Origin of the sequence: Nodularia spumigena CCY9414, from assembly GCF_000340565.2 — a bacterium.
Classification (GTDB): Bacteria; Cyanobacteriota; Cyanobacteriia; order Cyanobacteriales; family Nostocaceae; genus Nodularia; species Nodularia spumigena.
This window is the reverse complement of sequence record NZ_CP007203.1, coordinates 1,930,231-1,987,901: the sequence shown is the minus strand read 5'-3', so window position 1 is coordinate 1,987,901 and position 57,671 is coordinate 1,930,231. Positions and strand designations below refer to the sequence as shown.

Annotated in this window: 54 protein-coding genes and 3 pseudogenes (1 of these 57 running past the window's edge); 26 read left to right on the top strand and 31 right to left on the bottom strand. The window is 41.9% G+C overall.

From position 1 onward, the window contains the following. From NSP_RS08875 to pilM, 4 genes are all read right to left on the bottom strand, one after another. A protein-coding gene (locus NSP_RS08875) for a type IV pilus secretin family protein (protein WP_006195343.1) crosses the window boundary here: on the bottom strand, positions 1 to 1,202 show its 5' portion. The gene continues 1,279 nt to the left of window position 1, outside the view; only the first 1,202 of its 2,481 coding nucleotides appear in the window; its start codon is at positions 1,200 to 1,202; its stop codon lies off the left edge, out of view. 77 nt (positions 1,203 to 1,279) lie between these two features. After that, positions 1,280 to 2,062 carry a hypothetical protein gene (locus NSP_RS08870; protein ID WP_006195342.1) on the bottom strand — a complete coding sequence of 261 codons (783 nt, stop codon included), beginning with the start codon at positions 2,060 to 2,062 and terminating at the stop codon, positions 1,280 to 1,282. Beyond that, positions 2,059 to 2,823, bottom strand: coding sequence for a PilN domain-containing protein (locus tag NSP_RS08865; protein WP_006195341.1), 765 nt, complete (start codon positions 2,821 to 2,823; stop codon positions 2,059 to 2,061). The genes NSP_RS08870 and NSP_RS08865 overlap by 4 nt, the downstream gene beginning before the upstream one ends. A 4-nt stretch (positions 2,824 to 2,827) precedes the next feature. Further along, positions 2,828 to 3,934 carry a type IV pilus assembly protein PilM gene (pilM, locus tag NSP_RS08860; RefSeq protein ID WP_006195340.1) on the bottom strand — a complete coding sequence of 369 codons (1,107 nt, stop codon included), beginning with the start codon at positions 3,932 to 3,934 and terminating at the stop codon, positions 2,828 to 2,830. A 141-nt stretch (positions 3,935 to 4,075) separates the two neighbouring features. Between pilM and NSP_RS08855 the strand changes: the two genes are divergently transcribed. After that, on the top strand, positions 4,076 to 5,374 hold the full coding sequence (locus NSP_RS08855; RefSeq protein ID WP_042201886.1) for an ABC transporter substrate-binding protein: 1,299 nt from the start codon (positions 4,076 to 4,078) through the stop codon (positions 5,372 to 5,374). 59 nt (positions 5,375 to 5,433) lie between these two features. Here the strand turns inward: NSP_RS08855 and NSP_RS08850 are convergent, their stop codons facing one another. From NSP_RS08850 to NSP_RS08840, 3 genes are all read right to left on the bottom strand, one after another. Continuing rightward, the gene (locus NSP_RS08850; protein ID WP_017803995.1) at positions 5,434 to 6,714 is read right to left on the bottom strand and encodes a bifunctional folylpolyglutamate synthase/dihydrofolate synthase; all 1,281 of its coding nucleotides are present in this window, start codon (positions 6,712 to 6,714) and stop codon (positions 5,434 to 5,436) included. 253 nt (positions 6,715 to 6,967) lie between these two features. Next, complete coding sequence (locus NSP_RS08845) at positions 6,968 to 7,093, bottom strand: photosystem II protein Y (RefSeq protein ID WP_006195336.1); 126 nt, start codon at positions 7,091 to 7,093, stop codon at positions 6,968 to 6,970. A 238-nt stretch (positions 7,094 to 7,331) separates the two neighbouring features. Then, complete coding sequence (locus NSP_RS08840) at positions 7,332 to 7,862, bottom strand: gamma carbonic anhydrase family protein (RefSeq protein WP_006195334.1); 531 nt, start codon at positions 7,860 to 7,862, stop codon at positions 7,332 to 7,334. Positions 7,863 to 8,103: 241 nt separating this feature from the next. Here NSP_RS08840 and NSP_RS08830 point away from each other — a divergent pair, with 241 nt between their 5' ends. The 5 genes from NSP_RS08830 (at position 8,104) to NSP_RS08810 (ending at position 11,489) form a co-directional block, all read left to right on the top strand. Next, on the top strand, positions 8,104 to 8,613 hold the full coding sequence (locus tag NSP_RS08830) for a TIGR02652 family protein (protein WP_006195332.1): 510 nt from the start codon (positions 8,104 to 8,106) through the stop codon (positions 8,611 to 8,613). 86 nt (positions 8,614 to 8,699) lie between these two features. Continuing rightward, on the top strand, positions 8,700 to 9,119 hold the full coding sequence (locus NSP_RS08825) for a VOC family protein (protein ID WP_006195331.1): 420 nt from the start codon (positions 8,700 to 8,702) through the stop codon (positions 9,117 to 9,119). A 118-nt stretch (positions 9,120 to 9,237) separates the two neighbouring features. Next, the gene (locus NSP_RS08820) at positions 9,238 to 9,747 is read left to right on the top strand and encodes a plastocyanin/azurin family copper-binding protein (RefSeq protein ID WP_006195330.1); all 510 of its coding nucleotides are present in this window, start codon (positions 9,238 to 9,240) and stop codon (positions 9,745 to 9,747) included. Between the two features lie 163 nt (positions 9,748 to 9,910). Then, a complete protein-coding gene (map, locus tag NSP_RS08815) occupies positions 9,911 to 10,738 on the top strand; it encodes a type I methionyl aminopeptidase (protein WP_006195329.1) in 828 nt (275 codons plus the stop codon). A 124-nt stretch (positions 10,739 to 10,862) separates the two neighbouring features. Continuing rightward, entirely contained in the window at positions 10,863 to 11,489 is a 627-nt protein-coding gene (locus tag NSP_RS08810; RefSeq protein ID WP_006195328.1) for a Uma2 family endonuclease, read from the top strand. A 61-nt stretch (positions 11,490 to 11,550) separates the two neighbouring features. On the opposite strand, the gene NSP_RS08805 is transcribed toward NSP_RS08810, so the two are convergent. Beyond that, positions 11,551 to 13,059, bottom strand: a complete 1,509-nt coding sequence (locus NSP_RS08805; RefSeq protein ID WP_006195327.1) for a hypothetical protein — start codon at positions 13,057 to 13,059, stop codon at positions 11,551 to 11,553. A 226-nt stretch (positions 13,060 to 13,285) separates the two neighbouring features. On the opposite strand from NSP_RS08805, the gene NSP_RS08800 reads away from it, so the two are divergent. The 3 genes from NSP_RS08800 to NSP_RS08790 all read left to right on the top strand — a co-directional run bounded on the left by NSP_RS08800 (position 13,286) and on the right by NSP_RS08790 (position 15,503). Continuing rightward, positions 13,286 to 14,689 carry an amidase gene (locus tag NSP_RS08800; RefSeq protein WP_006195324.1) on the top strand — a complete coding sequence of 468 codons (1,404 nt, stop codon included), beginning with the start codon at positions 13,286 to 13,288 and terminating at the stop codon, positions 14,687 to 14,689. Between the two features lie 2 nt (positions 14,690 to 14,691). Continuing rightward, entirely contained in the window at positions 14,692 to 14,799 is a 108-nt protein-coding gene (locus NSP_RS08795) for a hypothetical protein (RefSeq protein ID WP_006195323.1), read from the top strand. 395 nt (positions 14,800 to 15,194) lie between these two features. After that, positions 15,195 to 15,503 carry a hypothetical protein gene (locus NSP_RS08790; protein WP_006195322.1) on the top strand — a complete coding sequence of 103 codons (309 nt, stop codon included), beginning with the start codon at positions 15,195 to 15,197 and terminating at the stop codon, positions 15,501 to 15,503. 73 nt (positions 15,504 to 15,576) lie between these two features. On the opposite strand, the gene ilvC is transcribed toward NSP_RS08790, so the two are convergent. Both ilvC and NSP_RS08780 read right to left on the bottom strand, forming a co-directional pair. Then, positions 15,577 to 16,572, bottom strand: coding sequence for a ketol-acid reductoisomerase (gene ilvC, locus NSP_RS08785; RefSeq protein ID WP_006195321.1), 996 nt, complete (start codon positions 16,570 to 16,572; stop codon positions 15,577 to 15,579). Between the two features lie 162 nt (positions 16,573 to 16,734). Continuing rightward, positions 16,735 to 17,604, bottom strand: a complete 870-nt coding sequence (locus NSP_RS08780) for an aldo/keto reductase (protein ID WP_042201890.1) — start codon at positions 17,602 to 17,604, stop codon at positions 16,735 to 16,737. A gap of 419 nt (positions 17,605 to 18,023) precedes the next feature. Between NSP_RS08780 and NSP_RS08770 the strand changes: the two genes are divergently transcribed. Beyond that, positions 18,024 to 19,556 carry a SagB/ThcOx family dehydrogenase gene (locus NSP_RS08770; protein WP_006195319.1) on the top strand — a complete coding sequence of 511 codons (1,533 nt, stop codon included), beginning with the start codon at positions 18,024 to 18,026 and terminating at the stop codon, positions 19,554 to 19,556. Positions 19,557 to 19,612: 56 nt separating this feature from the next. On the opposite strand, the gene NSP_RS08765 is transcribed toward NSP_RS08770, so the two are convergent. Further along, positions 19,613 to 20,680, bottom strand: coding sequence for a CobW family GTP-binding protein (locus NSP_RS08765; RefSeq protein ID WP_006195318.1), 1,068 nt, complete (start codon positions 20,678 to 20,680; stop codon positions 19,613 to 19,615). Between the two features lie 338 nt (positions 20,681 to 21,018). Here NSP_RS08765 and cysS point away from each other — a divergent pair, with 338 nt between their 5' ends. The 4 genes from cysS (at position 21,019) to NSP_RS08745 (ending at position 26,775) form a co-directional block, all read left to right on the top strand. Further along, a complete protein-coding gene (gene cysS / locus NSP_RS08760; RefSeq protein ID WP_006195317.1) occupies positions 21,019 to 22,452 on the top strand; it encodes a cysteine--tRNA ligase in 1,434 nt (477 codons plus the stop codon). A gap of 110 nt (positions 22,453 to 22,562) precedes the next feature. Beyond that, positions 22,563 to 23,714, top strand: a complete 1,152-nt coding sequence (locus NSP_RS08755) for an AI-2E family transporter (RefSeq protein ID WP_006195316.1) — start codon at positions 22,563 to 22,565, stop codon at positions 23,712 to 23,714. A gap of 138 nt (positions 23,715 to 23,852) precedes the next feature. Continuing rightward, on the top strand, positions 23,853 to 25,292 hold the full coding sequence (locus NSP_RS08750; protein WP_006195315.1) for a TldD/PmbA family protein: 1,440 nt from the start codon (positions 23,853 to 23,855) through the stop codon (positions 25,290 to 25,292). A 136-nt stretch (positions 25,293 to 25,428) separates the two neighbouring features. Continuing rightward, positions 25,429 to 26,775, top strand: a complete 1,347-nt coding sequence (locus NSP_RS08745) for a TldD/PmbA family protein (RefSeq protein WP_006195313.1) — start codon at positions 25,429 to 25,431, stop codon at positions 26,773 to 26,775. A 211-nt stretch (positions 26,776 to 26,986) separates the two neighbouring features. Here NSP_RS08745 and NSP_RS08740 read toward each other — a convergent pair whose 3' ends face one another. Together NSP_RS08740 and coaD are read right to left on the bottom strand one after the other, a co-directional pair. Beyond that, on the bottom strand, positions 26,987 to 27,655 hold the full coding sequence (locus NSP_RS08740; RefSeq protein ID WP_231859558.1) for a DivIVA domain-containing protein: 669 nt from the start codon (positions 27,653 to 27,655) through the stop codon (positions 26,987 to 26,989). Then, entirely contained in the window at positions 27,565 to 28,116 is a 552-nt protein-coding gene (coaD, locus tag NSP_RS08735; RefSeq protein ID WP_006195311.1) for a pantetheine-phosphate adenylyltransferase, read from the bottom strand. The genes NSP_RS08740 and coaD overlap by 91 nt, the downstream gene beginning before the upstream one ends. 178 nt (positions 28,117 to 28,294) lie before the next feature. Between coaD and lgt the strand changes: the two genes are divergently transcribed. The 3 genes from lgt (at position 28,295) to NSP_RS08720 (ending at position 30,678) form a co-directional block, all read left to right on the top strand. Continuing rightward, entirely contained in the window at positions 28,295 to 29,170 is an 876-nt protein-coding gene (lgt, locus tag NSP_RS08730) for a prolipoprotein diacylglyceryl transferase (RefSeq protein ID WP_006195310.1), read from the top strand. A gap of 282 nt (positions 29,171 to 29,452) precedes the next feature. After that, positions 29,453 to 30,259, top strand: a complete 807-nt coding sequence (gene cobM / locus NSP_RS08725; RefSeq protein WP_006195309.1) for a precorrin-4 C(11)-methyltransferase — start codon at positions 29,453 to 29,455, stop codon at positions 30,257 to 30,259. Positions 30,260 to 30,459: 200 nt separating this feature from the next. Next, positions 30,460 to 30,678 (top strand): hypothetical protein, encoded by a 219-nt coding sequence (locus NSP_RS08720; RefSeq protein ID WP_006195308.1) that lies wholly within the window; start codon positions 30,460 to 30,462, stop codon positions 30,676 to 30,678. Here NSP_RS08720 and NSP_RS08715 read toward each other — a convergent pair. The 6 genes and pseudogenes from NSP_RS08715 to NSP_RS08690 form a co-directional block, all read right to left on the bottom strand. Further along, positions 30,668 to 31,141: a VOC family protein gene (locus tag NSP_RS08715; protein WP_006195307.1), complete on the bottom strand. Its 474-nt coding sequence runs from the start codon at positions 31,139 to 31,141 to the stop codon at positions 30,668 to 30,670. The genes NSP_RS08720 and NSP_RS08715 overlap by 11 nt on opposite strands. Positions 31,142 to 31,272: 131 nt before the next feature. Next, on the bottom strand, positions 31,273 to 31,608 hold the full coding sequence (petJ, locus tag NSP_RS08710) for a cytochrome c6 PetJ (RefSeq protein ID WP_006195306.1): 336 nt from the start codon (positions 31,606 to 31,608) through the stop codon (positions 31,273 to 31,275). A 62-nt stretch (positions 31,609 to 31,670) separates the two neighbouring features. After that, positions 31,671 to 31,898, bottom strand: a pseudogene (locus NSP_RS08705) (response regulator); the annotation flags it as partial. Positions 31,899 to 32,016: 118 nt separating this feature from the next. Further along, positions 32,017 to 32,349: a cytochrome c6 PetJ gene (petJ, locus tag NSP_RS08700; RefSeq protein ID WP_006195304.1), complete on the bottom strand. Its 333-nt coding sequence runs from the start codon at positions 32,347 to 32,349 to the stop codon at positions 32,017 to 32,019. 129 nt (positions 32,350 to 32,478) lie between these two features. Further along, positions 32,479 to 32,973, bottom strand: coding sequence for a GNAT family N-acetyltransferase (locus NSP_RS08695; protein WP_173403272.1), 495 nt, complete (start codon positions 32,971 to 32,973; stop codon positions 32,479 to 32,481). Positions 32,974 to 33,412: 439 nt separating this feature from the next. Further along, a complete protein-coding gene (locus NSP_RS08690) occupies positions 33,413 to 34,582 on the bottom strand; it encodes an RpoD/SigA family RNA polymerase sigma factor (protein WP_006195301.1) in 1,170 nt (389 codons plus the stop codon). 792 nt (positions 34,583 to 35,374) lie between these two features. Between NSP_RS08690 and priA the strand changes: the two genes are divergently transcribed. Beyond that, entirely contained in the window at positions 35,375 to 37,978 is a 2,604-nt protein-coding gene (gene priA, locus NSP_RS08685) for a primosomal protein N' (RefSeq protein WP_006195300.1), read from the top strand. A gap of 53 nt (positions 37,979 to 38,031) precedes the next feature. Here priA and NSP_RS08680 read toward each other — a convergent pair whose 3' ends face one another. After that, positions 38,032 to 38,400, bottom strand: a complete 369-nt coding sequence (locus NSP_RS08680) for a hypothetical protein (protein WP_006195299.1) — start codon at positions 38,398 to 38,400, stop codon at positions 38,032 to 38,034. Positions 38,401 to 39,350: 950 nt separating this feature from the next. Between NSP_RS08680 and kdpA the strand changes: the two genes are divergently transcribed. The 4 genes from kdpA to moaA all read left to right on the top strand — a co-directional run bounded on the left by kdpA (position 39,351) and on the right by moaA (position 45,287). Beyond that, positions 39,351 to 41,036 (top strand): potassium-transporting ATPase subunit KdpA, encoded by a 1,686-nt coding sequence (gene kdpA / locus NSP_RS08670; RefSeq protein WP_006198462.1) that lies wholly within the window; start codon positions 39,351 to 39,353, stop codon positions 41,034 to 41,036. Between the two features lie 195 nt (positions 41,037 to 41,231). Continuing rightward, positions 41,232 to 43,334, top strand: a complete 2,103-nt coding sequence (gene kdpB / locus NSP_RS08665; protein ID WP_006195296.1) for a potassium-transporting ATPase subunit KdpB — start codon at positions 41,232 to 41,234, stop codon at positions 43,332 to 43,334. A 170-nt stretch (positions 43,335 to 43,504) separates the two neighbouring features. After that, positions 43,505 to 44,098, top strand: a complete 594-nt coding sequence (kdpC, locus tag NSP_RS08660; RefSeq protein ID WP_006195295.1) for a K(+)-transporting ATPase subunit C — start codon at positions 43,505 to 43,507, stop codon at positions 44,096 to 44,098. Positions 44,099 to 44,294: 196 nt separating this feature from the next. Continuing rightward, positions 44,295 to 45,287 (top strand): GTP 3',8-cyclase MoaA, encoded by a 993-nt coding sequence (gene moaA / locus NSP_RS08655; protein ID WP_006198463.1) that lies wholly within the window; start codon positions 44,295 to 44,297, stop codon positions 45,285 to 45,287. A 175-nt stretch (positions 45,288 to 45,462) separates the two neighbouring features. On the opposite strand, the gene rpsD is transcribed toward moaA, so the two are convergent. Then, complete coding sequence (rpsD, locus tag NSP_RS08650; RefSeq protein WP_006198464.1) at positions 45,463 to 46,071, bottom strand: 30S ribosomal protein S4; 609 nt, start codon at positions 46,069 to 46,071, stop codon at positions 45,463 to 45,465. A gap of 703 nt (positions 46,072 to 46,774) precedes the next feature. On the opposite strand from rpsD, the gene NSP_RS08645 reads away from it, so the two are divergent. Then, positions 46,775 to 48,121, top strand: coding sequence for a trans-splicing intein-formed DNA polymerase III subunit alpha C-terminal partner DnaE-C (locus NSP_RS08645; RefSeq protein WP_006198466.1), 1,347 nt, complete (start codon positions 46,775 to 46,777; stop codon positions 48,119 to 48,121). Positions 48,122 to 48,196: 75 nt separating this feature from the next. Here NSP_RS08645 and NSP_RS08640 read toward each other — a convergent pair. The 3 genes and pseudogenes from NSP_RS08640 to NSP_RS08630 form a co-directional block, all read right to left on the bottom strand. After that, positions 48,197 to 48,916: pseudogene (locus tag NSP_RS08640) on the bottom strand (DUF4336 domain-containing protein); the annotation flags it as partial. 291 nt (positions 48,917 to 49,207) lie between these two features. Then, positions 49,208 to 49,690, bottom strand: a pseudogene (locus NSP_RS08635) (DUF4336 domain-containing protein); the annotation flags it as partial. Between the two features lie 4 nt (positions 49,691 to 49,694). Beyond that, positions 49,695 to 50,483 (bottom strand): hypothetical protein, encoded by a 789-nt coding sequence (locus NSP_RS08630; RefSeq protein WP_017803991.1) that lies wholly within the window; start codon positions 50,481 to 50,483, stop codon positions 49,695 to 49,697. A 164-nt stretch (positions 50,484 to 50,647) separates the two neighbouring features. On the opposite strand from NSP_RS08630, the gene NSP_RS08625 reads away from it, so the two are divergent. Together NSP_RS08625 and NSP_RS27190 are read left to right on the top strand one after the other, a co-directional pair. After that, positions 50,648 to 51,070: a helix-turn-helix domain-containing protein gene (locus NSP_RS08625; protein WP_017803990.1), complete on the top strand. Its 423-nt coding sequence runs from the start codon at positions 50,648 to 50,650 to the stop codon at positions 51,068 to 51,070. 112 nt (positions 51,071 to 51,182) lie between these two features. Beyond that, positions 51,183 to 51,308, top strand: a complete 126-nt coding sequence (locus NSP_RS27190) for a hypothetical protein (RefSeq protein WP_017803989.1) — start codon at positions 51,183 to 51,185, stop codon at positions 51,306 to 51,308. Positions 51,309 to 51,418: 110 nt separating this feature from the next. On the opposite strand, the gene rpsU is transcribed toward NSP_RS27190, so the two are convergent. The 4 genes from rpsU to NSP_RS27595 form a co-directional block, all read right to left on the bottom strand. Then, on the bottom strand, positions 51,419 to 51,607 hold the full coding sequence (gene rpsU / locus NSP_RS08620) for a 30S ribosomal protein S21 (RefSeq protein WP_017803988.1): 189 nt from the start codon (positions 51,605 to 51,607) through the stop codon (positions 51,419 to 51,421). Between the two features lie 443 nt (positions 51,608 to 52,050). Continuing rightward, the gene (locus NSP_RS08615) at positions 52,051 to 52,317 is read right to left on the bottom strand and encodes a hypothetical protein (RefSeq protein ID WP_006197055.1); all 267 of its coding nucleotides are present in this window, start codon (positions 52,315 to 52,317) and stop codon (positions 52,051 to 52,053) included. A 76-nt stretch (positions 52,318 to 52,393) separates the two neighbouring features. Continuing rightward, a complete protein-coding gene (locus tag NSP_RS08610; RefSeq protein WP_006197056.1) occupies positions 52,394 to 52,630 on the bottom strand; it encodes a hypothetical protein in 237 nt (78 codons plus the stop codon). A 133-nt stretch (positions 52,631 to 52,763) separates the two neighbouring features. Next, complete coding sequence (locus tag NSP_RS27595; protein ID WP_231859557.1) at positions 52,764 to 52,916, bottom strand: hypothetical protein; 153 nt, start codon at positions 52,914 to 52,916, stop codon at positions 52,764 to 52,766. A gap of 58 nt (positions 52,917 to 52,974) precedes the next feature. Here NSP_RS27595 and NSP_RS27590 point away from each other — a divergent pair, with 58 nt between their 5' ends. After that, entirely contained in the window at positions 52,975 to 53,211 is a 237-nt protein-coding gene (locus NSP_RS27590; protein WP_323243904.1) for an EamA family transporter, read from the top strand. Positions 53,212 to 53,314: 103 nt separating this feature from the next. On the opposite strand, the gene NSP_RS08600 is transcribed toward NSP_RS27590, so the two are convergent. The 3 genes from NSP_RS08600 to NSP_RS08590 all read right to left on the bottom strand — a co-directional run bounded on the left by NSP_RS08600 (position 53,315) and on the right by NSP_RS08590 (position 57,598). Next, positions 53,315 to 53,764 (bottom strand): PIN domain-containing protein, encoded by a 450-nt coding sequence (locus NSP_RS08600; protein WP_006197059.1) that lies wholly within the window; start codon positions 53,762 to 53,764, stop codon positions 53,315 to 53,317. Positions 53,765 to 54,564: 800 nt separating this feature from the next. Next, positions 54,565 to 55,353 carry a DUF1868 domain-containing protein gene (locus NSP_RS08595; protein ID WP_173403271.1) on the bottom strand — a complete coding sequence of 263 codons (789 nt, stop codon included), beginning with the start codon at positions 55,351 to 55,353 and terminating at the stop codon, positions 54,565 to 54,567. Positions 55,354 to 55,798: 445 nt separating this feature from the next. Then, positions 55,799 to 57,598: a multicopper oxidase family protein gene (locus NSP_RS08590; RefSeq protein WP_231859556.1), complete on the bottom strand. Its 1,800-nt coding sequence runs from the start codon at positions 57,596 to 57,598 to the stop codon at positions 55,799 to 55,801. Between the last annotated feature and the right edge of the window lie 73 nt (positions 57,599 to 57,671).

Sequence of the window (57,671 nt, the reverse complement as noted above, 5' to 3'; positions counted from 1 at the left end):
GTATTGGTTCGCACGTCTCCTGATACTTGTAAACCTCGCAATATGGGAGTTGAGTCAACAAATTTAATTCGTTGAGCCGTAAGTTCTGTATCTTCAGTTTCTTTTTCTTCTGAATCTTCTTCGCCGATTACCGCTGTAGTAACCCTAGTTGTCTTTAGTTCAGCATTGACAGCACTTTCTGCTCCCAAGTTAACTAAAACCCTTAAAATGTCTGGTACTGCTGCTTGATTCAGTCTCAGGTTACGTACTACAACATCACGAGTAGAATTAGGCAGTTTAGGCCCCACAAAAATCGTGCGTCCACTGCGATTAGCTTCTAAACCACTCAGGCGCAAAACGTAGTTAAACACATCTTGCACTGGCTCGTTTTCTATATCCAAAGAGATTGTTTGATAAACTATTGGTTTAGCTTCATCAGAACTACCCCCAGAAGCTTGCTGATTTGGCTTATCATCATCTTCTCCTCCTGCATAAGCCAAATTCATCCCAGCCGCACGAGCCAGCAATGACAAAACCTCGCGGACTGGTGCATCTCTCAATACTAAACGGGGTACACGTTCGTTTGTGCCTAAGTCAATGGTGGTAGGAGACGCATCTGTATTAGAAACAGAGATATCTCCCACCGGTGGGGCGACGGCTCTGGGTAAAAAAGGCGGCGCTTGACTCACAGGTTGACTAGGGCTAGCTGGTGGCGCAGGTCTGCCGTCAATGGAGATTTTTGGGTTAGGAACCAGAACATCTGGAGTAGATGGGGCTGGAGTTGAAGCCGAGGGTGTTCCTGTTGAGGCTGTAGTTGCAGATGGCGTAAAACTGAGAGTAATTTCATTGGACTTTCGCACCAAAGGTTGACTGGTGGGGACGTTATTACTACCAGTCACCATTACCCGGATACTATTGGCATCCAGTTGCATAACTTCCACCGAAGCAATTCCCGCCGCCGGGTTATCTTGGCGAAAATTATTGCCTTGTGGTAAACGCAATTGAGTGTTAATAATATCTGAGACTAAAGCATTACCTCTTTTTGTGGTGAAAACTTGGGGACGCGACCCGGAAGAAGTTTGCAAAACTACGCTCACTCCCCCATTAACTGGATTGAGCTTCACCCCAGTTATTTGAGCAATTTGGGCTGCTGCTGGTTGCGCTGCAATAAATGCAAAAGCAGCAGCGCCTAAGATCACACCATTACCGTGAAATTGTTTCACCGTTCATTCCTCACTATATAAAACACCTATTCACCAACTATTTTTGAGTAATACTCTTCGTCTTTGTACTCAACACTTTATTTCTTCGGGGCTGCTGCTTCCGCCTCCTGAGCCTTTCTAGCTGCAATTTCCTCTGGATTAAGTGGCATTAATGGCTGTAGTTCAAAAGAGGTAGTAATGGGTGCTGGTCCTACCCGAACAATCACTTCTTCTTCGTCTTGTGAGTTATTAGTCGGTTCAGGAGTCAATCTCGCTTGATAATTTTTAACAATTAACAACGGCTGCAAACGCTCAATATTACGCATAATTGATTGCGTTTGTGCAAAAGTTCCCTCAATTTCCACCTTAATACTACTGCGTTTCAATTTGCCATCTACAGTAGGTCCGAGAGAGCCATCAGTAATTGGTTCTGGAGGCTCTGAGTCTGGCTCAAATTTTTGCAGTTTGGCTGTGACTGCATTAGCCGGAACTTCAGCATTACCAGACTCAACTAAACGATTTATATCCAGTAATAGAGTATCTAAGGTGTTTTCATCGGCAAATAAACTTAACACCTGGATGGTTTCTTGCTTTGCTTGGGCTAATTCCGCCTTTACTTGCCCAATTTGTTTAACACTGGCTTGTTTTTGGTCAACTTGACCTTGCAAATCATTAGCTTGTGTTCGTCGCTGCTGATAAGTTTCCCATGCTGGCATGATCATGTTGAGTATCATATATGCTGCTCCCCCAATTCCCAATACACCCAGGAGAATGCCCATTATTTTGGGTGTGAGGGTAATACCAAAAATTACTGGTGCTGATGCTTCTGAACCGAATTCCCCACTTTGTTCATCAAAATTCAAATCTTGACTGACTGTCATTTTGAAATGACTCCTATTTCTTGGATACTGCGAATTCTACTGACTAAACCCACTGCGCCTTTTTGCTCTAATTCCCGCATTAACTCAGAAGCCGGAACATCACTCATAGTTGATTTTATTGTGTACCGCACTACTGGTGGTAGTTTGATTTCCACATCATTTTCATTAGTACCTGGTGGTAGTGGTGCATCTACTAAGGTGGCTGTGGTAATTTTGCTGTCGGACGACTCTAAGAATTTAGACTGTTGCAAAGTCAAGACAAAATCATTGACATCGTTGAAAGAACTAGCAATTCCGGTAATTTCCAATCCTGCAACCAGTTTGGTGGGTTGCTGTCCTCGTCCTGGGGAAGTGGGTTCAATTTGCTGGATGGTTTCAATTTGCACTGCTGCTGGAATGCGATCGCGTAAATCTTGTAACATAGCAGACCAAGGGCGAATTTGATCAAACACTGTCACTAAACCCTGTGTTTCCGCTTTAACTAGTTTTGTCTCCTCCCGAATTTTGTTAATATTACCAATCTCAACTTCTAACTTCTTGTTTTCTTGCTCTAATTGTGCTATCTCCTGCTGTAATTCAGTATTTTTCCCTTGCAAAAACCACCAACCAGCCCCGCAAAAAGCCGGAATACCAATACCAATAACCAGACCCACAAACAGTGGTGTTAAATCTCCCTCCGGCATTTTAAATTCCAGTCTTTTTTTCGCCGTGGTTTCGTAACCAGCGCGGTCTTTCAGAAAATTAACATCTAAACTGTACATTTTGTCACACCTCCCGCATTCCCAGACCAAGTATTATCCCTAACCCACAACGTTCTCCTTTGGGGTACTTTTCCTCATCAACTTGCAAAGACAAAAACCCAATGGGATCAATTTGAGTAGTTGGTAAGCCCAGTCTTTGACTGAAAAACTCATCTAGCTGTTGTAGTCCGCCCCCTGGCCCTGCTAAGAAAATCTCCACCACCTCCAAGTTTTCACTTTGACTGATGTAAAAATGGATAGAACGGCGCAGTTCATCTGTGAGTTCACCCAAAACTCTCAATAAAGCTGCCAGACTAGGATTGATGTCAGTAACTCCAGTCTGCCCACCATCTAGAGGATTTGCGGGAATAACCATTCCTTGTAACAATCCCATATCCCGTGATGTAGGTAAACTCATCGCCCTAGAGATAGCCATTTGCATTTGATAAGTACCAATAGGCACACTGCGCGAAAATTGCGGTACGCCATTAATCAAAATCACTATTTCTGTACTATCGAACTCGATATCAACGACTACAGCCGCTTCTTCCAGCCCGAATTGCCGCAGTTGATCACGAATTGTCCGAATCAGGGCAAAACTGTTAATCTCTAAAATATCGACTTGCAATCCTGCCTGTTCAAAAGTACTAAGATAGGTATCAGTTATTTCCTTGCGGGTAGCTGCTAACAAAACCTGGACTTTTTCAATGCCATCATCATCTACAAAGTAGCCAAGTTTTTGATAATCTACATCAGCTTCTTCACGAGCATAGGGTAAATACAACCCGGCTTCGTGGTTTAATACCATATCCCTTAATTCTTTGTCGTCTAACTCAGCCGGCACATGTATTACACGGACTATAGAATCTCGTCCTGGTACACCAGTAGCCACACGAGAGGTTTTGATTTTACTCTGAGCCAGTGCTTGCTGAATTAATTCCGCCATTGTGGAAATGTCAATAATTTGACCATCGACAATTACACCTGCGGGGACCGGTACTGATGTCAGCGCTGCTAATTTCAAGCCTTGGCGCTGCTTGCGTAGCTGAACTAAATTCACTCGTTCTGGTGTAAGTTCAATACCTACCCCTTTATTAAATTTGCTCAACAGATTATTGAAGCTTTTAACCACAGTTTTCCCCGGTAGACTGCTAAATAGTAAATTTAAATGATACTAAAGAATTTGCTGATGACTAAGTAACTGATTTAGCCTATAATCTCGACAATTTTCCATAATTTTTTCACCCCGATCAAGCGTAATAATACTGCTAAGATGATGCAATTGCGAAAATTCAAACAACTGGCTGCTTGGGCGTTAATTGGCTTATTAACCAGTTGGATGGTAAGTTGTAGCGCTGCCAATGTTGGTAAAAATACACAACAGCCTGCTTCAGCAGAGGCGACTGTTGAGTTTTGGACAATGCAACTCCAACCTCAATTCAACGACTATTTCCAAAGCCTAATTGGGAATTTTGAAACTCAAAATTCCGGTATAAAGGTAAACTGGGTGGATATACCTTGGTCGGCAATGGAGAACAAGATTTTAACAGCTGTTTCAGCAAATACGCCACCTGATGTTGTGAATCTCAACCCAGTTTTTGCTTCCCAACTGGCGGGAAGAAATGCGTGGTTAGACTTGGATACAAAAATCTCAGATGCAGAACGTTCCTCCTATCTACCGAATATCTGGCAAGCTAGCACCCTCAATGGTAAGAGTTTTGGTATTCCCTGGTACCTCACTACACGGTTAACTATTTATAACATTGATTTATTAAAACAGGCAGGTATCACTCAACCACCAGCAACCTACGCAGAATTAGCAGATTTTGCCCAGAAAATTCAAGATAAGACCGGGAAATATGCTTTTTTTGTGACTTTTGCACCGCAAGATTCCGGAGAAGTTTTAGAATCATTTGTGCAAATGGGAGTCACTCTAGTAAATACCGAGGGTAAGGCGGCTTTTAATTCTCCAGAAGGTAAAGCAGCGTTTCAATACTGGGTAGATTTGTATAAAAAAGGGCTACTTCCCAGAGAATCTTTAACCCAAGGACATCGCCATGCAATTGATTTATACCAGTCTGGACAAACGGCTTTTTTGGCTTCTGGGCCTGAGTTTCTCAAGACTATAGCCAATAATGCGCCACAAATTGCCGCAGCTTCAGCCATAGCACCCCAATTGACTGGTGATACTGGTAAAAAAAATGTGGCTGTGATGAATGTCGTTGTCCCCCGCGCCAGCAAACACCCGGACGCTGCGGTCAAGTTTGCTTTATTTCTCACCAATGACGAAAATCAGCTAGCTTTTGCCAAAGCTGCTAATGTGTTACCATCTACAAAGAAGGCACTGGCAGATAGTTACTTTCAAAATGTTCCTGATACGGCTTCCACAGTGGAAAGGGCGAGGGTAATTAGTGCTAAACAATTGCAACAAGCAGAGATTTTAACTCCAACTTTGAAAGATTCTAAACGTCTGCAAAAGGCAATTTATGAAAATTTGCAAGCAGCAATGTTAGAACAAAAGACTGTAGAGCAAGCCTTAGAAGATGCAGCCCAAGAATGGGATAGTCGGTGATGTCTAAGAGGGCGGGCAAGATGCCCACCCCACAATATACTGATTCAGAGACTTTGATATTACGGTGAAATTGTGAAAAAATGCCCGATTAAATAGAGGGAACCACACAAAACAACTTGATTATTTGTTTGATTAAAGGCTGCTTCTAGGGCTGATGATAAGTTTGGATGAGTTTGACAGATGGATAATTCTGGACAAATTTCACGAGCTATTTTGGCTAATTCTAGAGGATTAGCTGAACTATGATCTGGTACCGGGACGAGATATAATTGGTCATGCGATCGCAGTAAAGCTTGAAAAATTTCGGTATGCTCTTTAGTCGCCAGCATTCCCATTACCCAAGTTATATTAGGCGTATCTAAACTATCGACATAATCTCGCAGTACCTGCGCTGCGGCTGGATTATGCGCGCCATCAATTAATAATTTTTGTTGCTTCCAAGTCACCCATTGCATTCGTCCCGGCCATTGCGTTTTACTCATCCCATTCACAATAGCCTCTTGACAAATCACCCAACCTTTGCTTTGGAGAATTTCTAAAGCAGCTAAAGCCACAGCAGAATTTGTTAATTGAATTTGTCCTGCTAATGGCAAAGGATATTGAATGATTTGGGAATTTTCCAGACTTTGATATTCAGCCCATCCGGGAGCGATTTGGGTAGCAGGTTGAGGCGTAATATATAGCGATTGTAATTCTTGAGCGCGCGATAGCGAAGCGCTGCCGCTAAGAGCGGAACGCACAACTTTTTTTGCATCTGGTGGCAAATTCCCCACCACAACCGGACATCCTGGTTTAATAATTCCGGCTTTTTCTCTAGCAATATCAGCCACAGTGGGACCGAGTTGCTGCCAGTGTTCACGGCTAATTGATGTAATGATTGTCACTAATGGCTGGTGACAAACATTAGTCGCATCCAAACGCCCACCCAAACCCACTTCAATGACTGCGACATCGACTTTAGCTTGAGCAAAATACAACCAAGCAGCTGCGGTAATTATTTCAAACTGAGTTGGGTACTCATCATCAGGTTGAATAGCCTCTTGGACTTGTAATATTAATTGGCTAAATTCCTCAGAGGAAATTGGCTGTTTATTGATGCAAATGCGTTCAGTCCAATCAACTAAATGAGGAGAAGTATAACATCCTGTACGATAACCAGCCTCAGTCAATACTGAGGAAATATAAGCACAAACCGAACCTTTACCGTTAGTACCGCCAACGTGAACTACTGGGACTTGGTGGTGAGGGTTTCCCAGATTTGCCAAGAGTTTGATAATGCGCGACAGTCCCAGATGAACGCCGAAATGCTGAAAGGGTTTGAGTAAAGAATTAATATCCACAAACAGATAAGACAGACAAAACAGTTCAGAGAAGGAGTTACAGCGATTTTCAGCTAAATGAACCACATTTTTATGTCGGGCTACGCCCCGCTACGCTAACACGCAGAGGCGCAAAGGCGCACCAGAGGAATTAAGAGTGTGGTCTAAATACATGAAAACTGCTGTAATTAACAGCGAGGGATACCCGAATTTAAAAAAATCGACTGCCCTGAATTAGGGAAACAGCCGATTTTATGGAGAATTTTGCTGAAATTTAGGCTTCTTTGTTTAAAAAGTTTTGCACTTGTCTTAAAGCGGCGGCTCCAATGTTAAAAGCAGCCCAACTAGCAGCAATGGCAATTGGTGCAATAACGACGGCAATACGGTAATCGATATCCATTTTTAGAACCCCTCTTTTAAGCGAAAATTAAAGTTTTATCAATTGCTCTCATGTTTATTTTGAGATAAATTGGTGAATTTTCCCCATCCTATCTGCAAAAAATATGTGAGCTTTGGCTGAGGCTGACTGTAAGCATTACTGCTCACTAAGGAAGGGCAGGATGCCCATCCCACAAAATAGAATAATTTATTGTCTGGTATGACCTGACCAATATATAGTTATATTACAATATTTTGAGCTATTTCTTTGGGTAAAAGCCAAGATCATTTCCTTTTCCGGCATGAACCAAGGCTAAGTTTTTGTAACGCTCTGCGTGTTCGATTAGTTCTGCTGCTTCGTCTTCTGAAATTTGGCGCAATACTTTACCGGGAACACCGACGACTAGAGACAGGGGGGGGATATTTTTAGTGACTACTGCACCAGCACCAATAATGCTACCATGACCTACTCTTACGCCGTCTAAAATAATTGCACCAATGCCAATCAAACAGCCATGTTCAATGTAGGCTGAATGTACCACGGCGCGATGCCCTACGGTGACATGATTTTCTAAAATTGTTGGTAAACCTGGATCACCATGTAAAATGGCCCCATCCTGAATGTTTGTACATTCGCCAATGTCAATGCGTTCCACGTCTCCCCTGACTACTGCACCATACCAAATGCTGGCTCCGGCTTGAATGTTGACCGAACCGATAACCACAGCGTTGGCTGCGATGAAGGCGGCGAGAGAAAAATCGGGAGATGGCCAGTAAGAAGCTGTAGACACGATAGAATATGAATATGGTACCCAGGAACACTGGAGAAACGCTAAACTTTGAGGCTGGTTGCACAACCAGGATATCACGGTTTCATGTCTCTAAACTGAGTCAGATGCTAGTGAAAATTGTTGGCGCTGTAACTCCGTTTCTTTGCTGCAACGAGCAAGCCTCTAAAATAGAGGAGCCGAAGTGTCATATCCAACTCACTGGTGCTGGTGAAGACGAAACTATGTTTGTACGCACTTCATGATGAATCCAGGTTTGCAGTACCCCATATTTGGCTCTGACATTCAGTGTCCCCACTGTCGTCAGACTATTCCGGCGTTGACACTAACAGATACGTATTTGTGTACGCGTCATGGTGCTTTTGAGGCTAATCCTAAAACTGGAGAGTTAGTTCATCTACAGTCGGGTCGTCATTGGCGACGCTGGAATAATGAATGGTATAGACAGCACACCCATCCTGATGGGATTCGCTTTGAAATCCACGAGGCACTGGATAAGCTGTACACTCAAGGTTACCGAGCAACACGGGTAATTATTGCTAAACGTTATCAGGAATTGATGAGTGGTTATTTAGAACGCAGTACTCCTTGGCGTTCTGGACAGCCGGAAGCTACCTCTGCACGATTATACGGCTTACCTGTGGATTTTAGTCCCGATGCTTCGGAAGACCCTTGTTGGGATGTGATTAATTTTGATTTGGAAAAAGAGCCTGGTGTCCCTGTACGCTATCCCTATTTCCGATTATTTGAGTAAAGTCAACAGTTATTGGTCATCTGGTCACGGAAAAAGCATATTGACCAATGACCAATGACCTATGACCAATGACAAATGATTAAATTATGCACCACGCTTCAATTCGGACTGCGAATATTCATCAAGCGATCGCTTTTTATGAACAGTTAGGTTTTACAATTTGTGAACGCTTCACCACAGGCTATACCCTGGCTTGCTGGATGGAGGGATTGTCTGGGAGAATTGAATTAATCCAAATTCCTGAACCAAAACCAGCCCCGGATGCTTTTGGCGATGAGCATTATGTCGGCTATTATCATCTGTCTTTTGATTTAACTGAAATTACATCAGATTTACCTAGCTGGTTGACAAATTTACAATTACGTGTAGATGAGGTAGCAGATTTACCACCCCTGAAAATACTTTTAGCACCGACACAGCAGCAAATAGGCGATCGCATCTGGGAAGTAGCTTTTATTGCTGATACTGATGGCTTACCCCTAGAATTTATTCGCTGTTTGGCATAGAAATTGACACCCCCCTCTCCTTGGTAAGGAGAGGGGCTGGGGGTGAGGTTCTTGATTTATCTGCACCCGTTAATGGAGAATAATTAATGAGTAACTTTTATGAAGGCTACTGATAATAATGACTTGGTTATTTAAAATAAATCACAAAATTTTATACCAATCTTTTCCGGCTGGACTGCAAACAACTTGGCGGATAACTATAGTATGTTTGTTGCTGTGCTTGGGTTTTGTGAGTCATGGTCAGGCGATCGCATCCAACCTCACAGACAACATTCTCAAACAACCAGCAACAGAAATTACAATTAGTTTAGGTAATTCTGCTAACGAACTCAAATTTGAACCCGATCATTTAGAATTTGAGCCTGGTAAACGCTATCTATTGCGCCTGAATAATCCCAGCCAATTAAAGCATTATTTCACGGCCAAAGACTTTGCAGATGCTATCTGGACACAAAAAGTCCAAGCCGGCAAAGTAGAAGTTAAAGGAGCAATTCATGAACTAGAACTTCAGCCCGGTGGTGAAGCAGAATGGGTATTTGTACCCATGAAACCCGGCAGTTACGAATTACACTGTTCCATAGCAGGACATACAGAAGCAGGGATGAAAGGAGAAATTCTCATCAACTGACCATTTCCCTGTTCCCTGAAAACCACAATGATGGTTACTAGATTTGATTATTGAGAAAATCAAAACTGGGGAAACGCGAAAATAAGTTAACTTAAAGATAGTTTGTAATTAAACAAAAATGCTACCACCGTAGCAGTAAAACGCCAGTAATTATTAATTCCCCATGAACATTCTCAGTAACTTGCTCGCTCAAAAAACTCAGCCTCAACCTGCAAAAAAACAACGCCGAGGTATTGAAATTAAATCGCCCCGTGAAATTGAAATCATGCGGGAATCAGGAAAAATTGTGGCGACTGTACTCAAAGAAATTTCTGAGCTTGTCAAACCAGGAATGACTACAGCCGATTTGGATGCTTATGCAGAAAAACGTATCCGCGAAATGGATGCGACACCCAGCTTTAAGGGATATCACGGTTTTAAAGGTTCTATTTGCTCCAGTATTAATAATGAAGTAGTGCATGGCATCCCCAATGCTAAAAAAGTAATTCGTACCGGGGATGTCTTAAAAGTAGATACAGGCGCTTATTATCAAGGTTTTCATGGTGATTCCTGCATTACAATTGCCGTGGGTGATGTTACCCCAGATGCGGCAAAACTGATTCGCGTCGCGGAAGAAGCTCTTTTTAAAGGTATTGAACAAGTCAAAGACGGAACTTATTTACTTGACTTGGCGGGAGCAATCGAAGACCATGTAAAAGCCAATGGTTTCAGTGTAGTTGAAGAATTTACCGGACATGGTGTTGGTCGTAATCTACATGAAGAACCTTCAGTTTTCAACTTCCGCACCCGCGAAATGCCAAATGTCAAACTGCGTGCTGGAATGACTTTAGCAATTGAACCAATTTTGAATGCAGGTTCTAAGCATACCAGAATATTATCTGACAGATGGACAGCTGTAACTGTAGATAATTCACTATCAGCCCAATTTGAGCATACAGTCTTAGTGACACAAACAGGTTACGAGATTTTAACAGACCGCACCAAAGTTTAACAGTTATCAGTTATCAGTTATCAGTCAAGAGAGATAATTGGGTCTATATTTCCAATTAAATCGGCTTAATAACTGTTCACTGATAACTGTTAACTGTTCACTGATAACTGATATTTGAGGTTTTATGACTCAAGCCATAACCAAAGCTAAAGTAGTAACTTATGCAGAGTTTGTCGAGTGGAAACCTGACGGTAGACGCTATGAATTACATGATGGGGTAATTGTTGAAATGCCTCAGCCATTGGGAGAACATGAAGATATTGGCGGATTTTTGACTCTAGAAGTATCTGTTGAGATTAAACGGCTAAATCTTCCCTATACTATCCCTAAACAAGCATTGGTGAAACCACCTGAAAGCGAATCAGCTTATTCACCAGATGTTTTGATTTTGAATCGTGCTAACTTGGGCAATGAAGAGTTATGGAAAAAACAATCAACTGTTACTCAAGGTGCATCAGTTCCATTGGTGATTGAAGTGGTTAGTAGTAATTGGCGAGATGATTACTACAAAAAGTTAGCTGATTATGAGGAAATGGGTATTCCTGAATATTGGGTAGTGGATTATCTAGCTTTAGGAGGAAGAAAATTTATTGGGAACCCCAAACACCCGACCATTTCTGTATATCAACTCATTGATGGTGAATATCAAGTTAGCCAATTTCGGGAAAGCGATCGCATTCAATCCCCAGCCTTCCCAGAGTTAAATTTGACCCCAAACCAAATTTTTCAGGTAGGAAGTGATCATAATTAGTAATCAGCGTATGCCGCAGGATACACTTAATTATAACATATAAAAAAAGCTTGACTACAAATTATTGTAAACTTTGAATAATCATATTAATACTTGCATAATTACTTTTATAACTAGGAAGAATTTCTTGAGCTTCTGGATAAATAGATGTACTTTGAGGAATATTTTCTAATAACTTGATTGCTTGTTCCCATTTGTCTTTTGCTTGCTGTAAAGCCAACACTGACTGAGGTGAACTTTTCACAAAAAAAGCAGCTTCTGTTGCTAATTTTTGGGCTGTTTGCAAATCTTCTGTTGCTTTCTGTTCACTGAGAACTTTTTCATAAATAGCAATACGGTTCCGGCGATAACGAACCAATTTACCAGTTGCTTGAGTATAAACAGATGTTCCTTCAGGAATACTAGCTAATAAATCGATTGCTTGCTGCCATTTGGTTTCTGCTTGTTGCCATACTATCACAGGATAGGGCGGATTTTTCACCAGCGCGGAAGCTTCTAGACCCAGTTTGAGAGCAGATTTAAATTTAGCAACTGCGGTTTCTTCCCGATTAGAACTGAATAAAACTTGCTGAATATCTGGAATTTTTGGCTTAATTATCCATCCACTAAAAATTAAGACTAATAAACTTGAAGCTATAATCACAATAGGATGAAATATTTTTGGGAATCTAAACCTTGGTATTACCTTTACTTGATGATTAATAACTGGTTTTGTCTGAGTTTGTGGGGGAAAATAGTTGAGAAATTCCTCGGCTTTTTGCGTTAAAGTGTTAATGTCGTAAATTAAAGTATCAACGGTTTCCTGGAATATTTGATATTCCAGGATAATTTCGGTTAATTCTTGAAATTTACCATCACTAGATACAATTAATTCTTGGTCATCATCCAACCATTCTAAGGTCAAGCCGGATTGACCACATAAACATGATACACCTGTAATAATTGTTAAGAAGTCAGGACTGTTATTAATACTATCAAAAATAGCATTTAATTTTTCTTTTAGCTCCACAGCATCTTTGTGAGTATTCCTGAGTTGCTCGACTTGTTTCTGTAAAATCTGAAGGTTGGTAAATGCTAAGTTAATTTTTAATTTTTCACTAACTTTTTGAAATTCAGCAAATAAGTTTACCTGGTGATGATGATAATTTAGTTGACTGACTAATTGAGATTCATTTAAAATATCTGTGGATATAACCCGAAGAAATTCACCCCATTCTATCCAATAACCAATTTTTGATTGTAAGTCATTAATTGAGATTTCTGTATTTGGGTTGCCGAATTTCGCGGTGATATATTTGCTTTTAGCATTATTCTCTGTTTCTAACACAAAACTATCATCTAGAAACAGACTTGCTATTGTACCAAGACGAGGCAGAGTATGAGTTGATAAATTCGTCAGTTTGGTTAATTGGAGTTCTTGATTAATGATTGTTTGCAGGTGAAGTAGTTGAACATGAATATTATTTATCAGCACAAGTTGTGGCGTAATTTCGTCGGAATTACCAACATTTAACTTCAGACTCAGAACAAGTGGCGGGAGTTCATTAACAATTTTTTCGAGGTTAGCCATAAATATCCCTTGGGTATTTGTCGAAAGTTTATGCGAAACAATTAAAATAACTATGCAGCGACTTGATGATTTGAGTAAAAATCTCACACCGCCGAAAAAAGTTCTTTCTCGTGATTGATTGACAAATTTCAGGATCTATATAATACATTATTCCCGGAAAATAGATGAAAGTAACAATTTTCGGGAAAAATTTCAGCAACCGACAAACTAGCCCATCAACTGACTTATGAATAAAATTGATTTAGCTTTTACCCCAGCAGTAGAATTGGCGGACTTAATTCGTCGTCGGGAAGTGTCGCCGTTGGAGTTGGTGGATTTATATTTAGAAAGGATTTCCCAATTTAACCCCCAATTAGGAAGTTACTTTACGGTGACAGCAGAATTGGCGATCGCAGATGCTAAAGTCAAAACTGAAACCCTAGCAACTACCTCAGAACTACCGCCATTTTTCGGTGTGCCGATTTCCATTAAAGACCTAAATCCTGTCGCGGGCATACCGTGTACTTACGGTAATCCCGCATTATTACAAAATATTCCTAACTACGACGATGGAGTAGTAACTCGGATTAAACAAGCTGGATTTATTATTCTCGGTAAAACAGCCACCTCAGAGTTAGGTTCATTTCCTTACACAGAACCTACGGGATTTACCCCAGCCAGAAACCCCTGGAATTTAGAATACACTCCCGGCGGTTCCAGTGGTGGCGCAGCAGCAGCCGTAGCCGCCGGATTATGTGCTGTAGCTCAAGGTTCCGATGGTGGCGGTTCAGTGCGGGGACCTGCGGCTTGCTGTGGTTTGGTAGGTATCAAACCATCACGGGGTAGAGTGACTAATGCACCGGTAGGAAATCAATTGGCGGGAATTGCTACCAATGGACCGATTGGGCGGACTGTGGCTGATGCAGCTGCCCTTTTAGATGTCATGTCTGGCTACGTCACGGGTGATCCTTGCTGGTTACCCAACCCAGAACCCTCATTTCTCGCCGCTACCACAGAAAAACTCGGTAATTTGCGAATTGCCTTTAGTACAAATATTCCGCCCTTGGGAGAAGCTGACGCAAATTGTCAACAAGGGGTACTGCAAACAGTCAAATTATTAGCCGAAATGGGTAACACAATCGCCGAGAAATGCCCTGATTTCAGTGCTTTAATAGAACCGTTTCAAATCGTTTGGCAAGGTGGGGTAGCGGCTGCGGGAATCCCCATTGAGGCGTTACAGCCAGTGAATCGTTTGCTGTTCTCACGCACAGGTTCTGTGGGTGAATATCTCCGCGCCGTTTCCCAAATGCAGATAGTAGCTAGGCAAATTGTGGCGTTTTTCGATACCGTAGATGTACTGGTATTGCCAGTTTATTTGCATTCACCTATCCGTGTGGGAGAATGGGCTGATTTGAGTCCAGAAGAGACATTCCAGAAAATTGTCCACTGGGTAGCACCTTGTCCAGCCTCTAATGCTACCGGACAACCTGCGATCGCACTTCCGGTAGGATTTGATAGTAATGGTTTACCTATGAGTGTACAGCTAATTGGTAAGCCGGCGGCGGAAGCGACTTTAATTAGTCTGGCGGCGCAATTAGAAGCCGCAAATCCTTGGATTCAACATCGTCCGGATTTTGCCACATCAGCTTAATTATGCAGGCAACTTTAGCACAACTCTCACAAATTATCGTGTTTGCAGGTTTAGAAATTGCAGACAAGGTAAAATTGCAGCCTTACACTCAGGTGCAAGGATATCAGTAGCTGCTATATAAAACCTAGACAAAACTAGACTTTACTTTCTACTTCAACGGGAGCATGGGAGCAGTTATCCCTCAGTAGACTTTCACGCCTTAGCCAGACGCGATTGTGTTCCAATTAAGTTTCTGAAAAAGACTACCACCATCATTGCTTGGTTTTCGCGTCGGCAATAGTCTCAATTCAATACTTGATATCACCGTATTATATATCAAGTAGTTGATTTTTTCCTAAAATATATATTGATTTTTGTCAATATAAGTATAGTTTTGTCTATGAAATTGTCAACTTAGGACTTGCTCAATTCAAATTACCAAAACAGTAACCACAGGCAAAGAAACCATTTTAAGGGGACTAACTGCTGGGGAAATTTTCGCCTACTGTTTTTCAAAAATGTAAGTATGTTAATTGAAATAGCTATTGGTGCTGTTGCATTAACAACACCTGTGAGTAATTGTATTTTCTACAAAAGTTTGAATCAGGTATTTATAGAGCGAAAAAGTTTACGTGTTCAGCAAATTATCGAGGAACCACTAAAAAATATTCTCCGTGTGGATATTCAAGACAAGCAATTTAAATATGGTAAACGTTATCGGGCTGTGATTGTGCTGCAATCTTGCGATGAGATACCCATTAATCCAGAATATACTGATGAAAAAAGCGTCCGTTATGCTGTGTTTAGGATAAATTCTTTTTTGGGTTATCTCTAGTGAGGACTTACAACATATTTTATCTGAGTAGGTACGCAAGGGCGGGCAGGATGCCCACCCCACAAGATTAATATTAAACTTTCTTTAACCAGCTAAACATGGCGCGTAAGTCTTTACCGACTTCTTCAATGGGGTGTTCGGCTTCTTGACGGCGCATGGCGGTAAATCCTGGTTTACCAGATTGATTTTCTAAGACGAATTCCCGCGCAAATTGTCCAGATTGAATTTCGCTGAGAATCTTCTTCATTTCAGCTTTGGTGTTGGCGTTGACAACGCGAGGGCCACGGGTGTAGTCGCCATACTCGGCTGTGTTTGAAATGCTATCACGCATTTCGGCTAGTCCGCCTTCTACTACTAAGTCAACAATCAATTTAACTTCGTGAAGACATTCAAAGTAAGCCAATTCTGGTTGATAACCTGCTTCGACTAAGGTTTCAAAGCCGGCTTTAATTAAGGCGCTTAAACCACCACACAATACTGCTTGTTCACCAAACAAATCGGTTTCGGTTTCTTCGCGGAATGTGGTTTCGAGTATACCGGCGCGTGTTCCACCAATACCTCTAGCATATGCCATGGCGCGATCGCGTGCCTGACCACTAGCATCTTGATAAACTGCAAACAGGGCTGGTACGCCTTGTCCTTGTTCATAAGTCCGGCGCACCAAATGTCCGGGGCCTTTGGGTGCTACCATTACCACGTCTACGTTAGCAGGTGGTACGACTTGGCTAAAGTGAATATTAAAGCCGTGGGCGAAGGCGACAACGTTTCCTGCTTCGAGGTTTGGTTCAATTTCTTCTTTGTAAACTGTCTTTTGGACTTCATCAGGTAACAAAATCATGATGAAATCAGCAGCTTTCGCAGCATCGGCGACAGGTTTCACAGTTAAACCAGCTGCTTCGGCTTTTGCTGCTGACTTACTACCCGGATATAGTCCTACAATCACGTTCAAACCACTATCTTTTAGATTAAGGGCGTGAGCATGACCTTGGGAACCATAGCCAATAATGGCAATCGTTTTTCCAGCCAAAAGGTCTAAATTGGCATCTTCGTCATAATACATCCGGGCCATATGCATCTCCTGTCAGCAGCATTGTCTTTAATTAGCAGCTTTCGATTGTACCTTAAATCAGTGGACAGTGAACAGTGAACAGTTATCATACCAATTGAGTCAGGAACTTAAACCCAATTATGTTTCTTAACTGATAACTGATAACTGATAACTGATAACTGGTCAAGAAGTGGCTTGATTTATTTTTTGCACTTGTGCATCTGATAGTTTGACATTTACAGCAGTCACTGTGTCTTCGATGCTGGAAACTTTGCTAGCGCCAGGAATGGGCAGAATACAGGGGGATTTGGAACTTAACCATGCTAAGACGATACAGTATAATGATACGTTTTTTTCTTGGGCTATTTGGGCGATCGCCTGAATATCTGGCAAGTTTCCATGACGACGCATTCCCCCAAAGGGACTCCAAGGCAAAAAGGTGATGTTTTCCTGTTCACAATATTGCAGCACGCCATCGGTTTCTGGCTGTCTGTGCCAAGGACTGTATTGATTCTGCACAGAGACAATATCCACTACATCCCGCGCTTGTTTAATTTGTTCGACAGAAAAGTTAGAAACTCCCACAAATCGAATCAAACCTGCTTCTACTGCTTCTTTAGCTGGTGTCAGGGATGCTTCTATGGTATAGTTAGGATCTGGAGAATGGTATTGCCACAAATCAATGGGTTTGTCTCCTCCGAAAATCTCAAAACTTTCCCGAATTGTTTGACGCAAATGTTCTGGGTTGCCGTTACGTCCCCAACTACCATCGGGACGCATCAAACCGCCTTTGGTAGCAACAATTACTTGGCTGATATCACCTTGGTAACTTGTCAGTGCTTGGTGAATGAGTCGCTCGTTGTGGTGTTTGTCTGATTCATCTTTGCAGTAAGAGTCAGCAGTATCAATAAATGTAATGCCTAAATCTAAGGCGCGATGTATGACGGCGATTGATTGGGATTCCGGCGGGCGATCGTATATTGACATGGGCATTCCACCTAGGCCGATTGCACTCACGTATACACCTGTGTTTCCTAGTTGTTTGGTTTCCATGCTTCTAGTTTTAGTTTGCAGTACCATTACTTAATTTATTGACTGCTCTGGGATTTTTGGCAATTCATCTCTGGAGGGGTTTATTGAACAGAAAACTATTTAAAGAATATAATTATGCATTGAATCGCTTTAAAGCCAAGTATCTACAGGACTTACGCAAAATATCTCTCAAACCCTCTTTCCTTCTCCCAAGGGGAGACGCTAACGCGAACGTGTTCTTCGTTCCTTCTCCCTTGGCGCTAGCCTCTCCCTTTGGGAGAAGGGGAGACGCTAACGCGAACGTGGTTCATTCTTTCCTAATCTACGAGGATTCACCAGACATCACATAATGAGTTTGCAGTTTGTACTAATTAACACGAAACAATGAGGCTGATGAATGCCAAGATCAAAAGGAGAAAGCCAAGAGTATTGAAAATAATATGCCAGAACTACGCGAATCCATCGCTCAACACTACCATGAACGGACTAAATACGATCCTGAGACTTTAGCCTCTAAATCTCAGGGGTTAGACTGGGCTAAACAGCCAGTACCGTTTAAAGAGTACAAAATTGGGACAACTTTTGACCTCAAACCCTATATCCAAGACACATCAGAGACATTTGCTCATAACCCAGATGCTCAATGGTGGCAAAGACTTTCACGTTTATTATTCCGCAGTTACGGACTAACGGCAAGAATGCCTTCAATGGGGAGTGCGGTATATTTACGAGCAGCACCCAGTGCGGGGGGGTTATATCCGGCGGAAGTGTATCTAGTTTCCCGTGGTACGCCGTTATTACCACCGGGATTATATAATTACCAATGTCGGACTCATTCCCTGATGCACTATTGGGAAAGTGATGTTTGGCAAAGTTTGCAAGAAGCTTGTTTTTGGCATCCAGCCATTGAAAATACCCAATTGGCAATTGTCATAACTGGGGTTTTTTATCGTTCAGCATGGCGATATGAAGATAGAGCCTATCGTCGCATATTTTTAGATACGGGGCATCTGCTGGGCAATATTGAGCTAGCTGGGGCGATGAATGACTATCGCCCACACTTGATTGGTGGTTTTGTGGATGAAGCTATCAATGATTTACTTTATATAGATTCGCAACAAGAAGGTGCGATCGCTGTCCTGCCTCTGGCAGACTTATTAGATATCCAACAAAATTTACCCCTCGGATGTACAGCCTTACCTTCAGCCTGCGAAACTAATTATCCGCCAATTCCCGATGGTGAACTGCTGAAATATTTTCATTGTCGCACCCAAATTGAAGCAGGTGTCACTGGTAAGCTGAATTTACCAAGGGTGAAGCCAGAGAAATTTGTGGAGGATAAATACAATTTTCCTTTCTGTCTGAAAATCCCCACGGCTACCACGCCGATTTCCTGGGGAGCAAAACTGTCAGATTTGGAAAATACCATGTATAAGCGCCGTTCTACCCGCGCCTACAGTGGTGATGATTTAAGCTTCGATGAACTCAAAAGCTTACTGGATTTCACCTATCAACCACAAAATTATCTCGACCAGGGTTTAGATACTTGTCCAGACTACTTTGACCTGAATTTAATTGAAACATTTATTGCTGTGAGTGGGGTGAAAGGTCTGGAATCTGGCTGTTATTATTACGCACCCAAAGCCCAAGAATTACGACAAATTCGCTTTAAAAACTTTCGGCGTGAGTTACACTTTCTCTGCTTGGGGCAAGATTTAGGGCGAGATGCAGCTGCCGTGCTGTTTCATACGGCTGATCTTAAATCAGCGATCGCACAATATGGCGATCGCGTTTACCGTTATTTACACATGGATGCTGGACATTTAGGACAACGGTTGAATTTAGCCGCAACTAACCTGAGTTTAGGTGTCAGTGGGATCGGTGGCTTCTTTGACGACCAAGTAAATGAGATTTTAGGCATTCCGGCTGATGAAGCTGTGATATATGTAACCACTCTGGGAAGACCAAGGTAATCAGTTAACAGTTAACAGTTATCAGTTATCAGTTAACTGTTAACTGAGTTAAAATTTTAGTTTATAGAAGGAACGGAAAGGCAATTTTCTAACTGAGACATCAGAGTTTCACGATCTAAATTTTGACCAATTAGCACTAACTGCGTTTTCGGTGTATCTTGCCATTGATCATCATCTAAAGTAAAACGTTTACCACACAGGTGGAAAATATGACGATTGGGACTTTCCTCAAACCAAAGAATTCCTTTAGCCCGGAAAATATTTGCGGGTAATTCATTATCTAAGAAATACTGAAATTTTCTGATTGAAAAAGGCTGGTTACTTTGGAAAGATATGGAAGTAAAACCATCATTTTCTAAATGGTGGGAATGCTCATGATGGTGGTGTTCATGATCATGATCGTGTTCGCATTTTGAGTGATCATGATCGTGGTGTTCATGGTCGTGATTATGTTTATCAACTTCGTCAAAATACTTGTCTGATGCAAACAAACCCACGCTGAGAATTAAAGGTAGTGGAACTTGCGATCGCTCGCTACGGATAATTCTAGCACCTTCTTTGATTTCATTGATTTTTCGTTCCAAATCATTCAAAGCCGCTTCATCAACCAAATCTGCTTTGTTGAGGATAATGATATCACCATAGGCGATTTGACTATATGCCGCCTGAGAGTTAAATAAATCCAGGCTGTAGTTAGCTGCATCTACTACAGTGATAATGGAATCGAGTCGGGTTAAATCTCTTAATTCTGTACCGAGAAAGGTTAAAGCCACTGGTAACGGGTCAGCCAAACCCGTGGTTTCTACCACCAAATAATCGAGATTTTCTTGGCGTTCTAAAACTTTGTAAACTGCATCGACTAAATCATTATTAATAGTGCAGCAAATACAACCGTTGCTCAGAGCTACCATGTTCTCCTCTGTGGAGACAATTAGCTCATTATCAATGCCAATTTCTCCAAATTCATTCACTAATACCGCAGTTTTTAAACCTTGTTGATTAGTGAGGATATGATTCAATAAAGTTGTTTTGCCACTACCAAGAAAACCAGTAATAATTGTAACTGGCATTCCTTGCTTGGGTGCATCCATTGCTGTAGATTCGGAAGTAACTACTGATTGCATAGCGCTGTTATGAAGTATCAAAAAGTCAGAAAATATGAATGTAATTCGTAATTCGTAATTACGATACCATCAGGGGTTCATTTTTCGGGAAGGGATGGTTTATTTCTGCCTGGCCGTACTAGCATAGGGATAATGGACTATAATTTTATCTATTTTCCCCTATTATTACCTATCTCCAGATTTCATAATTATTCTGTTATGACCAATACTTGCTGCTACAAGCCCCCTGATTTGTCTGTGGAATCAATCGAAACTACATCGCTGCGCTGCATACCCTTGGCTAACCCCAGTCTAAAATTGTTAAGCCCCTTAATCTAAAATCTAAAATCTAAAATCGTATGACCCTAACTCTTTACAATACTCTCACCCGTCGTCAAGAAGCATTCGCCACAGTGGAACCAGGTAAGGTTAAAATGTACTACTGCGGTGTGACGGTGTATGATTACTGCCATTTGGGTCATGCCAGAGCTTGTATAGTGTGGGATGTAGTGCGTCGATACCTCCAGTTTATCGGTTATGAGGTGCGTTATATCCAAAATTTTACCGATATTGATGACAAAATTCTCAAGCGTTCGCGCGAAGAACACTCATCGATGGAAGCTGTGGCGGAACGTTATATCAACGCCTATTTTGAGGATATGGGACGGTTGGGAATTAAACCAGCTGATGAATATCCCCGTGCGACTCATACCATGAATGGCATTCAGCGCTTAATTCATGAGTTGGAAAATAAAGGTTTTGCTTACCCTGCTGACGGTGATGTTTACTATGCAGTCCGGCAGTTTAATGAATATGGTAAGCTTTCTGGGCGCAAACTGGAAGATATGCAAGCCGGAGCGAGCGAGCGCGTACAAGTAGAAGATCCAGAATATCAGAAAAAGAAAGACCCTTTTGATTTTGCCCTGTGGAAAGCCGCGAAACCAGGAGAACCCGCTTGGGAATCATCTTGGGGCGCAGGTCGTCCGGGATGGCATATTGAATGCTCGGCAATGGTGCGCGATCGCCTGGGTGATACCATAGACATTCACGCTGGTGGTGCTGACTTAATTTTCCCCCACCATGAAAACGAAATTGCCCAATCAGAAGCAGTCACAGGTAAACCCCTAGCGACTTACTGGCTACATAACGGCATGGTCAAAGTTGATGGTGAAAAAATGTCCAAATCCTTGGGCAATTTTACCACCATTCGCGACTTGCTAGATAGAGGCGTTGAGCCAATGGCAGTGCGGTTATTTGTGCTGATGGCGCAATATAGGAAACCTATAGATTTTACCGACGATGCGATCGCAGCTGCAACGAATGGCTGGCATACCCTCAAAGAAGGTTTACTTTTTGGCTATGAATATGGGGGAGTGGGGAGTGGGGAAAAGCTAACTTCGGAAATTCACATTCAGCGTTTCCAAGAAGCTGTAAATGATGACTTTAATTTTCCCGGTGGTTTAGCAGTCTTGTTTGAACTAGCCAAGGAACTGCGCCGCCAAGGAAATATAATTGTGCATCAAGGAAAAACCGAAACATCTCCAGAAGAGTTACAAAAACAATGGCAAACCCTGGTTATTTTAGCAGAAGTCTTCGGTTTAGTCGCCCAACCAGAAGCGGAAAATGCTATAATAGAGGGTTTAAGTGATGCCGAAATTGAGAACTTGATTCAACAACGACAAGCCGCCCGAAAATCCAAGAATTTTGCCGAAAGCGATCGCATTCGTGACCAATTACAAGCAGAAGGTATTACATTAATTGATAGCCGTGATGGTACTCGCTGGCATCGTTAGTGAAGGGAGTGGGGAGTGTGGGGAGTAAAGAATTTTGGATTTTGGATTTGCGATTTTAGATTGCAGTCTAATCCAAAATTTAAAATCTAAAATCTAAAATTGATTGACCAATGACCAATGACCAGCGTAAATCTATTTCCTTAGCTGACCTCTTGCTAATTGTCGCCGTTTTCTTTTTTGTAGTCTTACTGTGGCAATTACGCAGCTTGATATTAACTCTAATGATAGCTGTAGTCATAGCAGCTGCGATCGCGCCCTTAGTAAACGCCGCCGAAAAATTGCATCTTCCCCGTTGGCTAGGTGTAATAGTCGTGTATCTTAGCCTAATTTTTGGTTTAATTGGCGCAGGTTTAATCATTGGACCATCTGTTTCAGAGCAAATTCAGCGATTAGCTAGTAAACTGCCCATTTATTTAGATAATTTGTTAATTGCGGCGGAAAATTTCGCCTTCCGATTGGGAATCACTCAAATCGAGTCAGTAGAAGAATTCTTTGATATTCAATCACTAACAAATTGGTTATTTCGTTCTAGTCAGCAGTTAGTTGTGCGTTCCTTCGGCTTTACTCGTGGCTTTATTGGCGGCGTAGTAAACTTGATTTTAGCCTTGGTAATGTCCGGCTATATGGTAGCTGGAAGTAAAAACTTAATTAAAGGTTTGGTGAGTTTGTTTCCCCAACCGTGGGATGAACGTCTAGCCGACCAAGTTATCCCGATTTCTCGCCGCATGGGGGGATATATTCAAGGACGAGTTTTAGTTTCCGCAATTTTAGGGGTTGTGATTACTTTGGGTTTGAGAATTTTGGGACTATCAGAATTTGCCTTAGCACTGGGCGTAATTGCTGGGTTTACCAACTTAATTCCCTTTGTCGGTCCAGTATTAGGGGCTGTTCCGGCTTTAATTGTCGCAATTCCTCAAAGTGGCTTGACTTTTCTCTGGGTATTGCTGTTATTTGTGTTAATCCAAAATTTAGAAACTTATGTACTTGACCCGTTACTGGTAGGTTCTTCAGTGCGAGTCCGTCCTTTATATCAACTTTTAGCAGTGCTGGGAGGAACCCAAGTTTTAGGCATTATTGGCGCTGTCATTGTCCCCCCTTGGGTAGCTGGTGTTGGTGTACTTGTGGAAAATCTCTATTTACAGCCAAAATTGTTAAATGAAGAAAAATCCGCTATTTACAAATTACCTTTAAACTCAGATAATCAACCAACATCAGATTCAGGTAATATATCCGATGGTGTTTCTCAAAGTGTGGAAAAATAAGTTAATTTTTATACTCAAAAAAATATATCCCCGATTTCTCTAAGAAGTGCGGGATCTGGGCTTCTCGGTGTTTGCAATCAATGCAATAAGTTGACAAATACGTAATTTTGTACTATAGATAATAATTTTACTATAAATATGTGGACTGAACTTACACAAGCGATCGCTAATATCGATATTCCGGCTGATTGGATTGGCATTAGAGCCGTCAAAAAAAATACCTCAACTCGTCATGTTCGGGATGGCTTACCCCAAATCAACGGTAAAACCTCCACAATGGGGGCGATGCTAGAAGTTTTAGTCAATGGTTGTCTTGGTTATGCAGCCACAAACTCTCTAGAATTACCATCACTACAAGCAGCAGCCCAAACAGCTTATAAACAAGCCCTAGCAGCTAGCAAATGGTGGATATATCCCTTTCAAGAAAGTCAACGCCCCAAAGTCGTAGGAGAATATAACTCACCCATTTCACAGCCATTTGATACACTCAGCCCTGGTGAAATCAACCATTTGCTGATGCGTGTGTGTCAAACCATGAAAGTTGACGACAAAATAGTGCAAACCTCAGCCAGCGCCAGCACCAGCGAAAGAGAAACTTGGTTTGTCAGCAGCAACGGCTCAGAAGTCTATCAAAAGATAGTCTCATTAGGAACACATTATGGGGCGATCGCTCAAGATGGTACAGTAGTCCAACAACGCAGTAATAATGGTTGGCAAGCACACTGTTATCAAGGCGGATGGGAACTATTAAAACAAGACCAATTATGGCCGCGAGTCCAGCAAGTTGGAGAACAAGCCATAGAACTTTTAACAGCCGCAGAATGTCCCAACACCCGCACAGATTTAGTTTTAGCACCAGACCAAATGATGCTGCAAATTCACGAAAGCGTCGGACATCCCCTAGAAATTGACCGAATTTTAGGAGACGAGCGCAACTACGCCGGCGGTAGCTTCGTGAAAACCAGCGACTTTGGGAACCTAGTCTATGGTTCACCACTGATGAACATCACCTTTGACCCCACAGTACCCGGTCAATTTGCCAGCTACGGATTTGATGATACAGGGGCAGTGGCGACACGAGAGTATGTCATTAAAGCAGGGGTATTACAAAGAGGTTTAGGCAGCCTAGAAAGCCAAGCCAGAGCCGGGATATCAGGGGTAGCTTGCGCCCGTGCATCCTCATGGAATCGTCCCCCCATCGACCGCATGGCGAATTTAAACCTAGAACCAGGAAACGCCACCCTAGAAGAAATGATTGGCGGAATTGAACACGGCGTTTACATGGAATCAAATCGCTCTTGGTCAATAGACGACCAGCGTTATAAATTTCAATTTGGTTGTGAATACGCCAAATTAATCGAAAACGGTAAACTCACCAAAACCCTAAAAAATCCCAACTATCGAGCCACCACCCCAGAATTTTGGCAAAGCCTTACCCAAGTAGGGAATAATGACAACTGGGAAATGTATGGTACAGCCATGTGTGGAAAAGGCGAACCCAACCAAGCCATTTGGGTAGGACACGGTTCACCAGTTTGCGTATTTGCTAACGTCGAAGTCTTTGGTGGTGGTCATTAGTCATTGGTCAATCAATTTTAGATTTTAGATTTTAAATTTTGGATTAGACTGCAATCTAAAATCGCAAATCCAAAATCCAAAATTCTTTACTCCCCACACCTCCCCACTCCCCACTCCCCACTCCCCAGTCCTCATCATGAAACTAACAGAATTATCTACCTTAGAAATCAGCTTTAATCAACTAATAGAAACCCTACTCATTAAAAAAACCGAAACCGAACAATTCACCCTCAAACTTAGCAGCGAACAAAGCCAATTTACCCGCTTCAATCATGGGAAAGTGAGACAAACAGGATTAGTTGCAGATGGTTCCATAGAACTAACCTTAATGGAAGACCAGCGCAGCAGCTTTCGCTCCTTTCCCTTCACTGGAAATTGGCAAATAGATTGGCAAACAGCATACACAGCTTTACTCGAACTCCGCCAAGAACTTATACTATTACCAATAGACCCTTATTTAGTTTTACCATCAGGAAATAATACCAGTCGAGAAATAAACTCAGGGGAATTATTAGCAGCAGAATCAGTAGTACCAACTTTATTAGAACTGGTAGCTGAATTAGATTTTACCGGGATGTATGCGGGTGGAATTGTAATTAAAGCTTATGGTGATTCTCAGGGTCAAAAACACTGGTTTGCAACTGATACTTTTACCTTAGATTATTCTTTGTTTGATAACTGTGGACAAGCAGTTAAAGGTATATTTGCGGGGAGTAATTGGGATGAAGCTGCTTACATGGCCAAGATAAACGAAGCGAAAACCCAACTGGAATTACTTTCCCGTCCCGCGAAACAATTAACACGAGGACAGTATAAAACTTATTTTGCACCTGCGGCTGTGGCGGATTTATTGGGGATGCTTTCTTGGTCTGCTGTGAGTGAAGCTGATTTACAACAGGGAAACAGTGCTTTGGCGATGCTATCACGCCAAGAAAAACAACTTTCGCCCCAGTTTAGTTTAAAGGAAAACTTTCAACAGGGGTTTGTACCAAGATTTAATCAATTGGGGGAAATGGTAGCCCCGGAATTACCTATAATTGAAAAGGGGATTTTAGTCAATACTCTAGTTAATTCTCGCACGGCGAAGGAATATGGCAAAGCAGCCAACGGTGCGAATAGTTCCGAAACTTTACGCGCGCCGGAAATCAGTCCGGGGAATTTAGGTTTTGAGGAGATTTTGCAGAGTTTAGATACAGGACTATATATATCGAACTTGCATTACTTGAACTGGAGCGATCGCCCCACTGGTAGAATTACAGGTATGACTCGTTATGCTTGCTTTTGGGTAGAAAACGGTGAAATCATCGCCCCCATAGAAAACTTACGCTTTGATGAAAGCCTCTATCGCTTCTGGGGAGATAATCTCGTAGAATTCACCAATTTTCAGGAATTTATCCCCGAAGTCGGAACCTATGAAAGTCGAGACTTGGGAGGTAGTTTGGTTCCGGGGATGTTGGTTAATAATTTCACTTACACCTTGTAATCTGGTGCTGTTTTGCGTCAACCAGTAGGTGTAAAATCGGGGGTGTGTAAACAAAATTATGAACTAAACCGTTTAGTATAAATATTAGCAAATAGAAGTAAACAAACAAAAAATGTTTCCTTACCTTTTAAAAGATGAAATTGAGCGCTAAAGCACTCACTACGAACAAATGACTAGGTTAATTGATGACCGATTTCTTCGCTTCTCAAAACTACTTTTTCTTAGGAGGTGGAGAATTACGCTGTGAAGTCACATCTGGTCGTAATTGTTGCCGCCCATTTGTAATAATACGTAACATATCCTTCAAGTCTTGTTCGATACCATCCAACACACTATCAGCGTATTCATCAGCGCCATTTTCAATAGTTTGAGCTTGTGCGATCGCAGTTTGTCGCATTTCCTCCAACTCCTCTTGACAACTACGCCGCTTTTGGTCAATTTCAGTCAGAGTAGCTTGCATCATCGCCTCACACTCCTCCTGAACTTGTCGCCGCAACTGTTCAGCTTCCTGTTCTACCTGTCTGATAATATCACTCTGGGCTAAAATTTGCGCTCGTTTAGCTTGGGCAGCCGAAATTACTTGCTGTCCATATTCTTCAGCTTCGAGCAAAACATCATTCTTTTGTTGCAGAACCAGAGCTGCTTCCTGAAAAATCGCTGGTAAAGAAACCCGAATAAAATCAATCTGTTCGATTAACTTATCCTCATCAACAAGAGTGCGTCCAATCAAAGGAACACGAAAACCATAGAGAATTAAATCCTCTAAAACATTCAGTTCCTGGAGGATATTTACGCTTCCCGTTCCGTTGGAATACTCTTCACTAGGGGGATAGCTTCCGTTGTTGTTGGGTTGGCCATTGGAGATGTGTGATTGTAGCATTTGTATATATCTAGGGCAATTTCTTCGGGAACGAGATGATCAACAGATCCACCAAACCTTGCAATCTCTTTTACCACACTACTACTTAAAAAACTATACTCATTCGATGTGGCAAGAAAAACTGTTTCTATTTGAGTGGAAATAGTTTTATTGGTATGAGCCATTTGCAGCTCAACTTCAAAGTCAGAAATTGCCCGTAAACCCCGTAACAAAACCTCTGCTTGTCGTTGTTGGGCATAATTCACAGTCAGACCGTCAAAACCGTCTACTTCCACATTAGACAGATGTTGAGTAGTGCGGCGAATCTGATCCAATCTTTCCTGCACAGTAAACAGAGGTATTTTGTGAGGATTCCGCAGTACAGCAACAATCACCAAGTCAAACAGCCGACTACCACGCTGAATGATATCAAGGTGACCTAAAGTAATAGGGTCAAAGCTGCCAGGATAAATAGCAATCACAAAATTTTCAATGCACCAAAGCTACTTCAGTAAGTATAAAGCATTAAGTATCCAGTATTAGTGATTCCCAATTCCCAATTCCCACACTCCCCACTCCCCACTCCCAATTCCCCACTCGCAGCAAAATTTGCTTTAATTGCTGTAAAGCTTAAAAATCTAGTTAAAAAGGTAATTTTACATGGTACTGGATATATCCACTTTGCCTTTAGCGTTTCAATTCACCTCTCCTGGCCCGGTTATCGTCGAGATAGGACCAATAACTATCCGTTGGTATGGCTTGTTAATTGCTACAGCAGTATTAATCGGTGTTAGCCTTTCCCAGTATCTGGCAAAGCGCCGTAATGTTAACCCAGAATTGGTCAGTGATTTATCAATTTGGCTGGTAATTGGGGCGATTCCCGCAGCCAGGCTGTATTATGTTTTATTTCAATGGTCAGAATATTCCCAGCATCCAGAACGGATAATTGCGATTTGGCAAGGAGGAATTGCCATTCACGGGGCGATTATTGGTGGTACTTTAGCAGCATTAATCTTTGCCAAAGTCAATCAGGTGTCTTTTTGGCAACTGACTGATTTAGTCGCGCCTTCGCTGATTTTAGGACAAGCAATTGGACGTTGGGGAAATTTCTTTAACTCCGAAGCTTTTGGTCGTCCGACAAATTTACCTTGGAAGCTATATATACCACTACAAAACCGTCCTCCAACCTTAGCTAATTTTGAATACTTCCATCCCACATTCCTCTACGAATCGCTGTGGAATTTAATTGTATTCGCTTTGCTCATGGCTTTATTTTTTCGGGGTTTATCTGGGAAGCCACGCTTGCGCTTAGGTACGCTATTTTTAGCTTATTTAGTAGCTTACAGCTTCGGCCGCCTGTGGATTGAAGGTTTTCGCATTGATAGCTTAATGTTGGGGCCGCTTCGCATTGCACAAGTTGTGAGTTTAAGCGGTATTCTTGTGGGTTTAGCTGGGTTAGCTTGGCTTTATTTACTTAAACGCCCTTTACCCGATGTAGTTTCGCCACCAAATGCAGATGAGAGGATGAGGGGATGACAAAAGTCAAAAGTCAAAAGTCAAAAGTCAAAAGTCAAAAGTCAAATGCTTGCTGTGAATTAGTTTTAGAATTTTGTCATATTCTAAGCGCTCTGTCCGTTGCTATACCCAAAAATAAAAAATGCCCCAGAGTATTCTCTAGGGCTTAACCAGGGTGCATCTACCATTCATCTCTACGAGAAATATAGGGTTAATCCGGAACTTACTCAAAAAAATCCCCAAAAATATCTGTTGAGAATTTATATTGATGGAAAATTACGTAAATAATCTCAATAATTTTGTATGAAAAGTAATCTCAGTATTATGAATTCAGCCGTTTACATTGTGGGAGCAGGCCCCGGAGACCCTGAATTATTAACGGTGAAAGCTCAAAAACTGCTGGCTAATGGGGATGTGATTTTATTTGCTGACTCTTTAATACCAGAAGAGATTTTGCATTTATGCCGAGAAGATGCAGAAATTATTCCTACGGCAAATAAGACTTTAGAAGAGATTATAGAGCTGATGATGGAACGAGTGCGATCGCATAAATCTGTGATTCGTCTCCATTCGGGTGATCCTAGTCTTTACAGCGCTATTCATGAGCAAATGCAACTCTTAGCCGCAGCCAATATTCCCTTTGAAGTTATACCAGGTATTAGCGCCTTTCAAGCCGCAGCCGCCAAACTCAAAATAGAATTAACTGTCCCCGGTTTAGTGCAAACCATTATCCTCACCCGCATTAGTGGACGAACAGAAGTCCCAGCCAGTGAAGAATTAGCCACCCTCGCGGCACATCAGGCTAGTCTTTGTCTCTACCTGAGTGCGCGCCACATTGAAAACGCCCAAGCTAAACTCCTAGAACATTACCCAGCCGATACCCCCATAGCCATTTGCTTTCGCATTGGATGGCCTGACGAAAAAATCATGGTTGTCCCCCTGAACGAAATGGCAAAATGTACCCAGGAAGAAAACTTAATGCGTACCACACTTTACCTAATTAGTCCAGCACTTTCACAGACAAAAGAGCTATGGTCTAAGTCCGGCCAAAGGCGATCGCGATTATATCATCCAGAACATAGCCATATATTTCGCTCATCGCATCATTAGGGATTGAGGATTAAGTAATACGTGCGGGTTTAGTCATATTGTGGGGCGGGTATCCTACCCGCCTTCTTCCTTGAATGATATCTATGATAGCTTTTGCAAGAATGCTTATTTATAGCTGGGGAGTGGTCCGTGGTCCGTGGTCCGTAGGGTAAAAACCTTTCGGTGTCTAACTTTTATGATCAGTTTATGTCCTAATTTCCTTGGCGGTTGCTATATGTACCAGAAAACAAGATAAAACCAGACAATTAAAACAATCTTTGAAAGATTTGCAAGAAGTACAAATACAACTTATGCAACGTGAAAAAATGTCTTCTTTGGGGAATTTAATTGCAGGGATAGCACACGAAATTAATAACCCTGTTGGTTTGATCTCCGGTAGGATCGAACAAGCAAAAGATGCTGTACTTGTTATTTATTGATTTCTTGTTCTGGATTGCAACGAATTTCGAGCATCAAGCCATCTGGATCATAAAAGTATACGCCTTTACCTGTAGGGCGTGTAACTGGACCATGTGCGATCGCAATCTCATTTTCTTTGAGTACTGCCACAGCTGACTCAAATAATCGCGGATCTATATCAAAGGCCAGATGGTATGCTCTAGTAAAAGTCTTTTCGGGATTGGGATCTGGTGGTGATAATTCCGGTTCCCAAAATAAGTCTAAAATTGTCCCATCGGGGGTAACAAAATTGGCGACTTTTCCTGTATTCACCAGTTCTATTAAAGTGGCTGGAACTTCATCCCCTGTCAGTTCATGCAAACCTAAAACAGTACCGTAAAAGTACCGAGAAGCTTGCATATCCTGGACGTTGAGCGCAATATGATGGACACAACGCAGGTTTCCGGCTACAAGGGTGGTTTTGGGGGTAGTGCTAGGTTGCATACGCGAAAATGCTCCTGTTTGTTTTGGTTATCGGCGATATTCGTCGCCACAGTCGCCAATTAATTCATATAAATCCCGTGACTGGCTAGATATAGAATTAATGCATATTTTTAATGTTTTATTTTAATTAATTAACGCCAACCTGTTTGGGCTTGTTCGAGGACATAAGTTGCAACTTCTTGAATTTCCTGGGGAGTTAGGCGGTCTTGATAGGCTGACATATTATTTTTACCATTGGTAATTATAGATGTAACTGCCTCTATGGTGTCCATACCATATCTTTTTAGGGCTGGCTTTTTTAAGTTTTTCCCCCGGCGGATAATGTTACCGCCATTGATATGACACCCCGCACAATGAACGCTAAAAACTTCCGCGCCATGATTTGTTTCGGCAGCGATCGCAGGTAAGGTAAAATTATTGAATGATAGGAAAATTGTCACTAATAACAATATTAGTAGTTTTTGCACTCAATTACTCCTGATACTGTTGTGGCTGTGTCTTGAAATCAACTCGCTATACAGACATGATATTACACTCCTGTAGCCACAAGTCTGAGAATAGCGGCAATTAATTTTTCTGTGTCCACAGGCTTAGGTAAGTGCATTTGAAACCCTGCTTGTATTGCTTGTTGCTGATCCTCATCTCTAGCATAGGCTGTTAAGGCGATCGCCGGAATGTTTCCACCAGCTTCTGGGGTGAAAGTTCTCACTTGACGTATGAGCATATAGCCATCCATATCGGGCATACTAATATCACTCTTCATTCCCCCAAAGGGCGTAAAAAGTGCAGCCCTTAAAATCAATGAAAACCCAATAAAATCATATTTCTGACTTTTGACTTTTAACTTTAGGACTTTTGACGAACGCCCTGCGGTACTACCAACCTTTATCTGCTTGTTCGAGTACGTAAGCAGCCACATTTTCAATCTGCTCTGATTTTAAACGACCTTTAAAAGCAGGCATAGCATTTTTACCCTTTGTCACCTGACTAATAATTGCCTCTGCTGAGTACAAACCATACTTTTCTAAAGCGTCCTTTTTCAAAGTTTTTTGAGCTTGAACTAGGTTTCTACCACCAGCATGACAAGCAGCACAATTAGCACCAAATATTTTAGCTCCATTGACTGTATCTGCTGCTAAAGCTGGACTACTAAAGGCAAAGGTGAAGATAGTGATGCCTAAAAGTAGCAAGGAAATTATTCTTTTCATCTCGTGTTCTCTCTGCAAAACGGCTGATTCGGTACAATACCTTTGATAATTTTCAGTTGAATTAATTGCCTTTGTCAAAAGACAAGCTGTCAAACTTCACTTTTATCAAAGATATTGTAATTTCCCACTTCAACCTTTATTTGCTAACTCTTGCATCGCTTTTTCAGTAACGCGACAAATTCGCCAATCATCTAAAATACTAGCGCCCATACTGCGATAGAATGCCTGCGCCGACTCATTCCAATCCAATACACTCCACTCTAAGCGTCCACAATTGCGCTCTACAGCTATTTGGGCTAATTTAGATAAAAGAGCTTTTCCGATGCCTTGACGGCGATATTCTGGCAATACAAACAAATCTTCTAAATAAATTCCTGGCTTAGTTAGAAAGGTAGAATAATTATAAAAAAACAGGGCAAAACCAACAGCTTGCCCTGCATATTCTGCTAATATTGCCTCAATATACTTCGGCGAGCCAAATAAATGCTCCTGGAGATCCAAAGCATTCCCAGTTACGGCGTGAGATAATTCTTCGTACTTAGCCAGTCCCTTAATTAAATCAAACAGTACGTTGCTATCAGCTGGTTCAGCAAAACGCAAAATCAAATCGCTACGAGAAGTCATTAATCCATAATCCATAGTCCATAGTTCATAGTTTATAGTCAATTGTGTAAAATTTTTGACTAATAATTAATTGCTACAGATAGAATTCCGGACTTAGAGGATGTTTGAAAAGTCTGATTGTTGGTAGCAAAACATTCTATATCCCCTAAATCCCCCTTAAAAAGGGGGACTTTGATTCTAATTCCCCCCTTTTCAAGGGGGGCTAGGGGGGATCTGCGAGTGCCTAAAATCATAGCCAACCACTTTTCAAACAGCCTCTTAGAGAACACCAAAAAAATGAATTAGCCAAAACCGTAGGGTCGTGGCAAGCTTAAAGTAGTGCATTATGTTTGTCTTGTAAAACAGGCATCTTGCCTGTTCTGGGGGGACCTGAGAGCTTACCCCACAATATTTAGTCACCCACCTTGACCAGCAACAATTACGAATTACGAATTACGAATTAAATTAACCATCCCTTTAAACGCTTGGCGATATGAGGGCGACGTAGTTTCCGCATCGCTTTACTTTGAATTTGGCGGACTCGTTCACGGGACAAATTGAACATATTACCCACTTCTTCTAAGGTACAGGGTTCGCTGGTAGTCAAACCGTAGCGCAAAGAAATCACGTCTTTCTCCCTGGGAGTTAGCACATCACCCAAGACCTCCCAAATCTCCTGACGCATCATGTTTTCATTCATTTTTGCTTCGGGAGATAAGTTATCCTCATCTTCTAGCAAATCCATGAGTTCTGTGTCTTCCTCTTTACCTACACGGTGATTGAGAGAAAGAGCTTGTCGCCTGAGTTGTTGCAATTGGCGCAGTTGTTGGACGCTAATTTCCAAAGCTTCCGCCATTTCGGCTTCATTGGGATTGCGACAAAGTTTTTGCTTGAGTTCCCGTTGGGCTTTTTTCAGCTTGTTAAGTTTTTCAACAATGTGGATAGGTAAACGGATAGTACGCGCATCATTGGCGATCGCCCGTGTAATTGCTTGTCTAATCCACCAGTAGGCGTAGGTCGAAAACTTATAACCTTTATCGGGATCAAATTTTTCTGTCGCCCGATTTAAACCCATTGCGCCCTCCTGAATTAAATCCAGAAACGGTACGCCCCGATTCAGGTAGCGCTTGGCGATTGACACCACCAATCTCAGGTTGGAACGAATCATTTTGCGTTTCGCCACTCGACCTTGATACAAGCGACTTTCCAGTTGCTTTTCCGTCATTTCTAGCTGTCCGGCTACTTGTACCTTAGTGGTTGGCTGTCCCAGTTCTAATTCCAAAGCAGCTTGGACTTCCCTAACTTCCTCTAGAAACCTGACTCGCCGTGCTAACTCTACCTCTTCGTCGGGTTTTAACAACGGATAACGCGCCATTTCTTTAAAAAACGCGCCTACAGCATCATCATGCTCGGTTTTATTGTATCCTGAAGGCCGAGCCGCCGCCATGTCATCCCCATCACGTTCGTCTGATTCCAGATTTTCGATGATTGGGGGTTCTGACTCCACCACTGGTTCTAGAAGTTCGAGTGTCTGATCTTCATGTTCAACAGTAGTTTCCAGTATTTCCATTGTTCCCAATTCAGCAATGTTCATAGTTTCCTTTAGGGATTGTTGCTTTGTTTGGTACATAATTTAGTGACAGCCGCTTCCTTGAAGCTTGGTAGTTTTCCCTAACAAACAAATGCACCCCTTTGTCAGAAAAATACATTTTCTTGCTAATTGCTTATTCAAAGCGTGAAAATCAGCCCCTCGCTGTCATTTCTTGGCTCCTGCTAGATAGAACCTCTAACAAATACTGGTTTTTGCACCCAAAAACTATCTTCTCAGGTTCCAACAGAGATATTCCTTATTTTTTTCTTAATACCCAAATCTGTCAAATCCGCCCAACCTTTATCCAGCTTAACAAATATAAAAAACTCAGGTAAATACCCCCCAGCTTAAATCTTTTATAAATTACATAAGTTTTTCAGCTTCATCGGTGAGAAATTATTACAGAAATCATAGTCTTGCTTTGGGTTCGGTGCTTATTTAATCAAGCTTTCTAAAGGACACGGGTTGACTAGTGTATTTTTCTGAAATAATTTATTTGTATAAAAGCATCTCATATACACAAAGGGTTGAATATCTATCAAGGGGCTGAAAAATGCTATGTCCTATTTAGTAGTTAGTCAGACTATTTCAGAAATCTCAGGAAAGAGAATTTTATTTTTTATAGCAGACTTTAAATATTTATGCCACGTATTGTTAAGACAAAATTGTCTACTAAATTACATAAAGGGAAACTTATCAAGTATTATGTGTAACAAAAGTATTATCAAATACATTTTACACCCTAAAAATAAAAATCTTTTATGAAGCTAAGTGAACTCTAAATAAATAAGTGAAAGTAAGAGAAACATTTGTTGATAAAATTAAAAAATTATGTATAAAAACAGCATAAATTCACGAAATTTGTTAGTGGCTGAACCGGGAGAAACTTACCAGTCTGAAAATGTAAATCGCTGGATTGAAGTGCTGGTAGACTGTCCAGGAACTACGGGGTTATTTACTTATCGATTACCACCTCAGTTAAAAATAAAACCAGGTGATATTTTAAGTGTACCATTTGGGACTCAGAAAGTGGGAGCGATCGCCATTCGTTTATTGACAGAACCAAATAAGGATCTCCCAGCAGAAAAAATCAAGGAAGTAGAAGATATAGTCAGCGAAGGATTCTTCCCTAGCACCTATTGGGAATTATTAAATCGAGTAGCTGCATATTACTATACGCCTTTAATTCAGGTGATCCGGGTGGCATTACCACCAGGGTTATTAGGGCGATCGCAACGTCGTATCCGCTTGCTTCGGGACGCAGAAATAAACAGACAAATCTCCTCAGATTTAACTTTCCTGAGTCCCGCAGCCCAGCAAGTTTTAAACCTTTTACAATCTCAAGCAGCCGGAGATTACAGCTTCGTCTACCTGCAACAAAAAGTCAAAACAGCCTATCGAGGTGTACGGGAATTATTGCGATTTGGGTTAGTAGAAAGTTATTTAGAACCACCGCGACTAAATCGCCCCAAGCTACAAAAAGCAGTCACCTTAATTGGTTCGGTTGATGGTGATTTAACAACTCGTCAACGAGAAATTTTAGAAATATTGCGACGACGTGGGGGAGAATTATGGCAAACCGAACTCTTGCAAATTTGTCATGCTAGTTCCTCTACCCTGAAGACGATGGCACAAAAAGGCTACATTGTCATCGAAGACAAAGAAGTGCTGCGAACAGAACAGGGACTACCATTAGCGCCAGATGTCCCCAAAACCTTAAATCCTCATCAAGCAAATGCCTTAAGCACCATACAAGCCATCAATGGTTTTGCTCAAGTCTTGTTACATGGGATTACAGGTTCGGGCAAAACAGAGGTATATTTACAAGCGATCGCCCCGCTAATCAACCAAGGAAAATCCGCCCTCGTCTTAGTTCCAGAAATTGGACTCACACCCCAGCTAACAGACAGATTCCGCGCGCGTTTCGGCGGTAAAGTTAGCGTTTATCACAGCGCCCTTTCCGAAGGCGAACGGTATGATACTTGGCGACAAATGCTCACCGGGGAACCCCAAATAGTCATCGGGACTCGTAGCGCCATTTTCGCCCCATTACCCAATTTAGGTTTAATCATCTTAGACGAAGAACACGACAGCAGCTTTAAACAAGATTCCCCCATTCCCACCTACCACGCCCGCACCGTCGCCCAATGGCGCGCCGAAATAGAAAATTGTCCTTTAATTCTCGGTTCCGCCACCCCTTCATTAGAAAGTTGGGTAAATCTCACCCACTCCCCAATATCCACGGATACAGAAGACCTAACCCCCCTAGCCCCCCTTCCCTACAAGGGAATGGGGGAAATTCACTCCCCTCTCCTTGTAGGAGAGGGGTTGGGGGAGAGGTCAACCCACTCCTATTACCTTTCCCTCCCCGAACGCATCAACTCGCGCCCATTACCACCGGTGGAATTAGTCGATATGCGGTTAGAGTTACAGCAGGGAAATCGTTCTATATTTAGTAGGTCGTTACAAACAGCTTTACAGCAACTAGAAGAGAAGCAACAACAGGGAATTTTATTTATTCATCGTCGGGGACACAGTACCTTTGTTTCTTGTCGCAGTTGTGGTTATGTGATGGAATGTCCCCATTGTGATGTGTCGCTATCCTATCACCAGACAGAAGAAGGAGCGCCGCAAATACTACGCTGTCATTACTGTAACTATACGCGATCGCATCCTCCCCAATGCCCCGAATGCGGTTCACCTTACCTCAAGTTCTTTGGTAGCGGGACTCAGCGCGTCGCTCAAGAATTAGCAAAACAGTTTCCCCAGTTGAGTTATATCCGTTTTGATAGCGATACCACCCGCAACAAAGGCTCACACCGTCACCTCTTAACTCGATTTGCTAACGGTGAAGCTCATTTATTAATAGGGACACAAATGATTACCAAAGGGTTAGATTTACCCCAGGTGACATTGGTAGGTGTTGTCTCTGCTGATGGTTTGCTGCATTTATCAGATTATCGCGCCAGTGAACGCGCATTTCAAACATTAACTCAAGTAGCAGGTCGGGCTGGTAGAGGCGATGATCCCGGTAGAGTTATTGTGCAGACTTACACCCCAGAACATCCCGTAATTGGGGCGGTACAACAACATGATTATCAGTCTTTTTCCCAAACTGAATTAGAAGAACGCCAAGCGCTGAATTATCCCCCCTATGGACGGTTAATTTTATTGCGTTTGAGTAGTTTAGATCCCATTCAAGTCCAGAACACAGCGCAAATTATCGCCACAGCTTTAAGTTCTAGCGAAGGATTTGATATTCTCGGCCCAGCCCCAGCTAGTGTTATGCGGGTAGCTAACCGTTATCGTTGGCAAATTATGCTCAAATTTGATCCCGATGCTTTACCAAATTTACCTGATTGGGATTCAGTGCGATCGCTTTGTGCTAATTCTGTGAGTTTAACTATAGATGTAGACCCATTAAACATCATCTAACAAATAATATAGAGACGTTCGGTGGAACGTCTCTACAGTAGTCTAATTAAATCCTAGATTGAATCTTCCCCATTCCAGAATTCATTTATATTTACCATCCACGGTATACCTTCATTAACTGGAGAACTGACACTAATTTTAGCTTGGTTAGAAAATCGTTTTAAGTTATTGGCTAAATAAGGAATACTCGTCATAATATGCTGATAGCTTTTGATATCATGACAGACCAAAATTAACATCAGAATTCCGCTATTGACTTTGAAATACCAATGACAACCAGATAACAAAATACGCACTTTCGGCTTACAGACCAAGAAAAAGCTTTTTTTTGCAGCTTCTTCTAATTGGCTTAACCAAATCCCACTCAATTGCATTGTTTTATTGGATGGCAAATCATCAGGCGAGAAATATGGTTGATACATAGGAACTCTGGCATTATTCAAAAGATTAAAAAACTCAACTAAGCTGTAGTAACTTGAAATAATTACTTAGTACACTGCGGCGTAAATATGGATACCCTTTCAAAAGGTTCAAAAGCCCAACGTAAAAGCTTTTTGACTTTTGACTTTTGACTTTTGACGAACGCCTTGCGGTACTAGGCATAAAATTCAGCCTATCAGTTACACCACACTACATTAAGCTTTAATTTAACCTGCGTTAACCCCTTGATAAACTTTATATAATCAATAAACTCTTATTGCTAATTTTCCTCATATTTCCTTAGCAATTAATCTATATAAGTTAACATTTTCCATACCAATACATTCTTATAGCTGGGGACACCGATGGTACGGCCGGGTTTAGTCATCTCCTCTCATAGATATCATTCAATAAACAAGGCGGGCAGGATGCCCACCCCACAATATTAGTAAACCCGCCCCTACTGTGAATTGGTTGGGGAATTTTGTCATCTCCTCAGCACCCTGTCCCTTGCTATACATAAATTTAGGGGCTGGATACAAGGACATATTATTGAGAGGATCTTGCATCTCGAAATCAATATCCAATATAATTTTTGGCTAACTTTCAGTTGAGTATACGACTATGGATAATAATTAGTGTAAATCTATACAATTACCAAACATTATGTGATAAATGTATCTTAGTTAAGCGTATATTTGAGATTAGCAAATTTCCCAAATTTATTGTATAACCAAGTCATATTAACAAGGCATATAAGAGTAAATTTACATAATTTTGCGGAAAATTGAAAAATAATATGAAAAATAGTAATAACGGAAAAAACCAAATCGATTGAGGTGATAGATAAGAGACGTTACTAACCTGCTCGTGATTTAATTACAGAGTAATTGATTTGATATATGTAAATAATTCGCTTTCTATAATTGAACTTGAACTGAGTGCGAAATAAATGGGACAAGGTTTTTGGCAAATCGGCTTAACGCTATGTATTGTGATAGCAATCGTTCCGGTTTTGGGAAGATACATGGCGCGTGTTTTCTTGGGAGAAAGAACACTGCTTGATCCTTTAATGAACCCTATCGAGCGCAGCTTCTTCCTTTTAGCAGGTGTTGGGAGGAAAGATGATTTGACGGGTGGAGAGTATATTCGGGCAGTATTGTACAGTAACTTGGTTATGGGTATTTTAGTATACTCACTAATATCTTTTCAGAAATTACTACCCTGGAATCCCAACGGCTTTGATGCGCCTAGCTGGGATATATTGCTGCACACAGTTGTTTCATTTGTCACAAATACCGACCAGCAACACTACACAGGCGAAACCACCTTAAGTTATTTTAGCCAGGTAGCAGCTTTAGGCTTTTTGATGTTCACCTCAGCAGCCACAGGTTTAGCGGTAGGAATTGCCTTTATTCGGGGTTTGACAGGCAAAAAACTGGGTAACTTTTACGTTGATCTGACTCGTGCCATCACAAGGATATTACTACCTATCTCAGTCATTGGAGCGATCGCCTTAGTTTTCTGCGGTGTCCCGCAAACATTAGATCAAACCCTGGTTGTGCAAACCTTAGAGGGTAGAACCCAATATATTGCTAGAGGGCCAGTAGCATCCTTTGAGATGATTAAAATGTTGGGTGATAACGGTGGCGGTTTCTTTGGCGTTAACTCAGCCCACCCCTTTGAAAATCCCAATGGCGCTGCTAATTTAATCGAAATCATCGCCATGATTGCCATTCCAGCATCCTTAATTTACACCTATGGCGTATTTGCTAAAAATATCAAACAGGCTTGGCTGCTATTTTGGATGGTATTTGTGGTTTTGATCATTTTAATTTCAGTAGCACTCGGCGGAGAACAAGAAGGTAATCCCCTCGTCAATGGCACATTGGGATTAGAACAACCTAATTTAGAGGGCAAAGAAATTCGATTGGGTTGGACACAAACAGCACTCTGGGCAGTTATCACTACCGCCACCATGTGCGGCGCTGTCAACGGGATGCATGATTCCTTAATGCCATCCGGCTTATTTTCCACCTTATTCAACTTATTCCTTCGCATGATCTGGGGAGGACAGGGAACTGGAACAGCTTACCTATTTATTTACCTGATTTTGGCTGTATTCTTGGCGGGGTTAATAGTGGGACGCACCCCAGAATTTTTAGGGCGCAAAATTGAAAGACGAGAAATCATCCTTGCTAGTGTGGTGCTGGTGATTTATCCCATTGTAGTTTTAATTCCCAGTGCCATTACATTGGCTTATCCTTTTTCCCTATCTGGAATTACTAACCCTGGATTTCACGGCATTTCCCAAGTAGTTTATGAATATGCTTCAGCTGCTGCAAACAATGGCTCTGGTTTACAGGGATTGAATAACAACACCTTATGGTGGAATTTAAGTACCTGTTTGAGTATGTTTGCTGGGCGCTACATTCCGATTATTGCCCTTTTGCTCTTAGCTGATGGTATGTCTCGTAAACCAACAATCCCAGAAACCCCTAATACCCTCAAAACAGATTCACTGTTATTTACCACCGCCACGGCTGGATTAGTGGTGATTTTGGGAATGTTGGCTTTCTTTCCTGTATTGGTTTTAGGTCCGGTTGCCGAAAGTTTTAAACTAGCTTCCGGTAGTTAAAAGAGGCAGGGGGGCAGGGTGCAGGGTGCAGGGGAGAAGAGGCAGGGGGGCAGGGTGCAGGGGGCAGGGGGCAGGGGGGAAGAAACTTCCCGATTCCCGATTCCCCACTCCCCACACTCCCCACACTCCCCACTCCCCCCACACTCCCCACACTCCCCACACTCCCCACTCCCCACTCCCCATTCCCCAGATAAAATGAACGTTGCACCTACCTCTAAAGCTAAATCATCTACTTTTCGTGCTGGCGATCGCCGCCAAGCCCTCAAACAAGCTAAAATAAATCCCAAAAAACTGTATCTCAGAGCCATCAGGGATGCTTTTGTCAAGCTTCATCCCAGATATGCAATTAAAAATCCAGTCATCTTTTTGGTTTGGTTGGGGACACTTGTCGCCCTAGTATTCGCCATTGCTCCCAACTTATCTGGGGTAGCCCAAGAGAATGATCCCCAGCTTTTTAACGGCTTATTGACAGGAATTTTATTTCTCACTGTTTGGCTGGCTAATTTTGCCGAAGCATTGGCCGAAGGACGGGGTAAAGCTCAAGCCGATGCCTTGCGAGCCACCAAGTCAGAGACAATCGCCAAAAAACTCGCTCTAGATGGCACAATTTCCGAAGTTCCTTCCATGTCCCTCAGACAAGGTGACACCATCTATTTGGTAGCCGGCGATATCATTCCGGCTGATGGCAAAGTAATCATGGGTGTAGCTTCGGTGGATGAATCAGCAATTACTGGGGAAACAGTCCCAATCCTCAAAGAATCAGGTTCAGATGTTGCCGGCTCGGTCATCGGTAGTACGCGGATTATCACTGATGAACTAATTATTCGCATCACAGCTGACCCAGATAAAGGGTTTATTGACCAGATGATTGCTTTATTAGCAGGAAAACAACGCAGCAAAACACCCAATGAAATTACCTTGACAATCGTACTAGGAGTTTTGAGCTTAGTTTCTCTGTTAGCCGTGGCCACTTTGGCTGTATTTGCTTACTATGTCGAAAGTCCAGTCAGCGTACCAATTTTGATCGCCCTGTTCGTAGCACTGCTCCCCACTACCATCGGCGGCTTATTAAGTGCCATTGGTATTGCTGGCATGGATCGGGTTGCCCAATTTAACATCATTGCCACCTCTGGAAAAGCCGTGGAAGCCTGTGGAAATGTCAACACCTTAATTCTCGACAAAACAGGCACAATCACCCTTGGTAATCGTTTGGCAGAAGAGTTTATCCCGATCAATGGCCATTCATTACAGGAAATGGCTCATATTGCCTTAGCCGCCAGTGTATTTGATGATACGCCTGAAGGAAAATCAATTATCCGACTCGCACAAAGCTATGGCGGACAATTTGAATTTGATCTTAACCAAGCAGTGGGGGTGGAATTTTCGGAAGTAACCCGAATCAGTGGCACAAACTTGTCCGGGGGGCGTGAAGCCCGTAAGGGAGCAGTAGGAGCAATTATAGAATTTATCCGTCTGGGTAATGGACAAGTTCCCCCAGAACTTAATTCTGTCTACGCAAGCATTTCCCAACAAGGAGGTACACCCCTAGCCGTTTGTCTAGATCAGGAAATTTATGGTCTAATTTATCTGAAAGATATCATTAAACCCGGTATCCGCGAGCGTTTTGGGCAGTTACGCCGCATGGGGATCAATACTATCATGCTCACTGGCGACAACCAGATTACCGCAGCTGTGATTGCCCACGAAGCCGGAGTAAATGAATTTATTGCTGAAGCTACACCAGAGGATAAAGTCAGGGTTATTCACAGAGAACAAGCCGCAGGTAAAGTAGTCGCCATGACAGGAGACGGTACTAATGATGCTCCCGCACTAGCAAAGGCCAATGTCGGCGTTGTCATGAATACAGGTACTCAAGCAGCTAAAGAAGCAGCCAACATCATAGATTTGGACTCTGATCCCACCAAGCTGATTGATATCGTCAGTATTGGTCAACAATTACTGATGACTCGTGGGGTGATAACTACATTTTCCTTTGCTAATAATATTGCTAAATACTTTGCAATTATCCCATTCATCTTTACTGCCACTAATCTGCAAAGTTTGAATATTATGAATTTGTCCAGCGCTAATTCTGCTGTATTATCGACACTCATTTATAATGCTTTGATTATTCCAGCTTTAATTCCCTTGGCTTTGAGAGGTGTTCAGTTAAAATACCTCACAGCTAATCAACTGCTACAACGGCATCTCTTAATTTATGGTTTCGGTGGAATAATTGTACCGTTTATCGCTATTAAATTAATAGATTTGCTCATGGCAACAACAGGGTGGGTATAGCAATTACAGCAGTTTTCATTTAGATGAAGTACAGATTTATGTGTAGCCTACGGCCAGCCACTACGTGTCTACATCTGTGGATCATAATTTCTTTGTGTACCTCATAAACCCGCAATACGCTGTAAACATTTCAAAATTCAAAATTATATTCAGGATCAATAGGAATTTTTATGAGTTTTATTCGCGAAACTATCAAAGCTATTCGCATGACTCTGGTGCTTTGGTTACTAACGGCAATGATTTATCCTCTGGCAATCTTGATCATGGGTCAAGCTTTGTTTCCATTTCAAGCTCATGGCAGTGTTATGGTAAATATACAAGCACAAGCAATTGGTTCGGCTTTAATTGGTCAGACATTCACAACTGAGGGTTATTTTCACGGTCGTCCCAGTAGTGTGAGATATAGCGAAGGAGAACAGGCAAGTCCCACTGGCATTTCTGGTGCTAGTAATCTTGCTCCTAGCAATTCAGCACTGCTAAATCGAATTGTCGAACAGGCTACTAAATTACAAGATGAGAATATTCAACCCGTAGCTGATTTAATTTATACTTCTGGTTCTGGCTTAGACCCACATATTTCTTTGAGAGCAGCTGCCCAGCAGTTAAGCCGAGTTGCTCGCGCCCGTGATCTTCGAGAGAATGAAATATCACGTTTAATTAATAAGTATACTGATAGAAGATTTCTGTGGATTTTTGGTGAGCCTGGTGTCAATGTGCTGCGATTGAATTATGCTCTTGACCTGCAAGAAATTAACCGCCAGTAGGGGTGCAGGGGGCATGGGGGAAGAGGCAGGGGTGCAGGGTGCAGGGTGCAGGGGAGAAGAGGCAGGGAGCTTGTATCATTTCTGTCTCATCCCACTCCCCATTCCCCATTCCCCACACTCCCCACTCCCCACACCCCACTCCCCACTCCCTATTCCCCACTCCCCACTTTGTAGGATAGACAATAAAGACCAAACCATGAACCAGGTAGACTATCTCCGCATTAGCCTCATTGATCGCTGCAATTTTCGTTGTCAGTACTGTATGCCAGAAGGGGCAGAGTTAGATTATCTGCTCAAGCAAGAATTATTAACTGATGCGGAATTGCTGACGCTGATTCAATTTGTATTTATTCCTGTGGGTTTTACCCGGTTTCGGTTGACGGGTGGGGAACCTTTGCTACGCCCCCGTTTTGTGGAGTTGGTCAGGGCGGTCGCATCTTTACCCCAAACTCAAGACCTTTCTATGACTACCAACGGGTTTTTATTAGCCTCCCAAGCCCAAAACCTCTATGATGCTGGTTTACGTCGGGTCAATATTAGCCTGGATTCCCTGGACTCAGACACCTTTGAGCAAATTATCGGCAATCGTGGTCGTTCTCGTTGGCAACAAGTTTGGCGAGGGATTCAAGCTGCTTATAACGTAGGATTTGACCCTTTGAAGCTAAATGTAGTGGTGATTCCTGGTGTCAATGACCACGAAATTCTGGATTTAGCGGCTTTAACTATTGACAAGCAGTGGCACGTCAGGTTTATTGAGTTTATGCCTATTGGTAATGGCGATTTATTTGGCGATCGCGGTTGGGTATCTTCGGAAGATTTACGCCAACGTATCCGTGAGCGCTGGGGCTTGACAAAATCCCAAATTCGTGGTGCTGGGCCTGCTGATGTCTTTCAAATTCCCGGCGCGAAGGGAACCCTGGGATTTATTAGTCAGATGTCAGAATGTTTTTGCGATCGCTGTAACCGAATGCGCTTTTCTGCCGATGGTTGGCTGCGTCCCTGTCTATTAAATGAAACTGGACAAATTGATTTAAAAACGGCGCTGCGTGCTGGTACTAGCACCGACCAACTCCAAGAGCAAGTCAAACAGGTATTAGCAATCAAACCAGAAATTAACTTTAAAGGGCGCGACTCTGGTACTGCCGATATTTATAGTTATAGCCGTACCATGTCGCAAATTGGGGGTTAGTTATTAGTCATTTGTCATTAGTCATTTGTGAATCAAATCACGTGCAAATCTTGTTTTATACTGCACCCCCTCTTTAACTTCCGTCAAAAACTCCCCTCTCCTTGCTAAGGAGAGGGGCTGGGGGTGAGGTTCTATATTGTATTAAATCCGCACTCCAATGACCAAAGACTAATAACTAAGCTTGACGTGAGTAGTATTCCACAACAAGCAGTTCATTAACTTGTAACGCCACCCATTCTCGTTCAATGACGCTATTAACTTTACCAGTCAACTTAGCTTTATCAAATTCCAAATGACTGGGGAGATTGGCTAAACCGGGGTATTGCAAATTGGCTTCTACCAACTTCCGTGAAGCTTCGCGGTCTCTGATTGCAACTACTTCACCGGGACGACACTGGTAACTAGCAATATCAACTCGCTTACCGTTAACTGTTACATGACCGTGATTTACCAGTTGGCGAGCAGCTGGAATCGTGGGAGCCATTCCCAAGCGAAAAACGGTATTATCCAAGCGCATTTCTAGCATTTGTAGCAGCACTTGTCCGGTAGAACCAGTGACGCGTCTAGCTTTACGCACATAGCGCAGCAGTTGCTTCTCGGTCAAACCGTAGTTCATCCGAATCTTTTGTTTTTCTTCTAGACGGACTGCATACTCAGAACGTTTTTTGCGGTTCTGACCATGTTGGCCTGGTGGATAGGCTCTTCTCGCAGTTTTGCGACTTAATCCTGGCAATTCGCCTAAGCGACGTACAATTCTGAGGCGTGGCCCTCTATATCGGGACATGAGTTTCCTTAATCTAATCCTGTTAACTTTTAACTAGACATTCAATTTTGACACTCTCCTGATTATAAATCAGGAAATTCTTGGTTCTCCGAAGCTGCTTGCTTTGATAGGACATATCAAGGTAGAGGCATTTTCTCCCCAAGCGTAAAATCCGGACTGTCCTGCCGTACTCTAACAAACCGGTTTTGTGTGTTTATTTAGTTGGTAGACTACGAAATCGCTAGATTGGCTTACGCAGTATTTCAACTCGGAAATACTTTTTACGTTGTCTACTTATCTTATATTTTGACTATACTAACACTATTCGCCTCAGCATCAATCCCACTGCCACAAATCGTTGGAAATACAGGTATCAGACAATTTGAGATTTTGGATTTTGGATTTTGGATTGGGGATTTTGGTTCGACCCACAGATAAATCCAGGGGCTTGTACCATTAAGGAACTATTGCTCAAAGAACAAGAAAGTGAGCAGTTGACAGGTAGCCGGTAGCCGGGCGGTGAAAAACAACTTCCCAGTCCACGAAGGCGGGCAAGATGCCCACCCCACGAAGGTGGGATGCCCACACCACGATATTTCTAAACCCGCTCGTACCAGTAGAGGGGGTTCATAGATATGATGATTCAACGAAGAAGGCGGACATCTTTCCCCGCCCCTACCCAGTCCCTAGTCCCTTTTACATATTTTTTTGCAGGTTGGTAAAAATGGTCAAAATCACTGCTCGTAAATTTGTAGGTCGAGAAAATGTCTATGATATTGGGGTTGAGCGTTACCATAATTTTGCCATTAAAAATGGTTTGATCGCCTCCAATTGTTTCAATAAATCCCATTCAACTGCCTATGGATATGTCACTTATCAAACCGCATATTTAAAAGCTAATTATCCCTTAGAGTATATGGCGGCGCTGTTGACGGCGAACAGTGGCGATACAGATAAAGTGCAGAAATATATTAATAACTGCGTGAATATGGGTATTACAATAGACCCGCCAGACATTAATCGTTCTGGGCTAGATTTTACACCAGCCGCCGGCAAGATTTTATTTGGATTTACAGCAGTGCGGAACGTGGGACAAAATGCGATCGCCTCGATTTTGTCAGCCAGAAATGAGCTAGGCCAATTTCAATCACTGGCTGATTTTTGCGATCGCGTGGATCTGCGTGCTGTTAACCGCCGGACTGTAGAATCACTGATTTACTGTGGAGCTTTTGACAAAATTGAAACAAACCGTCAACAGTTAATTAATGATTTAGAACTGGTCTATGATTGGGCGCAATCCCGCGACAAAGATCGGGCTAGCGGTCAGGGAAATATCTTTGATTTATTAGGTACTAATGTTACTAATAATCAAACAGCGAGTAATGCTTTTGAAGCCGTTCCGAAAGCTCAACCTGTGCAGGATTTCCCCCCCCAGGAAAAGTTACGCAAGGAAAAAGAATTGCTGGGTTTTTATGTATCAGATCATCCATTAAAATCTTTAAGGCAAGCAGCATCACTGCTGAGTCCTATTAACCTTTCACAAATTAAAGAACAAAAAGAAGATACAAAAGTTTGTGCGGTCATCATGCTGAATAATGTCAAAAAAGTGATGACCAACAAAGGCGCTCAAATGGCAATTTTGCAAATAGAAGATTTAACTGCACAATCGGAAGCCGTTGTTTTTTCCAAAACTTATGAACGCATCAGTGAGCAACTCATAGTTGATGTCAGGTTAATTCTCTGGGGTAAAGTAGCTCGGCGAGATGATCAAAATCAACTGATTGTTGAAGATGTCGAAAAAGTCGAGGAAGTAAAAATGGTGATGGTTGAACTAAATCCTCAAGAAGCTGGTGACATTGAACATCTACATCATTTAAAGACAATTTTACAAGAACAGTCAGGGGATAAAGAACAGGCAAGAACGCCAGTAATTGGAATTATACAATCAGAAAATTCTCGCCAATTGGTGCGCTTGGGTTGGCAATTTTGTGTGCAATATTCTGGGAGAACAGTTCAAGCTTTGCAAAACGCCAGATTTACGGCGCATACAAAATCGCTGATTGATAATTGAATAGGAAAGTACTGAGTAATGAGTGCTGAGTGATGAGTATAAACCCAGTTTCTATTAAGAATTATGAATTACGAATTAGATTTTCGGTGGCTTTGCAATACCTTGCTTAACTAAACCCGCCTCAAGTTCCCTGATGAATTGCATATCTTCCTCTAACAGAGGCTGATTTCTGTTTCCAGATAAGTCCTCACTTAAGGCGGGTTGCTTTTCCAGAAAATTGAATGCTTGGCGGAATTCGTCGGGACTTGTCTGAATAGGCGAATCAAAATGACAGGCGATAATTTGGCGAAAATCCCAACTTGCAACTTGGTCAGCCCAAAGAATTACTTGTTTTGGTGCTTGGGGGAAAATCAGGATTTGCAGGATTGGCGCTACAAAGGGACGGCCATTACTTCGTAGAATATCGAATGATTGCTGCCAATTCTCTCGCCAGCGAAACGGATATAAACCAAAATAAGCCTTTGGTGAATGCTGTGGTGCTTGGAAAGCGTCGCGAAACATTTGCCCTAATTCCGTCATTTCCACGGCATGAGGACGAAAATAAACGGCAAATAGTGAAATACGTTGCCATCCCTTGCGGCGATTTTCGGGATGATCTGCGATCGCTTCTCTAGCATGATCCCTAGCATGAAACAATAAAGGGTACGGGTCTAATTGGGTAATCGCCAGTGGTTCTTCTGGTATAGACAGTATAGAATCAGTCAGCAGCAGAGTATGCGATCGCTTGTGAAAAAATGCCACTTCTCCAAAGGAACCCCCTCCCAAGTCGATATCCAGCACCTGATAATCGAACTGCTATATAAAACCTAGACAAAACTAGACTTTACTTTCTACTTCAACGGGAGCATGGGAGCAGTTATCCCTCAGTAGACTTTCACGCCTTAGCCAGACGCGATTGTGTTCCAATTAAGTTTCTGAAAAAGACTACCACCATCATTGCTTGGTTTTCGCGTCGGCAATAGTCTCAATTCAATACTTGATATCACCGTATTATATATCAAGTAGTTGATTTTTTTCCTAAAATATATATTGATTTTTGTCAATATAAGTATAGTTTTGTCTATGAAATTGTCAACTTAGGACTTGCTCATCAGCAAAAGGACTTTGGCTACTATCTTCTGGAAGTACCTGAGTCCGTTTTTGGGGAAAACCCAACCAACTCAAGGGTAAATTAACCGGGAAACTCCATTGATGGGGAGCCACAAAAACCTGTGCTTGTGGAAAGCATCTAGCAAAAGGACCGACAAAAACTTTATGTTCTAGACCAGAACTAGTGGGCAGAATAATGTACTTAACATCACCGTGCTTGGTGACTAACTCATTAACTAGACGGACACATTCCACAGTGGGAGCAACTGGCGCATAAACCAAAAGACCTCCAGCTGCGAGTTTAACCACAGTCATCCGAATCGGCACAACAGTGTAGAGAATGCCGTGCAGCTGGTCGAATGTCCAGATAGTATCCTTGACTATTTCCGCGCAAATTGTCCGCCGCCTACCGTAGGGATAGAGTGGTACAGCCGGCCAGAAGTGCCATGACCAATCTTTTGGATGAGTACTCGGTTGCATCCATTCATGTCCCTGTACGTTTATTTTGTACACTTTTCATCGTGATCATCAGAACCAAGGCAATTGCCAAAATTAATGATACATTCCTGAGTAAAGAATTATTCCACTGCTTGAGTGCGATCGCTACCAATGCCCAAACTGTTACTCCTGTATAAGCAAAGTCTCGGCGCTGAATGACAATGACTGCTGCAATCGTAAAAGCCACCAATAACATCATAGCAGTCCATAATTGATCCGAAATCCCCCATCCATTCCACCCCTGGAAATCCAAAGCAGAAGCGACATTCACAATCGTCGCCACGCTAATCCAGCCCAGATAAATACTAATAGGAAAATGTACGCACCATTTCTTAGTCTGAGACACACGCTTGTTCCCAATTTCTAACCGCAAATAAGCAGCAATCAATGGGATCAGAATTAACAGCATTGATATCACAGAAAGAGCAAAAAGTCTAGAAAGGAAAAGATATACCCAGATACTTTGAGCAACAGAAGCAATTACCAACAAATAGCCAATTTTGCGTAAATCTACATCATGCCTCTGGTTCGGGAGAAATTGGTAAATTCCCAAAGCGAACAAACCTAGATAAATCAGTCCCCAAATAGCAAAAGCATAGTTAGCAGGGATAATCAGCACATTAGCAAACAAAGTATTAGAAATCTCTCCTATACTCATTCCCTTGAGCGGAAAAATATTTGATAAGACATTGACAACAAAAGCGCCAATAATTGCGCTCAATGTCGCTAGTTGCCGGATAAAATCCCCATTATTTCCAGATGTGGACTTCTGCATAGGATAATCAGATAACTTATATCTTTGTGTGCTTTTAGTTTACCGAAAATAGTGGGTTTAAGGTTCCCCGTCCTTCTAGGACGACTTTTTATTTGAGCATTTTTTTATCTTTCATTCTAGCGATAGTTAAAACTAATGTATAATGTACCCAGGAGGTGATAAAAGTGTTTAACCTAACCTACGAATTTCAACTCAAACCGACTCAAAAACAATCGAATACTTTTGAGCAATGGCTTGAAATTAATCGTCGAGTCTATAACTATGCTTTGCGTGAACGTAAAGATTGGTATAAGTCTCGCAGTTGTCAGGTTAATGCTTGTTCGGTCCGCTCTGAATACATCATTGGGTCCGATACTCCCCGTCCCACCTACGCTAGTCAATGCAAATCATTAACCGAAGCCAAAAGGACTAATCCTGATCTCAAATCAGTACAATCTCAGGTCTTGCAACAAACGTTAAAACGACTTGAAACCGCATTCACAAGTATGTGGGAACAAAATCATGGATTTCCTAGATTTAAAAAATTTGGAAAGATGCGTAGTTTTGTCTTCTGGCAACTGATAGGGATGTGGCGGCCGCTCAAGTAGTTCTAGTTAGAGGACTTAGCGGTTCCGTAGGGCATACGGTCAAGATGCTTGCAGAGGGTAAATTCATTGGAATCTCCGCGAAGCAAGAATCCTCGTACCTTGAGGTCGAGGAGTGTCAAGTATACAAAAGCAGTTAGAAATTATTCCCAGAGCCACCCATTTATTTGAAGAACCCGGCGCATTGGCAGCAGTAGCGCAATTGGCGAGTGAGTGGTTTACGCGTCACCTCAAGGTGTGAAAAATAACAATTCCATAAGCAAAGCCCTCATAGACTATCTGAGGGCTTTGATTTCAACCTATGTTACTTCCTGAATTACCCCACCGTATAGACAGATGGAGCTTCCTCACTTAATTGCGGAAACGTCTCTTACTTTGCCTGTGCTTGGCAATTTCTTTGCGTTTTCGTTTTTCCAGAGGCGTTTCAAAGTGACGATGCTTCCTCATATCTGGAAAAATCCCTGCTTTGGAAACTTCTCGCTTAAAGCGACGTAAGGCTGACTCGATAGCTTCATTTTCACCCACTATGATTTGGGTCATTATCTCTCCTACTAAATTGACTTAATTGATGGCTCGACTGTGGTAACAAATTCAGTTAAATAGATTATACAAAAAACAGACCTTTGTCTAATGGTGACAATCCCCGAAATATAATAATTTCTGGGATTCTTCCTCCATCGGTAGATCCAAAATGCCCCAAGGATTAATCCATACGGCAGAATGTAGATCCTATTTTCCTTTTCTCGCCCTAGTTACCGTGGTCAGAGTCTCACCCACCGCTACTGTTACCTTTTGTTTTCAGCCGCGTGGGTCGGTCATCAACCATGTATGATCTTACTGCAATTTGCCATCATCAGCCAGAGCATCAACACTGGAGATCAACCGTATCCACACCGTCCACCACCGGACGAACCTCACATAATCCATATTACGCAAATAAGACCGCAAAAAATATACAAAGAATATATAATATATACTATAATCTACAAGTTTCGAGATGAAATACACCCTTTAATTGAACGGTGGAGCAGTCGGCAGGGCCAGCAAAAAGCTCCACAGATACTTACCGAGGCAATGGTGGTTAAAATTTGCCAATTTGAGTTAGGCGGAGTGTCTGATGCTGATGATTGGTCTTGTGTCCCTTGAGCTAGCTCTTGAACTAAACCAGATAGCTGACTGACTGTACTCACCCCTTCAATTGCTGCTCCAATTAGATAAGCTACCAGGGCAATTCCTAGCCAGTGATTCATAATTTTGTCATGCTTAAATTCTGAGAAAATAATTGACCATATATGTTAATTATGTGTAATTATTTTGTTTATTTTACTAATTATTGCCTTTTCCAAAGGATAATCTTCCTTCAGCTGTATCACGAATTAAGGGCAGTTTAGATTCGATGTAAGAATTGAGGCTGCTATCTGTCTGTATGTCAAGCACTTGCTGGGATTTGAACTTCTGGAGGAGTAATTGTATTAAGGCGGCATCGTCAAACTGGAGCAGGGTACTGACTTGGGTAGACTCGATTACAGCCCAAATTTGTTGCATCATCTTAGCCGTGATCATGATTTTCGCCTTTCTTAAGATTTTCTTTATATTCGCACACTTTCGCTAATTGTGCTGGGTTTTTATCTCAAGGTTAATCAATCAACACAATCGGAGATGGCTCAGAGGTGGTTTAGAGGCAAATATCAGCTATTTACAGAGCAAGCAACATGGAGAAGGACACAAAAATGTGGTGGATATATGCATTACTTTGAGCTGGTTTTGCGGCTTTGACAACCATATTTGCCAAAATTGGTGTAGAAAATGTGAACTCTAACCTAGCAACAGCAATCCGAACTGTTGTCATTTTAGTGATTGCTTGGGTAATTGTATTTGTTGAAGGTAGGGGGGCAAATCTTTGAGCAATTCCCCAAAAAACTCTGATTTTCCTCTTATTATCTGGAATGGCTACTGGTTTGTCCTGGATTTTTTATTTCAAAGCTTCACAAGTAGGAAAAGCCTCATTAGTTGCACCAATTGATAAATCTAGTTTGGTATTAGTTGTATTGTTTTCGGTTATTTTTCTGGGTGAAGCGTTAAGTTGGAAAATTGTATTAGGGAATTTATTAGTAGTTATAGGAACCTTGGTATTAATCCTTTAAAATTTTTCTCATGTCACAAATATAGTCACTTGGCGGATAGGTTATATAGGAATCCGATTTGATATTTGAAAGAATATAGAAGTTCAAGCCGGATTCCGATAAATTAACTAGATATAGTTGCGTGTAGCTGATTTTCTAGATTTGCACGTAAGCATAAGTCTGCTATCGACCAAACCCACAACTTATTTGTAGGGACAGCAAAATCTTCTTGTTTATGGGTGACAATTGCATCTAATTGCCAATACCTGGCACAGGAAAACTCTACAGCAGATTCAAAATCCCTCAGAGGTAATGAGCGTGCTTTTTGAAGAATGTGCTGGTCAATCTGGCAAACTTCAATTTTCGCTTTTAACCAATATACTACTATTTCAGCAATTTTACTATTTTTTAAGCATCTGGCATAGGCGTAAATTTTTTGCCAGCCAACATCTGTGATGTACATTTCAATCAATGGATGTACTCTGTCTAGTAATTCTCTAATATCTTGTGTAAATTCGTGGCGATTCATCAAAGCTTCTAATATTAAATCAGCATCTAATAAAATTCTGATCACTTGATATCCCCTTTATAGTTTGCTCAAGATAGCGTCAGAAAACAGTTAATACTCATGGATTTTGCATCCTTACTACTGATAGTTTATATACCAGGACTTACGCAAAATTATGGAAAAACGAACCACGAAGGACACGTTGGCGCTAGCCTCTCCCTTTGGGAGAAGTTAAGAAGGTTTCAGAGAGTTCTTGCGTAAGTCCTATATACTTAATTTTTGAAAATTAAACCAGTAAGACTGTGATTTTGAAACACACAAGATGCCAGTATGAACGTGCTTTAGCTATCTCAATTAGGTATGAACCTAATTAAATACAAGCTCAAGTAGCAAGATTTCAGATAGGATGTCAAATTTTGGCAAAGATTGAGATTATGGAAAAATAAACACAGAGTTTCAGGGGATGTTTGTCAAGTCGTGAAGTAGGGACAATACCCTTCAAGAATAAGCCACGCAAGCTATCGGCTACATGAATTGTCCCTACTATAAACCTCTATCTAAACCTCTCCCCTACCGAACTTGAGATGACGAGCAATTATTTGTTATGGTTCCAAACTAGAATGAGTAGCTTTAATTCTTGGGCTTAATGTAGTGTTCAGCCCAATTATCTACGATTCAGGAGAGGGGTGAAGTTTCATTTGTAGCGGGTGGTGCGCCGCCAGTGCGCCTGCTCCTAAGAAACACATGGGGATTATTTTCCTAAAAGCGTTGCTATATCAGGATGACAAAATGTGTTTCTTAGAAGGGATGGGGTATTGGGCGCTAAGGATAGAAAAAACTTTTCCCTAGTCCTTAGTCCCTAACCCCTAAAAATTTAAACTCGGCCAGTCTGGTTCACGGTAATAGTGCGTCATATCGTCAAATTTCCGTAGTTCCACACGGTGGATTAAAAATTCTGGAGAATTCAAAAGCCATTGCTGATTTAACTCAGAAAGCATAGTGCTGAAATTTGTACGGTCTAAACCTGGTGAAACCTTCCCAAAATAGCCTAATGTAACGTGGGCTGTAAAGTCATAATGCTGTTCAATACCCAAAGCCATTAACTGTGGATTTTGATAGATTGTGCGGCGAAATTGAATAATCTGCTCATAGGAGCGTTCATCCTGGGGGACTAAACAAACACCTACAGATCTGGGCATGACTATCAATCCTAACATTTGCCATTGAATCGGATTAGTTCCGTTTGTCATGGATTCTTGATACTGCTGCAATATTTCAGCACAACAAGAACGTAACTGTTGGTCAAATTCAGGGTCTTTTTCACAGGCATGAAGATAAGCACTGTCCCAAATTAAGTCAGCTAAAGTCAAATGAAAGCTAACTGGGGGTACAGGGACAATCAAATCACTATCCACAGGCAATTGTAAAAGTTCCTGCTGGTAAGATTGTAATTTGGTATAGAAAGTAGAGTTTTTTGCTTCTGCTTGGGCCGGTGGGGTAATGAGTGAATACCCAGGAAAAGGTGCTGCTTGTCTGGAGCCAGAATGTAAACGAAACTTAGCAGATTCCTGAATATGTTGAATTTGGGATCTGTAAGCTTCTGGTAGCGTCATTCTTGCTACCCGATTTAGGTAAGTTTGATAGTTGTCGTCCAATCTTCGTAGCCTCGCGCTCTCACTTGATAGATTTTAGGGAAATTTACTCAGATTAACAGAGTGATTTAAAAAGTGTTTAGCTTTTTTAAATGATGATAGAGGACAAGGGTAACAAAAAGATCAGAGTTATAGCTGGGGATTGGGTTGTACGGGCGGGTTTAGTCATATTCTTGTTGATCTTGAATGATATTTATGAACCCGCCCCTACCTATGGTTAAGACCCTTTTGGTGTCTCGGTTTGATTATCCGTTTATGTCCTAACCTCCTTGGCGGTTGCTATAAGCATTGATGAACCCAATAGGAACCTATACAGTTAAGTCTGTTTGGGTAGACTGGAATCCCCAGACCTTGAGGTTGGGAGGATGTCAAAAGGGTAAAGGCTCATAAATAAAGCCTGCGTAGGCAGGCTAAAATGATTAACCCTGAAAAAGGTTTGATCAATCTCCTATTCTAATTCCGTAACTATTTCCATTGGACGCATCATATCGTGGTCTTCATGGATTAAGACATGACAGTGCCAGACATATTTTCCTGCTCTATCGTATTTGGCAATCACCCGGACAACTTCATTAGGGTAGACAATTATGGAATCCTTTCGACCTTGCTCATAGATTTCTGGGTCTTTCGGATCGCTCTGAAAGTAAACATTTCGGAGATATTGCTTAGTCTCGCCTTTTTTGGGGTCTATTTCTGACACTACATTACCACGGAAATTCTGCCGATTGAGAACCTGAAAGGCAATCAAGTGAATGTGGATAGTGTGTGTGTACTGAGTAGTGTTGTAAAGTTCCCAGACCTCGGTTTGGTCTAGTAGTGTTTTTTCTGTTACAGGGTCTGAATATTTAAACGAACCATCTTCCAATGTACCCAGCAGAAACAGATCATTGTTACCTGCTTCTCTGAGTTGAAAAAGAGCTAATTGCTTGGGAGGTACAGTTGCTGTAAGAGGTGTGATGTTCTCCTGTCGCAACTGAGTCGTTAATCCATCACTCTCGTCTGTATCAACTGTGGCGATGGGAATATTAGAAAGCGGTTGGTTGACAGTGAACTTAATAATCTGACCAGTTGTATTAGGATCAGCTCCTGGGCCATAGTTTCTTAAAATGAACTCTTTTCCGGCATCGTTAGTAAAGTCTACAATTACATCTGCACGTTCACTAGGCGAAAGAACTAAATGATCTAGGGCGACTGGATTTTCTACAAAGCCTTGTTCAGTACCAATCAGGTACATCTTTTTATTTGAGTCGTAAAACTCTAGCTTGTAAAAACGTGAATCTGAGCCATTGAGCAAACGCAAGCGATATTTTCTCGGTTCTACCTCCAGTTTGGGCCATACCATCCCATTGACTAAAATTAAATCGCCATAAGCTCCTGTGCGACTGGGTACTCCCGGTGGATTTGCATTTGTTTGTTCTGGATAAAATAGCTGACCATCAGTAGTAAACTTTCTGTCCTGAATCAGCAGTTCTCTTTCGTAGTCACCACTAGGTAAAACATCATTGTTGATGAGACTATTTTCGTTGTCATCTCGCAGTAAATAATAACCTGCAAGACCTGCATAAGAATTTAAACGAGTCACCATGTTTGTGTGGTCGTGATACCAAAGCGTCGCCGCTTCTTGGTTATTGTCATATAGATCAATTTTTTGCACCCAGTCTGGGCCTGTTATTTCATAATCTTGTGTGTACCACTCGTCTGGTAAGCCATCGCTAGCTGATTCGGTATGACCTCCATGCAGGTGTACAACTGCGGGTGTTAATTTCTGCTCAAAGGCTTCTCTGAGAGGTTGACTGTGCAGTTTTTCGATATCTATCGGGAACAAATGTTCTCTCGGTAGCTTATTTTCCCATTCCACTCGAATAGGTACAGACTCTTGGGCAATAAATGTGGGGCCAGGATAGGTAACATTTTGTCCTGCTAAACCATAACCCCAAATGGTTGTATTTAAACGTTCATCATCGCTGGTACCATACTCTCCATCTTCGCCGGGGTTGGCATATAGTCCTAGCCATTGCTCGCTTTCTTTCATTTCTAGAGTAAAATTTCCTCCCTTTGTAGCATCTATCTTCTGAGGAGAAGGTAGGGAATTAATGAATTGTGGTTGGCTGTTGGGATTGAGTAGGGAATAACTGTTTGTAGATTGGGCTTTGACCGAGTTCAATGAAAGAACTAAAATAAACAAAAATAAACCCAAAAAAAGCACCTTGTTTTTCATGTTGATGAAAGTATATGGAGAGTGATTCATTGCGTTATAGTCTTTCTTGGATTCACTAAAAAGCTGATAAACTAACCGTATTGGCGAATATTGTTATTTAATG

Excerpts from the sequence above, each read along its gene's own strand:
- NSP_RS08870 (WP_006195342.1), bottom strand. The coding sequence starts at position 2,062 with ATGACAGTCAGTCAAGATTTGAATTTTGATGAACAAAGTGGGGAATTC.
- NSP_RS08865 (WP_006195341.1), bottom strand. The coding sequence starts at position 2,823 with ATGTACAGTTTAGATGTTAATTTTCTGAAAGACCGCGCTGGTTACGAA.
- NSP_RS08855 (WP_042201886.1), top strand. The coding sequence starts at position 4,076 with ATGATGCAATTGCGAAAATTCAAACAACTGGCTGCTTGGGCGTTAATT.
- NSP_RS08845 (WP_006195336.1), bottom strand. The coding sequence starts at position 7,093 with ATGGATATCGATTACCGTATTGCCGTCGTTATTGCACCAATTGCCATT.
- NSP_RS08830 (WP_006195332.1), top strand. The coding sequence starts at position 8,104 with ATGAATCCAGGTTTGCAGTACCCCATATTTGGCTCTGACATTCAGTGT.
- NSP_RS08825 (WP_006195331.1), top strand. The coding sequence starts at position 8,700 with ATGCACCACGCTTCAATTCGGACTGCGAATATTCATCAAGCGATCGCT.
- NSP_RS08820 (WP_006195330.1), top strand. The coding sequence starts at position 9,238 with ATGACTTGGTTATTTAAAATAAATCACAAAATTTTATACCAATCTTTT.
- map (WP_006195329.1), top strand. The coding sequence starts at position 9,911 with ATGAACATTCTCAGTAACTTGCTCGCTCAAAAAACTCAGCCTCAACCT.
- NSP_RS08810 (WP_006195328.1), top strand. The coding sequence starts at position 10,863 with ATGACTCAAGCCATAACCAAAGCTAAAGTAGTAACTTATGCAGAGTTT.
- NSP_RS08805 (WP_006195327.1), bottom strand. The coding sequence starts at position 13,059 with ATGGCTAACCTCGAAAAAATTGTTAATGAACTCCCGCCACTTGTTCTG.
- NSP_RS08800 (WP_006195324.1), top strand. The coding sequence starts at position 13,286 with ATGAATAAAATTGATTTAGCTTTTACCCCAGCAGTAGAATTGGCGGAC.
- NSP_RS08795 (WP_006195323.1), top strand. The coding sequence starts at position 14,692 with ATGCAGGCAACTTTAGCACAACTCTCACAAATTATCGTGTTTGCAGGT.
- NSP_RS08790 (WP_006195322.1), top strand. The coding sequence starts at position 15,195 with ATGTTAATTGAAATAGCTATTGGTGCTGTTGCATTAACAACACCTGTG.
- ilvC (WP_006195321.1), bottom strand. The coding sequence starts at position 16,572 with ATGGCCCGGATGTATTATGACGAAGATGCCAATTTAGACCTTTTGGCT.
- NSP_RS08780 (WP_042201890.1), bottom strand. The coding sequence starts at position 17,604 with ATGGAAACCAAACAACTAGGAAACACAGGTGTATACGTGAGTGCAATC.
- NSP_RS08770 (WP_006195319.1), top strand. The coding sequence starts at position 18,024 with ATGCCAGAACTACGCGAATCCATCGCTCAACACTACCATGAACGGACT.
- NSP_RS08765 (WP_006195318.1), bottom strand. The coding sequence starts at position 20,680 with ATGCAATCAGTAGTTACTTCCGAATCTACAGCAATGGATGCACCCAAG.
- cysS (WP_006195317.1), top strand. The coding sequence starts at position 21,019 with ATGACCCTAACTCTTTACAATACTCTCACCCGTCGTCAAGAAGCATTC.
- NSP_RS08755 (WP_006195316.1), top strand. The coding sequence starts at position 22,563 with ATGACCAATGACCAGCGTAAATCTATTTCCTTAGCTGACCTCTTGCTA.
- NSP_RS08750 (WP_006195315.1), top strand. The coding sequence starts at position 23,853 with ATGTGGACTGAACTTACACAAGCGATCGCTAATATCGATATTCCGGCT.
- NSP_RS08745 (WP_006195313.1), top strand. The coding sequence starts at position 25,429 with ATGAAACTAACAGAATTATCTACCTTAGAAATCAGCTTTAATCAACTA.
- NSP_RS08740 (WP_231859558.1), bottom strand. The coding sequence starts at position 27,655 with ATGCTACAATCACACATCTCCAATGGCCAACCCAACAACAACGGAAGC.
- lgt (WP_006195310.1), top strand. The coding sequence starts at position 28,295 with ATGGTACTGGATATATCCACTTTGCCTTTAGCGTTTCAATTCACCTCT.
- cobM (WP_006195309.1), top strand. The coding sequence starts at position 29,453 with ATGAAAAGTAATCTCAGTATTATGAATTCAGCCGTTTACATTGTGGGA.
- NSP_RS08715 (WP_006195307.1), bottom strand. The coding sequence starts at position 31,141 with ATGCAACCTAGCACTACCCCCAAAACCACCCTTGTAGCCGGAAACCTG.
- petJ (WP_006195304.1), bottom strand. The coding sequence starts at position 32,349 with ATGAAAAGAATAATTTCCTTGCTACTTTTAGGCATCACTATCTTCACC.
- NSP_RS08695 (WP_173403272.1), bottom strand. The coding sequence starts at position 32,973 with ATGACTTCTCGTAGCGATTTGATTTTGCGTTTTGCTGAACCAGCTGAT.
- NSP_RS08690 (WP_006195301.1), bottom strand. The coding sequence starts at position 34,582 with ATGTACCAAACAAAGCAACAATCCCTAAAGGAAACTATGAACATTGCT.
- priA (WP_006195300.1), top strand. The coding sequence starts at position 35,375 with ATGTATAAAAACAGCATAAATTCACGAAATTTGTTAGTGGCTGAACCG.
- NSP_RS08680 (WP_006195299.1), bottom strand. The coding sequence starts at position 38,400 with ATGTATCAACCATATTTCTCGCCTGATGATTTGCCATCCAATAAAACA.
- kdpA (WP_006198462.1), top strand. The coding sequence starts at position 39,351 with ATGGGACAAGGTTTTTGGCAAATCGGCTTAACGCTATGTATTGTGATA.
- kdpB (WP_006195296.1), top strand. The coding sequence starts at position 41,232 with ATGAACGTTGCACCTACCTCTAAAGCTAAATCATCTACTTTTCGTGCT.
- kdpC (WP_006195295.1), top strand. The coding sequence starts at position 43,505 with ATGAGTTTTATTCGCGAAACTATCAAAGCTATTCGCATGACTCTGGTG.
- moaA (WP_006198463.1), top strand. The coding sequence starts at position 44,295 with ATGAACCAGGTAGACTATCTCCGCATTAGCCTCATTGATCGCTGCAAT.
- rpsD (WP_006198464.1), bottom strand. The coding sequence starts at position 46,071 with ATGTCCCGATATAGAGGGCCACGCCTCAGAATTGTACGTCGCTTAGGC.
- NSP_RS08645 (WP_006198466.1), top strand. The coding sequence starts at position 46,775 with ATGGTCAAAATCACTGCTCGTAAATTTGTAGGTCGAGAAAATGTCTAT.
- NSP_RS08630 (WP_017803991.1), bottom strand. The coding sequence starts at position 50,483 with ATGCAGAAGTCCACATCTGGAAATAATGGGGATTTTATCCGGCAACTA.
- rpsU (WP_017803988.1), bottom strand. The coding sequence starts at position 51,607 with ATGACCCAAATCATAGTGGGTGAAAATGAAGCTATCGAGTCAGCCTTA.
- NSP_RS08615 (WP_006197055.1), bottom strand. The coding sequence starts at position 52,317 with ATGAATCACTGGCTAGGAATTGCCCTGGTAGCTTATCTAATTGGAGCA.
- NSP_RS08610 (WP_006197056.1), bottom strand. The coding sequence starts at position 52,630 with ATGATCACGGCTAAGATGATGCAACAAATTTGGGCTGTAATCGAGTCT.
- NSP_RS27595 (WP_231859557.1), bottom strand. The coding sequence starts at position 52,916 with ATGACAACAGTTCGGATTGCTGTTGCTAGGTTAGAGTTCACATTTTCT.
- NSP_RS08590 (WP_231859556.1), bottom strand. The coding sequence starts at position 57,598 with ATGAATCACTCTCCATATACTTTCATCAACATGAAAAACAAGGTGCTT.